Annotated in this window: 50 protein-coding genes (2 of these 50 only partly in view); 18 read left to right on the top strand and 32 right to left on the bottom strand. The window is 61.3% G+C overall.

Annotated elements, in window-relative coordinates; all coding sequences use genetic code 11:
* The 3 genes from AC3WOG_RS25440 to AC3WOG_RS25430 all read right to left on the bottom strand — a co-directional run.
* Positions 1–1,624 carry the 5' portion of a fimbria/pilus outer membrane usher protein gene (locus AC3WOG_RS25440; RefSeq protein WP_492580649.1) on the bottom strand. 1,130 nt of this gene lie to the left of the window's left edge, so only the first 1,624 of its 2,754 coding nucleotides appear in the window; it begins with the start codon at positions 1,622–1,624; the stop codon falls past the left edge of the window.
* 125 nt (positions 1,625–1,749) lie between these two features.
* The gene (locus AC3WOG_RS25435; protein WP_492580648.1) at positions 1,750–2,511 is read right to left on the bottom strand and encodes a fimbrial biogenesis chaperone; all 762 of its coding nucleotides are present in this window, start codon (positions 2,509–2,511) and stop codon (positions 1,750–1,752) included.
* A gap of 99 nt (positions 2,512–2,610) precedes the next feature.
* Positions 2,611–3,156, bottom strand: a complete 546-nt coding sequence (locus tag AC3WOG_RS25430) for a fimbrial protein (RefSeq protein ID WP_492580647.1) — start codon at positions 3,154–3,156, stop codon at positions 2,611–2,613.
* A gap of 407 nt (positions 3,157–3,563) precedes the next feature.
* On the opposite strand from AC3WOG_RS25430, the gene AC3WOG_RS25425 reads away from it, so the two are divergent.
* Positions 3,564–4,409 (top strand): alpha/beta hydrolase, encoded by an 846-nt coding sequence (locus AC3WOG_RS25425; protein WP_492580646.1) that lies wholly within the window; start codon positions 3,564–3,566, stop codon positions 4,407–4,409.
* A gap of 716 nt (positions 4,410–5,125) precedes the next feature.
* Here the strand turns inward: AC3WOG_RS25425 and AC3WOG_RS25420 are convergent.
* Entirely contained in the window at positions 5,126–6,253 is a 1,128-nt protein-coding gene (locus tag AC3WOG_RS25420) for a porin (RefSeq protein WP_492580640.1), read from the bottom strand.
* A gap of 167 nt (positions 6,254–6,420) precedes the next feature.
* Here AC3WOG_RS25420 and AC3WOG_RS25415 point away from each other — a divergent pair, with 167 nt between their 5' ends.
* The 3 genes from AC3WOG_RS25415 (at position 6,421) to AC3WOG_RS25405 (ending at position 9,068) form a co-directional block, all read left to right on the top strand.
* A complete protein-coding gene (locus AC3WOG_RS25415; RefSeq protein ID WP_492580645.1) occupies positions 6,421–6,693 on the top strand; it encodes a hypothetical protein in 273 nt (90 codons plus the stop codon).
* Between the two features lie 332 nt (positions 6,694–7,025).
* Positions 7,026–8,759, top strand: a complete 1,734-nt coding sequence (locus AC3WOG_RS25410) for a methyl-accepting chemotaxis protein (RefSeq protein ID WP_492580644.1) — start codon at positions 7,026–7,028, stop codon at positions 8,757–8,759.
* Positions 8,760–8,771: 12 nt separating this feature from the next.
* Positions 8,772–9,068, top strand: a complete 297-nt coding sequence (locus tag AC3WOG_RS25405) for a hypothetical protein (protein ID WP_492580643.1) — start codon at positions 8,772–8,774, stop codon at positions 9,066–9,068.
* Positions 9,069–9,151: 83 nt separating this feature from the next.
* Here the strand turns inward: AC3WOG_RS25405 and AC3WOG_RS25400 are convergent, their stop codons facing one another.
* Positions 9,152–10,006 (bottom strand): alpha/beta fold hydrolase, encoded by an 855-nt coding sequence (locus AC3WOG_RS25400; protein WP_492580642.1) that lies wholly within the window; start codon positions 10,004–10,006, stop codon positions 9,152–9,154.
* 89 nt (positions 10,007–10,095) lie between these two features.
* On the opposite strand from AC3WOG_RS25400, the gene AC3WOG_RS25395 reads away from it, so the two are divergent.
* Positions 10,096–10,947, top strand: a complete 852-nt coding sequence (locus AC3WOG_RS25395; protein ID WP_341316447.1) for a LysR substrate-binding domain-containing protein — start codon at positions 10,096–10,098, stop codon at positions 10,945–10,947.
* 52 nt (positions 10,948–10,999) lie between these two features.
* Here the strand turns inward: AC3WOG_RS25395 and AC3WOG_RS25390 are convergent, their stop codons facing one another.
* From AC3WOG_RS25390 to AC3WOG_RS25350, 9 genes are all read right to left on the bottom strand, one after another.
* Positions 11,000–12,625, bottom strand: coding sequence for a methyl-accepting chemotaxis protein (locus AC3WOG_RS25390; protein ID WP_492580641.1), 1,626 nt, complete (start codon positions 12,623–12,625; stop codon positions 11,000–11,002).
* A 110-nt stretch (positions 12,626–12,735) separates the two neighbouring features.
* Entirely contained in the window at positions 12,736–13,863 is a 1,128-nt protein-coding gene (locus AC3WOG_RS25385) for a porin (RefSeq protein ID WP_492580640.1), read from the bottom strand.
* 398 nt (positions 13,864–14,261) lie between these two features.
* Positions 14,262–15,275, bottom strand: coding sequence for an ABC transporter substrate-binding protein (locus tag AC3WOG_RS25380; protein WP_492580639.1), 1,014 nt, complete (start codon positions 15,273–15,275; stop codon positions 14,262–14,264).
* Between the two features lie 338 nt (positions 15,276–15,613).
* Positions 15,614–16,774 carry a glycoside hydrolase family 53 protein gene (locus tag AC3WOG_RS25375; RefSeq protein WP_492580638.1) on the bottom strand — a complete coding sequence of 387 codons (1,161 nt, stop codon included), beginning with the start codon at positions 16,772–16,774 and terminating at the stop codon, positions 15,614–15,616.
* 162 nt (positions 16,775–16,936) lie between these two features.
* Positions 16,937–18,913, bottom strand: a complete 1,977-nt coding sequence (locus tag AC3WOG_RS25370; RefSeq protein WP_492580637.1) for a beta-galactosidase — start codon at positions 18,911–18,913, stop codon at positions 16,937–16,939.
* Between the two features lie 53 nt (positions 18,914–18,966).
* Complete coding sequence (locus tag AC3WOG_RS25365) at positions 18,967–19,818, bottom strand: carbohydrate ABC transporter permease (protein ID WP_492580636.1); 852 nt, start codon at positions 19,816–19,818, stop codon at positions 18,967–18,969.
* Between the two features lie 19 nt (positions 19,819–19,837).
* Entirely contained in the window at positions 19,838–20,743 is a 906-nt protein-coding gene (locus AC3WOG_RS25360; protein ID WP_492580635.1) for a carbohydrate ABC transporter permease, read from the bottom strand.
* Between the two features lie 64 nt (positions 20,744–20,807).
* On the bottom strand, positions 20,808–22,061 hold the full coding sequence (locus AC3WOG_RS25355; RefSeq protein WP_492580634.1) for an ABC transporter substrate-binding protein: 1,254 nt from the start codon (positions 22,059–22,061) through the stop codon (positions 20,808–20,810).
* An 85-nt stretch (positions 22,062–22,146) separates the two neighbouring features.
* Complete coding sequence (locus AC3WOG_RS25350) at positions 22,147–23,286, bottom strand: ABC transporter ATP-binding protein (RefSeq protein ID WP_492580633.1); 1,140 nt, start codon at positions 23,284–23,286, stop codon at positions 22,147–22,149.
* A 199-nt stretch (positions 23,287–23,485) separates the two neighbouring features.
* Here AC3WOG_RS25350 and AC3WOG_RS25345 point away from each other — a divergent pair, with 199 nt between their 5' ends.
* The gene (locus tag AC3WOG_RS25345; protein ID WP_341316456.1) at positions 23,486–24,505 is read left to right on the top strand and encodes a LacI family DNA-binding transcriptional regulator; all 1,020 of its coding nucleotides are present in this window, start codon (positions 23,486–23,488) and stop codon (positions 24,503–24,505) included.
* 25 nt (positions 24,506–24,530) lie between these two features.
* Here AC3WOG_RS25345 and AC3WOG_RS25340 read toward each other — a convergent pair whose 3' ends face one another.
* From AC3WOG_RS25340 to AC3WOG_RS25315, 6 genes are all read right to left on the bottom strand, one after another.
* Positions 24,531–25,124 carry a PqiC family protein gene (locus AC3WOG_RS25340; RefSeq protein WP_492580632.1) on the bottom strand — a complete coding sequence of 198 codons (594 nt, stop codon included), beginning with the start codon at positions 25,122–25,124 and terminating at the stop codon, positions 24,531–24,533.
* Positions 25,124–26,665 (bottom strand): PqiB family protein, encoded by a 1,542-nt coding sequence (locus AC3WOG_RS25335; RefSeq protein WP_492582445.1) that lies wholly within the window; start codon positions 26,663–26,665, stop codon positions 25,124–25,126. The genes AC3WOG_RS25340 and AC3WOG_RS25335 overlap by 1 nt, the downstream gene beginning before the upstream one ends.
* A gap of 76 nt (positions 26,666–26,741) precedes the next feature.
* Entirely contained in the window at positions 26,742–28,013 is a 1,272-nt protein-coding gene (locus AC3WOG_RS25330; RefSeq protein WP_492580631.1) for a paraquat-inducible protein A, read from the bottom strand.
* Between the two features lie 196 nt (positions 28,014–28,209).
* Complete coding sequence (locus tag AC3WOG_RS25325; RefSeq protein ID WP_492580630.1) at positions 28,210–28,872, bottom strand: DUF3313 domain-containing protein; 663 nt, start codon at positions 28,870–28,872, stop codon at positions 28,210–28,212.
* A 202-nt stretch (positions 28,873–29,074) separates the two neighbouring features.
* Positions 29,075–29,650 (bottom strand): TetR/AcrR family transcriptional regulator, encoded by a 576-nt coding sequence (locus AC3WOG_RS25320; protein WP_492580629.1) that lies wholly within the window; start codon positions 29,648–29,650, stop codon positions 29,075–29,077.
* 129 nt (positions 29,651–29,779) lie between these two features.
* Positions 29,780–30,502, bottom strand: a complete 723-nt coding sequence (locus AC3WOG_RS25315; protein WP_492580628.1) for a response regulator transcription factor — start codon at positions 30,500–30,502, stop codon at positions 29,780–29,782.
* Between the two features lie 229 nt (positions 30,503–30,731).
* Here AC3WOG_RS25315 and AC3WOG_RS25310 point away from each other — a divergent pair, with 229 nt between their 5' ends.
* Positions 30,732–31,133, top strand: a complete 402-nt coding sequence (locus tag AC3WOG_RS25310) for an OsmC family protein (protein ID WP_492580627.1) — start codon at positions 30,732–30,734, stop codon at positions 31,131–31,133.
* Positions 31,134–31,164: 31 nt separating this feature from the next.
* On the opposite strand, the gene AC3WOG_RS25305 is transcribed toward AC3WOG_RS25310, so the two are convergent.
* Together AC3WOG_RS25305 and AC3WOG_RS25300 are read right to left on the bottom strand one after the other, a co-directional pair.
* Positions 31,165–31,779 carry an HAD family hydrolase gene (locus tag AC3WOG_RS25305; RefSeq protein WP_492580626.1) on the bottom strand — a complete coding sequence of 205 codons (615 nt, stop codon included), beginning with the start codon at positions 31,777–31,779 and terminating at the stop codon, positions 31,165–31,167.
* A gap of 167 nt (positions 31,780–31,946) precedes the next feature.
* Complete coding sequence (locus AC3WOG_RS25300; RefSeq protein WP_341319512.1) at positions 31,947–32,378, bottom strand: Lrp/AsnC family transcriptional regulator; 432 nt, start codon at positions 32,376–32,378, stop codon at positions 31,947–31,949.
* A gap of 193 nt (positions 32,379–32,571) precedes the next feature.
* On the opposite strand from AC3WOG_RS25300, the gene ocd reads away from it, so the two are divergent.
* From ocd to AC3WOG_RS25285, 3 genes are all read left to right on the top strand, one after another.
* Positions 32,572–33,648 carry an ornithine cyclodeaminase gene (ocd, locus tag AC3WOG_RS25295; RefSeq protein WP_492580625.1) on the top strand — a complete coding sequence of 359 codons (1,077 nt, stop codon included), beginning with the start codon at positions 32,572–32,574 and terminating at the stop codon, positions 33,646–33,648.
* A gap of 57 nt (positions 33,649–33,705) precedes the next feature.
* On the top strand, positions 33,706–34,689 hold the full coding sequence (ctlX, locus tag AC3WOG_RS25290; protein WP_492580624.1) for a citrulline utilization hydrolase CtlX: 984 nt from the start codon (positions 33,706–33,708) through the stop codon (positions 34,687–34,689).
* Positions 34,690–34,799: 110 nt separating this feature from the next.
* Positions 34,800–36,479 (top strand): APC family permease, encoded by a 1,680-nt coding sequence (locus tag AC3WOG_RS25285; protein WP_492582444.1) that lies wholly within the window; start codon positions 34,800–34,802, stop codon positions 36,477–36,479.
* Between the two features lie 65 nt (positions 36,480–36,544).
* Here the strand turns inward: AC3WOG_RS25285 and AC3WOG_RS25280 are convergent, their stop codons facing one another.
* From AC3WOG_RS25280 to AC3WOG_RS25270, 3 genes are read right to left on the bottom strand one after another with little or no spacing between them, the layout of a single operon-like run.
* Positions 36,545–37,285, bottom strand: coding sequence for a PAS domain-containing protein (locus AC3WOG_RS25280; protein ID WP_492580623.1), 741 nt, complete (start codon positions 37,283–37,285; stop codon positions 36,545–36,547).
* Positions 37,286–37,300: 15 nt separating this feature from the next.
* A complete protein-coding gene (locus AC3WOG_RS25275) occupies positions 37,301–37,948 on the bottom strand; it encodes a response regulator (protein ID WP_492580622.1) in 648 nt (215 codons plus the stop codon).
* A complete protein-coding gene (locus AC3WOG_RS25270) occupies positions 37,920–39,068 on the bottom strand; it encodes a sensor histidine kinase (protein ID WP_492580621.1) in 1,149 nt (382 codons plus the stop codon). Before AC3WOG_RS25270 ends, AC3WOG_RS25275 begins: the two co-directional genes overlap by 29 nt.
* A gap of 12 nt (positions 39,069–39,080) precedes the next feature.
* Between AC3WOG_RS25270 and AC3WOG_RS25265 the strand changes: the two genes are divergently transcribed.
* The 7 genes from AC3WOG_RS25265 to AC3WOG_RS25235 all read left to right on the top strand — a co-directional run bounded on the left by AC3WOG_RS25265 (position 39,081) and on the right by AC3WOG_RS25235 (position 47,824).
* A complete protein-coding gene (locus AC3WOG_RS25265; protein WP_492580620.1) occupies positions 39,081–39,926 on the top strand; it encodes a dimethylamine monooxygenase subunit DmmA family protein in 846 nt (281 codons plus the stop codon).
* The gene (locus AC3WOG_RS25260; RefSeq protein WP_492580619.1) at positions 39,923–40,858 is read left to right on the top strand and encodes a PDR/VanB family oxidoreductase; all 936 of its coding nucleotides are present in this window, start codon (positions 39,923–39,925) and stop codon (positions 40,856–40,858) included. The genes AC3WOG_RS25265 and AC3WOG_RS25260 overlap by 4 nt, the downstream gene beginning before the upstream one ends.
* 10 nt (positions 40,859–40,868) lie before the next feature.
* Positions 40,869–41,885, top strand: coding sequence for a heme-dependent oxidative N-demethylase family protein (locus AC3WOG_RS25255; protein WP_492580618.1), 1,017 nt, complete (start codon positions 40,869–40,871; stop codon positions 41,883–41,885).
* A gap of 55 nt (positions 41,886–41,940) precedes the next feature.
* The gene (locus tag AC3WOG_RS25250; protein WP_492580617.1) at positions 41,941–43,071 is read left to right on the top strand and encodes an aminomethyl transferase family protein; all 1,131 of its coding nucleotides are present in this window, start codon (positions 41,941–41,943) and stop codon (positions 43,069–43,071) included.
* A 57-nt stretch (positions 43,072–43,128) separates the two neighbouring features.
* Entirely contained in the window at positions 43,129–43,986 is an 858-nt protein-coding gene (gene purU, locus AC3WOG_RS25245) for a formyltetrahydrofolate deformylase (protein ID WP_492580616.1), read from the top strand.
* 105 nt (positions 43,987–44,091) lie between these two features.
* Positions 44,092–45,459 (top strand): trimethylamine monooxygenase, encoded by a 1,368-nt coding sequence (locus AC3WOG_RS25240; RefSeq protein ID WP_492580615.1) that lies wholly within the window; start codon positions 44,092–44,094, stop codon positions 45,457–45,459.
* Between the two features lie 22 nt (positions 45,460–45,481).
* Entirely contained in the window at positions 45,482–47,824 is a 2,343-nt protein-coding gene (locus tag AC3WOG_RS25235) for a trimethylamine N-oxide demethylase (RefSeq protein WP_492580614.1), read from the top strand.
* A 93-nt stretch (positions 47,825–47,917) separates the two neighbouring features.
* Here the strand turns inward: AC3WOG_RS25235 and AC3WOG_RS25230 are convergent, their stop codons facing one another.
* The 6 genes from AC3WOG_RS25230 to glnT form a co-directional block, all read right to left on the bottom strand.
* The gene (locus AC3WOG_RS25230; RefSeq protein WP_492580613.1) at positions 47,918–49,735 is read right to left on the bottom strand and encodes a bifunctional protein-serine/threonine kinase/phosphatase; all 1,818 of its coding nucleotides are present in this window, start codon (positions 49,733–49,735) and stop codon (positions 47,918–47,920) included.
* Positions 49,736–51,172: an APC family permease gene (locus tag AC3WOG_RS25225; RefSeq protein ID WP_492580612.1), complete on the bottom strand. Its 1,437-nt coding sequence runs from the start codon at positions 51,170–51,172 to the stop codon at positions 49,736–49,738. It abuts the gene before it with no gap.
* 80 nt (positions 51,173–51,252) lie between these two features.
* Complete coding sequence (locus AC3WOG_RS25220; protein ID WP_492580611.1) at positions 51,253–52,614, bottom strand: FMN-binding glutamate synthase family protein; 1,362 nt, start codon at positions 52,612–52,614, stop codon at positions 51,253–51,255.
* A 25-nt stretch (positions 52,615–52,639) separates the two neighbouring features.
* The gene (locus AC3WOG_RS25215; RefSeq protein ID WP_492580610.1) at positions 52,640–53,329 is read right to left on the bottom strand and encodes a protein glxC; all 690 of its coding nucleotides are present in this window, start codon (positions 53,327–53,329) and stop codon (positions 52,640–52,642) included.
* Positions 53,317–54,225: a class II glutamine amidotransferase gene (locus tag AC3WOG_RS25210; protein ID WP_492580609.1), complete on the bottom strand. Its 909-nt coding sequence runs from the start codon at positions 54,223–54,225 to the stop codon at positions 53,317–53,319. Before AC3WOG_RS25210 ends, AC3WOG_RS25215 begins: the two co-directional genes overlap by 13 nt.
* Positions 54,226–54,236: 11 nt before the next feature.
* Positions 54,237–55,625 (bottom strand): type III glutamate--ammonia ligase, encoded by a 1,389-nt coding sequence (gene glnT / locus AC3WOG_RS25205; protein WP_492580608.1) that lies wholly within the window; start codon positions 55,623–55,625, stop codon positions 54,237–54,239.
* Positions 55,626–55,849: 224 nt separating this feature from the next.
* On the opposite strand from glnT, the gene AC3WOG_RS25200 reads away from it, so the two are divergent.
* Positions 55,850–56,452: a helix-turn-helix domain-containing protein gene (locus AC3WOG_RS25200; protein WP_492580607.1), complete on the top strand. Its 603-nt coding sequence runs from the start codon at positions 55,850–55,852 to the stop codon at positions 56,450–56,452.
* Positions 56,453–56,806: 354 nt separating this feature from the next.
* Here AC3WOG_RS25200 and AC3WOG_RS25195 read toward each other — a convergent pair whose 3' ends face one another.
* On the bottom strand, positions 56,807–57,671 hold the 3' portion of the coding sequence (locus AC3WOG_RS25195; RefSeq protein WP_492580606.1) for a LysR family transcriptional regulator. Its footprint extends 101 nt past the window's final position; 865 of the gene's 966 nt are visible here — the last part of the coding sequence; the start codon falls outside the window, past its right edge; the stop codon is at positions 56,807–56,809.

Raw genomic sequence — 57,671 nt, 5'->3', positions numbered from 1 at the left:
TGCCCGAGCGATTCCAGTAGTCGAGCGTCGAGCCGACGACATACGCATTGCCCCAGCCATTGCCGAAACTCTGGTTCATCGTCAGTTGAACCTGATTGCGCTGACGGTCGACCGCACTCGGGTCCTGTCCTGTCGCGGCCCGGCTGCGCGCCAGCATCGCGTCGCGCAGCGCCCAGAAGCCGCTCGATGAATAGCGATAAGCCGCTACCGTGAAGTTCGTATTGGTGGTCGGCACCAGCTTGCTGTAGCTGATCCGCACGCTCTGGCCGGTGGTGTTGGTCACGCCGCGAATGTCCGCTCTCGCCTCGGTCACGTCGACCGCGACCGCGCCGAGCGGCGTGTTGACCGCCGCGCCGAGCAGTCCCGCCAGATAGCCTTGTGCCACGATCGTCCCCGCATAGCCGGTGACGACGTTGTTGAAACCATGCTGCACCGTCCCCTGAAGGATGTTGTCGTGCTCGCTGACCTGCGCGTCGCGAAGCTGGCCAGCGGCGACGTTGAAGCGCGTGATCCCCGGACGCAGCAACTGCGCGACCGACGCATACGGCACCGAAAAACTGTGCTGGCTGCCGTCGGCTTCCGTAACCGTAACGAGCAGGTTGCCGCCATAGCCGGTGCCGTACAGGTCGTTGATTTCGAACGCGCCCGGCGCGACGGTCGTCTCGTACAGCTTGTTGCCGTTCTGCGTGACGCTCACGCGGGCATTGGTCATCGCCACACCGCGAATCAGCGGCGCATACCCGCGCAGCGAATCGGGCAGCATGCGATCGTCGCTCGCGAGTTCGACGCCGCGAATGCCGATGCTGTCGAATACGGCGCCGTCGGTGAAGGCGTCGCCGATCGTCAGCTGGCTGCGAATCGACGGCAGATCGTGCTGAAGATAGGTCGCGATGTTCTGATACGTACGCGGTCCGTTCGATTGCCACGTCAGCGCGGAATTCTGCCGGAAGTGCCAGCTGCCGAAATTGACGCCGCTGTTCAGCCCGAGATAGGTCTGCGTATTCGCGGCGCCCGAGCCGCTCACGCGAAACGAATTCAGGTTGTAGCCCAAGGTGGCCGAGCTCACGCCTTCGTCCCAGAACTCCGGGCTCACATAGCCTTGCGGATTGCGCAGCAGCGCCGCCTGCGGAATGCTCAGATCGAGCCGCAGATCGGACATGTCGAAAGAATACGACGCACCGTCGACCAGATCGGCAAGGTTCGCGCACTCACCCGCCTGGGCTTTCGTCAGTTCGCCGCGGCCCTTGCTGGACAGCACAGTGAAGTCGAGACCAAGGCGCTCGATCAGCGCCTTGTCGAAACACGGCGCCGCGCTGTCAGCCCCGTCCCGTGCAACGAAGCGCGCCGCGTTGTGGCCCACCCAGTTGCCGTTCACGTAGAGGTCGACGGTGTACTCGCCTGCTTGCACCGGATTGCCGCGCTCGAAGCGCGATACGTCGACGCTCTGGCCTCTCGGCTTCATCAGGAACTGGTCGTTGAACTGCACGTCCGCAACCATCGTCGAATCGGCGAACGCCAACGTCGGCCCCCAAGCCGCCAGCGCGCCGAGAATCACGGCGTGGCTGCGCCTGAGCGCGAACCTCTTTCCGGCACGCGGCCGCGGACACTGTTCTCGGGTACGCATGGCTAATCGTTGGTCTCGTCGCGCAGACTGGCTGCGTGGTTTTTTGTGTATGGGTTGCGCCTGCGCTTACCGCGCGAAACCCGTATTCGTCATGGTTCGAAGCACGCGGCTCGCGGCCGCGGACGTCATGGCTTCGCTGACGGCTGGTACTTGCCGTTCACCCCTGCGCCGTAGTCGTTGATGAACGTGTAATCGACCTGTGCCGGCGCCATGGTGAGCGGCGCCACGCTGCCGACGTCGAAGTCCGCGCCGGCTCCCGGGTCGACCATGCCGCCCTTGTCGCTGGTCCAGCTTGCGGTGCCCTCACTGGCGACGATCTTGCTGAAGGTCACGTGATAAGGCGTCGGATTGGTCGCCTCCAGCGCGTAGCCCCCGTTGTCCTTGCGCACGAATTTCCAGCTGACCCTGGCAGCCGCTTCGTCCGCACTGCCCGGCAGCCCCGCCGGACGGAAGAACAGCTTGATGCGCGAGCGAAACGCCAGTTGCAGCGAATTGGGATCGTCGGCGATGGTGCTCGCAGCGGCGCGCGGCGGCACTTCAAGCACGTTGAGCCAGAACAACGACTCCTTGTCCTGCGGCAACGGCTCCTGCGTGTAGATCAGGCGCAGGCTCTGGCCTTTCTTCGGATCGAGGCGAAACAGCGGCGGCGACAGCGTGAAGGGAACCTTCGACTCGTCCGGCATGGCGTTGGGATTGCCCGTATCGAGCCAAACCTGAACCAGCGCCGGTGCGTCGCCTTCGTTGCTGAGCTTGACGGTGACTTCGCGCTCTTTCGCCTGATAGATCACGCGCGTCCCGCTGATCACGACGCCTGCCTGAGCGCTGCTCACACACAATGACAACGCGAAAGCTGCCATCGCCGCACACAAATTGTTTCGCACTGTCATTTTGCAATCCTGATTACATGGCGAACTCAGGGTTCGCTCTAATCTTTCGACAGCCCGCGCCTCTGCGGGCGCCGGCTACCGCCCCGTAGCGATTTACGCTTACTGATAGACGATCGAGTACATGACGGTCGTGTTGACGGTACCTGCCGTCGACGCGCCGTTCGTCGCGACGTATTGCGCGAAGTACTTGAGCGTGGCCGCGCCGCTTGCCAGCGCGACGGCCTTCGAGTTTTGCGAAGCTTGTGCCGCGCCCAGCGTGATGACGCTGCTGTCGCCGTTGAGCAGGCCGATTTCGACATTGGTCGCCGTACCCGATGCGTTGAGCAGCTGGCCGGTCGTCGTGTCGACGGTTGCGCCCGGTTCGAAGTACGTCGAGACGTTGCCCGAGTTCGGCGTGCAATTCGACAGCGCGATGTTGAACGGCGTGCGGCCAGCGGTCGTGCCGGCGGTGGCGAGTGCCGAGGTCGATACGGTCGGCAGCGTGACGGTAAAGTTCTTGCCGCCGCCGTTGCCGCTGATCGTGCAAGTCTGGCTGGTGATCTGGCCGGTGAAAGTAATGGTGCCGTCAGCCGCATGTGAAACGGCCGGCACGACGGCTGCAACTGCGACAACCGCGGCGAGAACGCCTGAGCGCGTGAATTTCATTGTCATCCCCATTGATAAGTAAGGCCTGGTATTGAAAAACGTGTGTACGGCGGGTTCAGAAATAGCGTTGCGCTCAAACCGACCGCGCCGGCGGCTATTATCGGGATGGGGCAAAAAGGGGACGGTTAAACAATGTCATGCGGGGATGGGGGAAATTTGAAATAATGTTAAATCATTGATAATAAAGGATAAATATTAATATCAAGGCTAAATTGGATCGTATATAAGGCATCAAAGCCTCTCTGTCGCATCGAAAACCGTTAATGGCGTCGCCCCCAAGCTGACGGGACCGTATGGTTCATTGAAATTTGGTTGTAAGTCGCCGTTGCTAGAGTCTTCGAGGCATTTTCCCGCTGGATGCCGGAGCGTGTATTCCGGACACGCAGAAAGGACAGGAGCGACAACCCATGAATACAGCTCGTGCATTCTGGCTTATTCTGACGCTGCTTTTGACGAACCCTGCCTGGGCGTTTCAGTCCAGGGTTGTCGCCATTCCCAGCGCCGCGATGCATAAATCGTTCGAGGCAACCGTGGTGCTGCCCGACCAATACATCCGCGGCAAAGAAGCCACCCGCTTCCCCGTTGTCTATTTGCTGCACGGCTCCGGCGGTGACTACACCGACTGGACCACGAATTCGCAAATCGCCAGGTTGGCGGACCGCTATCACGTGATCCTCGTGATGCCGGACGGCGGTCACGAGAGCTGGTACATCGACAGCCCGGTCGATCCCCGCAGCCGTTACGAAACGTACGTGGGTGCGGAAGTCGTGGCGTATATCGACTCGCATTTCCGCACGATTGCCGCGAGACAGTCACGCGCGATCACCGGTTTGAGCATGGGTGGCTTTGGCGCCTTGCACATCGCGCTGGACCGGCCGGACGCATTCGGTGCTGCCGGGAGCATCAGCGGCGCGGTCGATCCGCGCGGCTGCGAAGACGAGCCCGGCATCAACGAGGTATTCGGCGACCCCGCTCGACACGCTGCCTTCTGGAACAGCAAGGCGATCGTCGAAAATGCCCGCAGCTTTGAAAATGCCCATATCGCGCTGACTATCGATTGCGGCGTCAACGACTCTTTCGTCACTTCGAATCGCACGCTGCATGAGCGGCTTGTCGAGCTCGGCGTGCCGCACGATTACGCGGAACGTCCTGGTGGACATACCTGGAAGTACTGGGCGAACGCGGTCCAGTATCAGGTTCTCTTCTTCGCGACTTCGTTCAAACGCAACGGCGGGTACGCGCAAAGTGCGTAGACGTGATGGGTTGGTTCGTTGAGTTCGCCGGCATCTTCATGTGAGCAGGCCGGCGCTAGGCGCGCGCCGCAGAGCAACGAGCGCCGTCCGCACCTCGCCCCCTTCGCTCAACCGGCGTGAAGAAACGGAAGCCGACGTATTGGCGACCCAGCGACTCCGTCTGCCTAGCGGCCCCACGTCTGAATATCCGTCGCCGTATACCGCGCCGAACGTGACGTGCGCAGTGGCTGGTTGACGTTCTGCGGCGCTCTCCCGCTCCCGCTACCAAGGCAGAATGCGCCAGGGCTCCTGCAGCTCATTCGGTACGATGCGGAACGTCGTTCGGGAAGGGATAAGGCGCGTGGGGGCCCGGCCATTCCGCTACCGGTGGTCCGCGCAACGCATCGCATCCAGCGAAACCGACCAGAAAGCTCCACGTTAGTAAACCGGCGAAAACGCGCCACATTATCGCTCGAGCGTTCATCGCACACCTCCTGCCGTATGACGCAACGCTATCGCCTGGACCGCCGCTCGCTTCAAGGGAAACTTTCCTGGGCTCACCAGCAATGATCAGACAATTGACACCGGCGCCGGGGCAGCATGAATGCTGGGGCTACGCACCCCGACGCAGAAGACCATGATCCGCCGAAAATGAAAAAGCGGCGAGCGGATAAAATCCGCCGCCGCCATTCTGAGCACCCCGGCCAATGGAGGTGCTACGAGGAGATGCCGCCGGATCAGAAGCGGGTGCGCACGCCCGTGGTCAGCTCGAGCTGGTTGGTGGCGCCGAAGGTGCCCCCAACCGTATAACCGCCATGCAACTTCATGTAGTCGCCGGCGAGATACACTTCGGTGCGCTTGGACAGGTGATAGAAGACCGAACCGTACAGGGTTTCCTTGAAACCGTTGTGCAGGCCCGAGGTCGGATCGAACGCGCCGACGTTCGCATTCGGAATATCGCCGTCGCTGTTGTACGCGGCGTTGTGCACGCGCATCTGCTGATAGCCGAGTTCGTAGTCGAGCGCGCCCTTCGGCGACAGCTTGAACGACACCGTCCAGGCGTTGTCCTGACGCTGGCCGAGCGCGCCCTGATTGCCCAGGTAGCGGAAGTAACCCGCATTGGCGCGCAGAATACCGAACGTATAGTTGCCACCCACCGAGAACGACTGGTTGGTAAAGCCAACGCGGTTCACGTGGCTATAGAAGCCCGACACGTTGAACGGTCCGCCGTTGTAGCCGAGCGCAGCCTGATAGGTCGAGTTGGAGCCGAAGCTCGTCGAGTTGCCGAATGCGTAGCCTGCGCTGGCGAAGATACCGTTGCTGAACAGCTTCTTCCACGCCACGCCATTGCTATAACGCGTACCGGTCGGGCCGGCCGCGTAGAAAATCATCTGCTTGAAGTTGTTCGAATTGGTAAAGCCACCTTCTTCCGTCGACAGTCTGGGGCTGCCATATGCATCACCATAAATGGCTGCCGCGTCGCGGGCGATCGTGTTCTGGAAGCCTGCCGTGATCTTGCCGAACGTGTCGTTCTCGATACCGACCCATGCATCACGGTCGAAAATCTGGCCCGGATCTTCCATCTGGCCGTTGGCGACCACGAATTCACTCTCCAGGCGGAAAATGATCTTCGAACCGCCACCGATATCTTCCGCGCCCTTCAGGCCCCAGCGGCTGCCGCTGAACCACGGTTCGCCGTCGTTGCCCATGCCGATGACGTGATTGCCGTTCGCATCCGCGTGCGTCCGGTAGGTGGGGAAGCTCAGGTCCATCAGGCCGTAAAGCTGGACGCTCGACTGTGCGTGCGCGCCGGTCGCGGCGAATGCGCCTGCCGTGACGGCCATAGCCAGATACTTTTTCTTCAAGATCGTCTCCTCAGATTACTACATTGAAATTTTCGTTTTTGCTGCGCGCTGCGACGGCCAACCGATGAGTGCCATCCTAGTGAGCTCAATCCTTCACGCGCCTTTCCCGTCTCACCTGTACAACTAAGTGAAATTACCGATGTACGGCGTAGCACCGGTGGCGCGTGATGAGGGAGTCCCCGACCGTCATGCTGACATCGCGCATCGCGATCGGTGGCTTGCCGTCCGCCGTGTACATCGGCAGCATCGTGAAGTCTGTCGAGATCGGACCTCGCTTTCGTTCGGCATCGTCAAAGCGACCCTATAGCGCCGGTTCGCACATGGTCGATACGCAGAACGGCATATCAATGCCTGGCTTTTCCCGAGCCGCATGGGCCGACACCGCCGACCGTGACCGTGTCACGCTGAATCGACCTGTGGTTTCCGAGTCGGGATCCTGAACCGGCGGATCTTGTGATAGAGCGTCTTCCGCGGCATGCCTGGTGCCGCATTGGTCGCGCCGACATTGTCGGTATTTCCCTACAACAAAATCAGCCATTCCTGCTTTGAGCGTTTTATTGGAAAAGCGTATATCGACCTGTACCGTTGATGACCTATAGAAAGCTAAATTGTGCTAAGCAAAATCTCAATGGATCTACTTTTTCTATTTTTTACCTGATAACCGGCAATCGCCCCTTCATTTGCAGCAAGTCCTGCCGTATACCCTTGGAGGTGTCGGGGTCTTAGCCCCTTCCCGCACGACCTTGAATACCCAAGCCACGAAGGAAGCAACGTGAACAGTTTTGTACAGACAATTAAATTCAAGATCGTCCTCGCGTTTGGCGTATGCGTGACGCTCATCGCTGTCATCGGACTTTTCACGACTTTAGGACTTTCCAGACTAAACTGGAACATGATCAACGCCTATTCCGGCAATACTGTTCCAATTGCCGATCTAACCGACGTGCGTGCGGCCGAGCTCGATGTACGCCTTATGCTGAGGCGCATTCAGGTATTCAGGGAGCCAACTAAAACGGCAGAATCCGTCTCTGCAATTCAAGCCGATTTTGAACGTCTCAATACGTCGTGGAACCACTATTACCGGAGCGGCATATCCAGCGACAAGGAACGTGAGATCGCAGAGCGGATCAGAAACGCCCTATTCCGGTTCACAGCAATAACGAACGAAGCGATAGCTGCTGCCAGAGCGGGCAATTTCGACGCGACTTCTTCTTCAATCGAAAAGCTTTCTCCGGTATCCAGGTCATTGGATGACGCGGTGAAGCAGGACACCACGCGCAATCTGGCTCAGGCCAAACAGTTTGCCGACGATAGCGAATCGACCTTCAGAACTATTCTCTGGATTGCTATCACGCTTGTCGGCGCCGGCATCGTCATCGCCATTGGTGCGTCCGTCTATCTGCTACGCGCGATCTCGACGCCCCTCAACAAAGCCGTAGACGTTGCAAACCATATCGCGGCTGGAAAACTGGAAAATCAGATCACCGTGGATTCACGAGGTGAGTTCGGCCAGCTTCTCGAAGCATTGAGGAAAATGGATCGGCAACTCAGCGATACGGTGCGCGGGATCAAGGCCACCACTGAATCGGTCTCGGTGGCATCGCGGGAAATCGCTAGCGGCAACACCGATCTGTCGGCGCGGACAGAGGAACAGGCAGCGTCGCTTGAAGAAACCGCGGCAAGCATGACGCAGTTGACGGAAACGGTGAAACAGAACGCCGACAATGCACGTCAGGCGAATGCACTGGCAACGCGTGCCACCGACATCGCCGACGCGGGTAATGAGGCTGTCCAGGACATGGTAGGAACGATTGAAAAGATCAGCAGCAGCTCAACCAGGATTTCGGAAATCACCGGTGTGATCGAAGGCATTGCCTTCCAGACGAATATCCTTGCACTGAATGCCGCCGTTGAAGCGGCCCGTGCTGGCGAACAGGGGCGCGGCTTTGCTGTCGTTGCCAGTGAGGTTCGCAGTCTGGCCCAACGCTCTGCCACCGCCGCGAAAGAGATCAAGGAGCTGATCGGCTCGTCCGTCGCGATGATTCAAGACGGGTCAAAACAGGCGTTCGAAGTTAGCTCGACCGTGGGGCAGGTCAAGCAGGCAATCAAGCAGGTCTCCGATATTGTCGGCGAGATCGCAGCAGCCTCTGAAGAACAGAGCCGTGGCATTGAACAGGTGAACCAGGCCGTCGGTCAAATGGATGAAGTGACGCAACAGAATGCCGCGCTCGTTGAACAGGCTGCGGCAGCCGCACAATCACTCGAAGACCAGGCAACGAGGCTGACGGACGCAGTATCGGTATTCAACCTCGCCGACACGGGGCAATCTACGCCACGAGCGGTTATTCCGCAAAGCAAACCGCGCCCGTCCACCCCGAAGACTCCAACCACCCGTCGTACGGCACCGGCCAAACCGAAAACATCTTCCCAATCACCCAGCGGCGCGACTAGCACCGGCATGACCGTCTCGGCGAATGCGAGTAGCGCCGACTGGGAAACGTTCTGAGGAGCCATGGTTTTGAATAACACCGACGCGCTTCTGCAATCACTGGCTACGCTGGTGATGTCGAACGGCAAGGCCGTTTCCCGTTTCGGCGCACAGGTTGTGGTTATGAAAAATTTCATCGATGCCACGCTCCCACACCTCACAGCCACTCAACGCGCGGAGATCGCCAAGGCATTTCGCCAACGGATTGAAGACACAATGTCGCTCGCGGATGACATACCCCTACCCGCCGAATATCACTCAACGCTGCTGGAACAGACCAATACCCTACTGAACGTGCTGCAGACGACGAACACAACTCGCCAGTAATCACGCGAACGCGTGCCTGCGCCGAAGGCCTGGTCGATGGCGCTGATACCGATGAAGAAGGCAGTCGACCTCGACGATCAACACTACCAGGAACTCACGAAGGCGTGGACAAGCCGGTTGAATACCCCCGGATTCGCGACGTTCATCCCATGCGATGCGCCCGCAATGGTGTGTTTGTCCGCGTAATCGATCCAATCCGCGAGCTTTTCAACGTTGTTGCGAAACATGCGAGGGCTCTTTTCCCCTTCGATCAGCAACGTCCTGCACTTCACGTCACGCGCTGCGTCACGTGAGTACCCTGGTAAAGGATCGCGAAACTGCTTTGGAAGCGTGGCGGCGTTGTCGATCGCCATCGTGCGGAAACTGGGGGGACTTTTGCGCCAGAAGCCGGGCATGCTCACCGAGTCGACGAACAGCTCCAGTCCGGCGTCAATCGCACCGCTTTCAATCAGGTCGGCGACTTTGGTGCGAAGTGCATTGGTCGCAGGTGGCAACGATGCCTCCGACATCCCGTCGATTTGCAACGGGCCACCCGGATCCGCGAGCGTCAGCGTTTTCACCAACCGCGGATACTCGCGCGCCACGTGGAATGCCACGCACCCTCCTCGCGAGTGCCCGACCAGATGCACCGGCGCGAGGTCCATTGCAGCAATGAACTCGGCGAGTTCCGCGACGTGCGTCTCCCAGCCGAATTCTCCTTGAATGCAAGCCTCGGCCGCCGGCCAGTAATGGCTGAGACTGACCGAGATACAGAGGAAATGCTTCGAAAGGAAGGCTGTTTGACTGCTCCAATAGCGGTAATCGCAAAGCGATCCGTGCACGAACAGCAACGGCTCTCCGGAACCGCAGGCCACATAGGGCACGCTGATGCCGGACGGGACAGTCGCAAAGCACAACTCCGGGACTGCAAGTATTGAAGGGTCGGTTCGCGCGTTCATACATGGGCTCCTTTCCCGCACTATGCACGACGCAACCACCTAAGAAAATCGCGTAATATTGATGGTATCTATCGATTTATCTGATACCAATGAAGACCCTTGATCTCGACGTTCTGACGATGATTGTGGCTGTGGCCGACACGGGGAACATTAGTCGCGCGGCGGAAGTCGTCCATCGCTCGCAATCGGCGGTGAGCATGCAGATCAAGACGCTCGAAACCGCGCTCGGCAAGCCGCTTTTCGTGCGCAAGCCGAGAAGCGTTATCCCGACGCAAGACGGCGAGGTCCTGCTGGCGTTCGCGCGACGTATGCTCGCTCTGCGCGAAGAAGCGTGGGCGGCGGTAGTCCGTCCCGACGTGACCGGCCGAGTCGTTATCGGTGTGCCCGACGACTACGCGTCGTCACTGCTGCCGTCGATCCTCAAGAAATTTTCCGGCACCTACCCGAAGGTCGAGATTCAGGTCGTCGGACTGCCGAGCGTCGCGCTCGCGCCCATGGTGAAGGACGGATCGGTCGACCTGGTCTGCGGGACACGCGTAAAAGGTCTCTCGGGCGAGTTCATCCGACTCGAACCGATGGTCTGGGCCGCGGCGCCCAGCGCGCATGACATCTGGCGCGAGAGGCCGCTGCCAATTGCCGTGTTCCTGCCGGGCAGCGTCGCTCGAGAAAACGCGATCCGTAGTCTTGAACGGGCGAAGATCACCTATCGGACCTCTTACGAGAGCCCCAGCCTGCTAGGCCTTCTCAGCATGGTCGAAGCGGGACTCGCGGTGGCGCCGCTCGCGCGATGTGCGGTTCCCCCTCACCTCACCTTGCTCGGCCATGCGCAGGGCTTGCCCGAGATCGCCGCGCTGGAAGTCATACTTGCGCGAAGCGCGAAATCCAAGCGGCCGCCATGCGACTTTCTCGCCGAAAAAATCATGTCGGAACTGCGGCGCTAGTTCAAAGTGCGGCGTGCCGATATCGGATAGTGTTCGCTGTTATCGGCTTTCGTCATGCGTGCACGGTTGATGGCTCGATCGCCATCCAGTTCTGCTGCAAGGGTTTTCCGGCGGACGGTTCGGTTGTTTCACCCAGTCGGAACACCGCCACTGCATCGTCGAGTGCACGCGCCTGTTCTTCGAGCGACGCCGCCGCAGCAGCGGCCTGTTCGACCAGCGCAGCGTTCTGCTGGGTTGCGTTATCCATCTGCGTCACCGCACGATTAAGCTGATCGATGCCGCGTGACTGTTCTTCCGAGGCCACGCTGATTTCGCTGACGATGCCGGTTACGTTGCGTGCCGCCCTGACGATTTCGGCCATTGTCACGCCGGCGCGAGCCGCAAGTTCGCTGCCGTTCTGCACCTTCGCAACCGATTCGCCGATCAGCTCGCGGATCTCTTTCGCCGCCGCTGCCGAACGTTGCGCGAGCGCGCGCACTTCGCCGGCAACGACGGCGAATCCGCGCCCCTCCTCGCCGGCACGCGCAGCTTCGACCGCTGCATTCAGCGCGAGTATGTTGGTCTGGAATGCGATGCCCTCGATCGCGCCAATGATGTCGACGATCCTCTTCGAGCTCGACGACATGTCCGCGATCACGTCGACAACCTGGCCCACCACGTCACCCCCGCGCGCCGCAATCTCCGAGGCGTTTTCCGCGAGCGTGCTGGCCTGCCGCGCATTGTCGGCATTTTGCCGGACCGTCGCAGTCAGCTCTTCCATGCTCGACGCGGTCCCCTCCAGGGTCGCCGCCTGCTGCTCTGTGCGGGTCGACAGGTCGGTATTGCCGCTCGCGATCTCGCGCACCCCGTGCGTGATCGCCGCTGTCCCTTGCCGCACCTGGCTCACGGCAGCCGCCAGACTCGCCTGCATGCGCGCGAGCGCAGCCATCAGTCGGCCCATTTCGTTGGCACGCAGTGCGTGGACCGGACTCGTCAGGTCGCCGGCCGCGATGCGCTCGAAATGATGAATCGCGGAATTGATCGGCCGCACGATCGACGCGGTCAGCACAAAGCGCGCGAACAGGCCAAGCACAACAGCGGCAAAACCGACCGACCCGAACAACCAGACCAGCAGATGGAAATGCCGTTGCGCCGACCCAAAGCGTGCTCTTTGCTGCTCGACCTGGAAATCCTCCAGCGCAAGCGTGGCTTTCCTGTAGTCACTGAACACCGCGTCGGGCGCCTGCCGCTGCGTCGTGCGGAACGACATGAAATCGTTCTGGTCAAGCGCCGCGACTTCGGGGGAAATGACCTGCTTCATCAACTGGCCACGCTTCGCGCGTAGCGCGTCGGTCAGCGCCTTTTCTGCGTCATTCGACGGCGGTTGCGCCATATAGGCAGCCAGCTCGCGCTCGCTGTCAATCAGTTCTGCATGCACGCGCGCGAGCACGGCGTCGGTAGGCTTACCTTGTGCCACGAGCGTTTCGTACGTACCAAGGTCGACCCGCACCTGCAACAGCGCTTCGCTACTGGCGTTGAGATGCCGCAAGGCGGCCGTCTCTTCGCTGTACATCCTGTCAAGCGCCGTATTGGCTGTTTTCAGACCGGCGATCGATGTTGCGATCACGAGCATCAGCGCTGCCGTGTAGCCGGCGATCGTAATCGTTAGAGCGGTCCGGATAGTGGTATTTCTGAACATGGCTGCCTTCCTCGATCCGCTGAACAGAAAAAAGCGGCCGGCGAACAGGTCCGCGGCCGCAAGCAGGAGAACATCGATGAACGGATCCGCTGGGCGGGTCCGGTCCAGGGTTAGAAGCGGGTGCGCACGCCCGTGGTCAGTTCGAGCTGGTTGGTGGCGCCGAAGGTGCCCCCAACCGTATAACCGCCATGCAACTTCATGTAGTCGCCAGCGAGATACACTTCGGTGCGCTTGGACAGGTGATAGAAGACCGAACCGTACAGGGTTTCCTTGAAACCGTTGTGCAGGCCCGAGGTCGGATCGAACGCGCCGACGTTCGCATTCGGAATATCGCCGTCGCTGTTGTACGCGGCGTTGTGCACACGCATCTGCTGATAGCCGAGTTCGTAGTCGAGCGCGCCCTTCGGCGACAGCTTGAACGACACCGTCCAGGCGTTGTCCTGACGCTGGCCGAGCGCGCCCTGATTGCCCAGGTAACGGAAGTAACCCGCATTGGCGCGCAGAATACCGAACGTATAGTTGCCACCCACCGAGAACGACTGGTTGGTAAAGCCAACGCGGTTCACGTGGCTATAGAAGCCCGACACGTTGAACGGTCCGCCGTTGTAGCCGAGCGCAGCCTGATAGGTCGAGTTGGAGCCGAAGCTCGTCGAGTTGCCGAATGCGTAGCCTGCGCTGGCGAAGATACCGTTGCTGAACAGCTTCTTCCACGCCACGCCATTGCTATAACGCGTGCCGGTCGGGCCGGCCGCGTAGAAAATCATCTGCTTGAAGTTGTTCGAATTGGTAAAGCCACCTTCTTCCGTCGACAGTCTGGGGCTGCCATATGCATCACCATAAATGGCTGCCGCGTCGCGGGCGATGGTGTTCTGGAAGCCTGCCGTGATCTTGCCGAACGTGTCGTTCTCGATACCGACCCATGCATCACGGTCGAAAATCTGGCCCGGATCTTCCATCTGGCCGTTGGCGACCACGAATTCACTCTCCAGGCGGAAAATGATCTTCGAACCGCCACCGATATCTTCCGCGCCCTTCAGGCCCCAGCGGCTGCCGCTGAACCACGGTTCGCCGTCGTTGCCCATGCCGATGACGTGATTGCCGTTCGCATCCGCGTGCGTCCGGTAGGTGGGGAAGCTCAGGTCCATCAGGCCGTAAAGCTGGACGCTCGACTGTGCGTGCGCGCCGGTCGCGGCGAACGCGCCTGCCGTGACGGCCATAGCCAGATACTTTTTCTTCAAGATCGTCTCCTCAGATTACTACATTGAAATTTTCGTTTTTGCTGCGCGCTGCGACGGCCAACCGATGAGTGCCATCCTAGTGACCTCAATCCTTCACGCGCCTTTCCCGTCTCACCTGTACAACTAAGTGAAATTACCGATGTACGAAGTAGCACCGGTGGCAGTTATGAGGGAATCCCCGGCCGTCATGCTGAAATCGCGCAACGCGATCGGTGGCTTGCTGTCCTGCGAAATAAAGCGGCGTGAAACCGAGCGGAACTCGATGACCGGGGCGTCTTTGGAAACAACGGGGTTGACCAGACACATCCACGGAAGTTGCCGGTACCGCGAAAGCGGCACCGGCATTACTTCGGAGTCAGGCGGCACGCTGCACACAAAAACGATCGGTAAGCGCCCGCTTATTTCCCACCGACAAACTCGTTGGTGTAGGTTTTCCCCAGCTCGATATGCTTGCCCTTGACCGACGGATTGAACGCCGACAACACCTTGAGCACGGTCGCCGGTCCATCGGCCGGCATCTTGCCGTCCGCCGTGTACATCGGCAGCGATGCCTTCAACGCGCTCACGTAGAGCGGTTTGTCCTTCTGATAGTCGTCGGGCATCTTCGCGGCGATTTCTTCCGCGCTGTGCGTGTGGATGAACTGCATCGTACGAACGAACGCGTGCGCGAGCTTGGCGGCTTCAGCCTTGTGCGAATCGGCCCAGGCGGCCTGCACATAGAGGCTCGACGCCGGGTAGGTGCCGCCCAGCGCCGCCTTGGTGCCCTCGACCGAGCGCATATCGACCAGTACCTTGGCGTCACCGGACTTCTGCAGTGCCGATACGGTGGGCTCGGTCGTCATGCCCGCGTCGATCCGGCCTTGCTTGATTGCCGCGATGAAGCTGGCGTCAGCGCCCACCGGCAGCATCGTGTATTCGGTCGACTGGATGCCGTGCTGGCCCGCGAGGTATTGCGTGAGGAAACTGGTCGACGATCCGAGTCCCGTGACACCGAGTGTCTTGCCCTTGACGTCGGCCATCGATTTGACCGTATCCGCGGCCTTCGTCGAGACCAGCTCCACCTCGCCCGGCACCTGCCCGAACACCACAATCGCCTTGACGTCCTTGCCTTTGGTTTGCAGGTCGATCGTATGGTCGTAGAAGCCGACGACCGCCTGGACAGCACCGGCCAGCAGTTCGTTTTCAGCGTCGACGCCAGCCGGCTGCGACAGCAATTCGACGTCGAGCCCTTCGTCCTTGAAATAGCCGAGCTGTTCAGTCAGGCGCGCTGGCAGGTAAATCAGCTTTGTGATGCCGCCCACCATGATGGTGATCTTGCCGCTGTCAGCCGCCGTCGCCTGTTGCGAGGCAAGGCCGAAAAGCAGGCTGGAAGCGATGGCGATATGGCGCAGCGTGCGAAAGCTCGGGGTCATCGATTGTCTCCGTTATTGTCTGTGGCGGCGGAATGCCGCCTGTCTACATTGACGGAGCGATTCTAGGCGAGCGAATCCTTCTCTCGGCTTTCACGGAGGGCGATGCGTAATACGGGATTTCCATTAGTAGCCGCCTGATTCGAGCTCGGGTCCCGGCTCGTTGCGCGGCCTTTCCGGACGCTCGCCGGCATACGACAAACGTCCGTTACCAGATCGGTCAGAGGCGATGGAGCTTGCGGGGAGCGCCTGGATTCGCAAGCCGGACCCAGGCCTTCACCGCGGGATCAGTCAGAACGCAGGCCGCGGCCCGCGTCGAACAGCAGATGAGTCGCGAGACGCTAGCGCTTGCGAAACGCGTCCAGCGACGACAACGCATTCCCGTGGAAGTCGAACAGTGTGTTGTTGTCCCACTGATCGCCGGCGCCGAGTTTCCATCCGACATTCGGAGTCGGTATCCATTCGGGTTCCCACCAGAACACGCCTTTGCCGTGGCCGCCGGGTATCGCCTGCACGATATCCGTCAGCGCGCCGAGAAACTGCGTCTGGCCGGCCGGCGTCGGAGGAAAGGACACCGAGCCGGTGTTGGTCATCGCATTCGGTTCAGAATCGCCGTCGCTGGTCGTCCACGGATACGCGGTCTCGACGACGATCACGTCCTTGTCATAGCGCGTCGCGAGGTCGTTCGCATTGTTCTGCAGATCGCTGAGCGCCCCCTGCCATTGCGGATAGTAGGACAGGCCGATCACATCGAACGTGACGCCGCGCTGTATCGCGCTATCGAACCACCAGCGGCTCGTCGCATTGTTTCCGCCGCTGTCGAGGTGCAGCATGACCTTGATCCGCTCATCGACCGATTTGACCGCATCGTGTCCCGCCTTCAGCAACTGCGCGAGGTTGTCCCATTGGTCGTACTTGCCGAGCGGCCACAACATACCGCCGGTGATTTCATTGCCGACTTGCACCCACTCCGGATGGACGCCCTCTTTCCTGAGCATCTTGAGGACCCCTGACGTGTAGTCCGACAACAATGCGCAAGTTTGCGCGATATCCTTCCCGGCCCAATCATGCGGCGGAAACTGCTTGCCCGGATCGGCCCACCAGTCGCTGTAGTGGAAATCGATCAGCACGCGCATGCCGAGTGCGGCAGCGCGGCGAGCCAGCACACGAACGTGCTCGGCGTTGTTGTATCCCGCGGCGGGACTCTGATCGGCCGGATAAAAATTCGGATTGCCAGGGTCGTTCCACACCTTGATACGAATCGAGTCGACGCCGTGGCTCTTCAGAATGGCCAGGCAATCGCGCGGCTCGCCGTGCTCGTAAAAGCGCGCGCCGTTCGCCTCCAACTCGAGCAGCGTCGACACGTCCGCACCCTTTGCGAACCGGTTGCCGCGCCCAGACGCATCAAGCTCACCGGCGATGGCCGGCGTGCCGACCGTTGCGCCGAGACTCGTGGCGGCCGCGGTTGACGCCAACCAGGACAGCATTTGCCTTCTGTTCATGTGTCATCCTCCATTTAATAAATGGCGGCTCATCGGGGGCCGCCCGCCCGAAAATTGAAGCGCTTAAATTCGCGCCTCCGACAACCCCTTCTCAAACACGATTTGCACGATTCACACGATTCAACCTGCCGACGGACGGGCGCGAGGACCCGGCCGGCCGGTTCAAGTGCTGGCTTCTACGTCCTCCCACGCGCACACATCACCGGTTTCAAGCTGCGGCTGCCCGAGCACGAAAGTCGCATTGGCCGGCGCCGGCGCCTCGACCCGGGCCGTGCCGAAGTTGAACGCGAAGGTCAGGTTGCCGCGCCGACGGATGCGCAAGCCTTCAGCGAGCGCGTGCACCCGAATGCCGGCGTCCTTCGCGACCTGCTCGAGAACGGCCCGATGCAATGCGTGCGACAACCACCCCGCCACATAGCGGACCCGTCCGTGAGCCAGGACCGCGGGCCATTCGTCGTCGAAATGCGCTTCGACGCGCGTCGCGCCGTTAGCGCGAACGTGCTCACGCCAATGCACGGCAACCCCGTGCGTCCCGCCAATCGAAGTCGTGGGCCTGAGCGTCGGGCGCAGCGATTCGACTTCGAGCACCTGGATCGGCAGCACCCGTTGCAGCGCGCCGGGCGCGAGGCTCGACGGAATGGCAAAGTCCTCCGTCTTCGATCCGCTCCTCGGACCGAACACCCATTGCGCCGAACTCCGCTCGATCTGCCCGACGAGCGCATCGTCGATCACCGCGATGCTCGGCACCACCACGAGCCGGTACTGCGATAGATCGGCTTGACTGGAGACGATGTCGACATCGAGGCCGAGTTCCCGCAGCGCCTCGTAGTAGTCGAATGCGAGCGTCTGATAGTCGAAAGTCTTGCCGTGCCGCTGGATCTCGAACATCCACTGCGTCTCGTAGTCGAACACGACCGCGGTTGCGGCGCGCGCCGGCGCACCGAGCGCTGACAACGCGTTGGACGCGGCAATTTCGCGCGCCGCCTGCCGCACTTCGAGACCGCCTGGCGACAGTTCGTTATTCGGCAGATTGAGTCCCGAGTGCATCTGTTCCTGCGCATACGGGCACTGGCGCCAGCGGAAATACGACACCAGTTCCGCGCCGTGCGCGAACGCCTCGTAGGCCCACAGCCTGACCATGCCCTTCGCCGGCACCGGATTCCACGGCGCCCAGTTCACCGGCCCCGCCTGCTGCTCCATGACCCAGAAGCGCCCGCCGCCGATCGCGCGGTACCGGTCATGATCGAACGCGGAAACGTCCGGATGCGCCGTGCGTGCATAAAGCGCCTTCTGCTCTTCGGGCAACGCAATGGACTCGGTTCGCGCAATCGGATAGCTATCCCACGCGGCCACGTCGATGCCGTTGTCCGCGGCGAAACGATAGTGATCGAAGGTCGTGAAAAAGCCCATGAAGTTGTGCAGCAGATCCGCGTGCGGCGCGAGGCGCCGCAGCACGTCGATCTGCTCGCGATGAAAACTCGCCACCTCGTCGGACATGAAGCGGCGAAAATCGAGCAGATGGATCGGATTGGCGTCGGTGGGCGTCAGGTTCGGCAGGCCGATCGTGTCGAACGATGGATACTCCATGCTCCAGAAAACGTTGCCCCATGCTTCGTTCAAGCCGTGCACGGTTTCGTAGCGGCGTTGCAGCCAGGCCTGAAAACGCCGCAGCGCGGCGGGCGAATAACTCGGCACGGTTTCATGACAACCGAATTCGTTATCGGTTTGCCACGCGACAATCGACGCATGCCTGCCGTAACGTTCGGCCATCGCGGTCACGATCCGCAAACAGGCCTCGCGGTATGTCTCGCTGGAAATGTCATAGTGCCGGCGCGAGCCGAAGTTCCAGCGCGTACCGTCCGCGCGCACCGGCAACACGTCCGGATGCGCGTCGATCAGCCACTTCGGCGGCGCTGCGGTCGGTGTGCCCAGCACGAGCTTCAGTCCCGCGGCCGCGAGTATCTCGACGGCTTCGTCGAGCCACTCCCAGGCGAATTCGCCAGCGCGCGGCTCCATCCGGCTCCACGCGAATTCCGCGATCCGCACATGCGTGATGCCGAGTTCGGCCATACGCTTTGCGTCATCGGCCCACATCGAACGCGGCCATTGTTCCGGGTAATAACAAACACCAAGTTGCATGAGAAAGTCTCGCTGATAGAAGACGAGAAGACGAGAAGACGGCAAGCGGGCGATCAGCCCTTGCTTGCACCGAAAGTAAGGCCGGCAACGAAATGCTTCTGCATTGCGAAGAACATCAGCACGGAGGGCAACGCGGCGAGCACCGAGCCGGCGGCGACCAGATTCCACGCGGTAGTCCATTGCCCCTTGAGCGCGGCGACGCCCACTGTGATCGGCGCGGCCTCGTCGCCCTGGGTGAGGCACAGCGCCCAGAAGTAGTCGTTCCAGACAAACGTGAACACGAGGATGCCGAGCGCGGCGAGCGCGGGCCGGATCAGCGGCAGCACGATGCGCATGTAGATGGTCCATTCGCTCGCGCCTTCCACGCGCGCCGCCTCGATCAGTTCAAACGGCAACTGCTTGATGAAATTGCGCAGAAACAGCGTGCAAAAACCGGTCTGGAACGACACATGGAAAATCACCAGCACCCACACGCTATTGAACAGGCCTACTTTCAGCGCCATGTCGCGTACCGGAATCATCAGGATCTGGATCGGCACGAAGTTGCCGGCGACAAAGGCGAACAACACGGCGGTGTTGCCCGGGAACCGGTAGGTCGCGAGCGCGAAGCCCGCCATGGACGCCAGCACGATCGCGCCGATCACCGACGGCACGGTGATCAGCACACTGTTGGCGAAGTAGTGCAGCATCGGCGTTTGCGTGAGCGCCGTGCCGTAATTTTCGATCAGCGCGAAATGCTTCGGCCAGCCCCAGTAGTCGCCTTGCGACAGTTCGTCCGAAGAACGAATCGACGTGACGAGCACGGCCAGCATCGGCATCAGCCAGATCAGCAGCGCAATGGGTAAGGATGCCTTGTAGAGCGTGCGATTGATCGGCTTCCAGCGGTCGACGGGAAGTGGATACATGAGATGTGCCTCCCAGCAATCAACGTTCTTCGCGCAGCATGCGGCGCAAATGAAACACGATATAGACGAGCATGATGGCGAACAGCACGACAGCGATCGCCGCGGAATAGCCTTCGCGGTAATACTTGATCGCCTGGTCGTACATGTAATAGGCCAGCACGGTGGAGCTATCGAACGGACCGCCGCCGCTCATGACGGCGATCAGGTCGAAGCTGCGCAGCGCGCCGATCACGGTGAGCACGACGGCCATAAAGGTGGCCGGCCGCAGTTGCGGCAGGATCACGTGCCACAGCAGCCGCACGCCCTTCGCGCCCTCCATGCGCGCCGCCTCGACCACCTCCGGATTGATGCCCGTCAGGCCGGTCAGATACAGCACCATGCAGAACGGCGTCTGCGGCCACAGTGCGGCGAAGATGATCCCGAACGTCACGGTGTGCGCATCGCCGAGCACGGGAATGCCGTGCCCGACGATCAGGCGCAGCAGCCCGAAGCCCGGATCGTAAAACCAGCTGAAAACAAGACCGACCACGACGCCCGAGAGCACGAACGGCGCGAAAAACAGCGACTTCACCGCACGCATGCCGCGGATATGCTGGTTCAGATACAACGCGAACAGCAAGCCGAGCGGCGGTGCAAGCAGGAACAACGCAAGCCAGATCAGGTTGTTTTTCAGCGCCGTATAGAACGTGTCGGAGTGAAACAGCTCGATGTAGTTGTCGAGTCCGGCGAAGGTCTTCGGCGTCATTCCGTCCCAGTTATAGAAGCTGAGCGAAATGCTGCTGATGATCGGATAGACCACGCACAGGCAAAACAACGCACAACCCGGCAACAGAAAGAAAAACGCTGCGCAATGCTGGTGACGGCGGGTCGTGGAGACGTGCCGGTGCTGGGCCGCCGGTAGGCGGCCCGCTGCGGGATGAGACATGATTGGCCTCGTCAGGGATCGAAGGCGAGCGTCAGTCGTCGAAACATCGCTGACGCTCACCGGCTTACTTCTTGTAGATACGCTTGCGTGTCGCTTCGAGGCGCACGAGCACCGCATCGATTTGCGATGGATCGCTATAGAACTGTTGCATCGCCTTCATGCCTTCGTCGGCCATTTCCTTCGTCATGTCGCGATCGTAGAACTGCGCGATACCGCCTTTGGTGTTGGCGAGCGTCTGGAATCCGACCTTCGAGATCGCATCTTCAGGTTCGACCGCCTGGCTGTTGGACGGTAACGTGCCCCAGCCCTTCGCGAGATCCGCATTGATTTGCGGCTGCTCCATGAACGCCAGCAGTTTGCGCGCGTCGGCCTTGTTCTTCGCCTTCGCCGGGATCAACAGCACGTTCACCGGGGCGTCCTCGCCCATTGGCACGTTGGCATCGATCACGGGGAATCGGAAGAAGCCGGTCTCGGGTTTGACGGAGGCCGGGATGCTAGCCGAGAAGAACGTGCCCATCAGCATCATCGACGCCTTGCCGTTCACGAGAAACGGTGCGATCGAATCGAGATCGTAGGACAGCGCGTTATCGATGAAATAGTGATCGTCGATCAACGTTTTCCACGCGGTATAGACCTTCTTCACGCGCGCATCGGTGTACGGAATCTCGCCGGCCATCAATTGCTGATGGAACGCGTTGCCGTTGATGCGCAGGTCGAGATAGTCGAACCACGCGGCAAGTGTCCAGCTATCGCGCGCGGCGACGGCGATCGGCGCGACGCCGCTTGCCTTCAGCTTCTTGCAGGCGTCGAGAAATTCTTCCCACGTCTTCGGTTCGCTCCTGATACCGGTCTTGTCGAACAGATCCTTGCGATAGAAGAAGCCGTAAGCGTCGTAGCCGAGCGGCGCCGCGTACTGCTTGCCCTTATAAGTGGACGCGTCCTTGACCGACGCATACTGCTGCGACCAGCCGTTCTTGCTCCAGTCCGACGACAGGTCCTCGAGCAGGCCACGCTGGGCGTAATACGCCATGCGCTCGCCGTCGTGCCACGACACGACATCAGGCGGATCGGTGGCGAGCCAGCCGCCCATCTGCACCTTGTACGCCTCTTCGGTGATGTAGGTCACCTTGAGATCGACATCGGGGTTGGCTTTCCTGAACTTGTCGAACGCGTCCTGCCAGGTCGAGCGCTGATTACCGCGCGCCGATACATTGACCGCAAGCGTTGCGGCGTCGGCCGCGGCGCAAGAGAGCACGCCGGCCAGCAGAGCGACCGCGGCGGATACGTGAGCCAGACGGCGAAGGCGATGAGCAATCATCTTTTGTCTCCTTAACTACCTTGTTAGCTGACAGCACGCTGCTGTCAGACGATGTAACCCGCTCTATGGCGGAGTTCGGCTTTGCTTAGGCCGCGACTCGCTCAGGCTCGAGCGCGCTGCGTCGCAGTGCGATGCCTTCGGCATCGAACAGGTGGCATGCAGCGGCCGGAACGTGAATGCGGATGCGCTCACCGGAACCGATCGGCGAATCACCCGGCGCTTTTGCCACCAGCGTGCCGGCCGCATGATCCGCGTGGATATAGCTGTGTTCGCCGAGCCGTTCCGATAACACCGTGGCGCACTGAATGGACTGCTCATCGCCATGAAGGCGCAGATGTTCCGGACGCACGCCGAGCGAAACCGGCTGACCGGGTTGCAGGCGCCGGCCGTCGACGTGCGCGACCAGTCGTTCGCCGCTTTGCGCGAGCGACACCGTCACGCTGCCCGCGTCGATCGTGTCGACCACGGCGTCGATGAAATTCATCCGCGGCGAACCGATGAAGCCCGCCACAAAGCGCGACTTCGGATGGTGATACAACTCGAGCGGCGCGCCGGTCTGCGCAATGCTGCCGAAACGCTCGGCATCCGCGCCCGCGTGCAGCAGCACGATCCTGTCGGCGAGCGTCATGGCCTCGACCTGATCGTGCGTGACGTACACCACGCTCGCATTCGCAAAGCGCTGGTGCAGCCGGGCGATTTCAACGCGGGTCTGGCCACGTAGCGCCGCGTCGAGATTCGACAACGGCTCATCGAACAGGAACACGCCAGGCTCGCGCACAATCGCCCGGCCGATCGCGACGCGTTGCCGCTGACCGCCGGACAAGGCCTTCGGATGGCGATCGAGAAGCATGTCCAACTGCAGAATGCGCGCGGCTTCGCGCACCTTCCGGTCGATCACGTCCTTAGGTTGCTTCGCGAGCTTCAGACCGAACGCCATGTTCTCGAACACGGTCATGTGCGGGAACAGCGCGTAGCTCTGGAACACCATCGCGACACCCCGCTCGGCGGCGGGCACGTCGTTCACAAGGCGCCCGCCGATGCGCAGTTCGCCTTCGCTCAGATCTTCGAGACCGGCGATCATTCTCAGCAAGGTCGACTTGCCGCAACCGGACGGCCCAAGAAAAACACAGAACTCGTGTTGCGCGATGTCCAGGTTGACACGCCGGATCACCGGCGGATGGTCACCGTACGATTTCTGCACATTCGCGAGATGGATTGTGGCCATGCTGCCTCCGGATTTAAACGCTTAAATTTGTTTCAAAAATAATCGGCAAACCCTTGTGTGACAGGAGTTTAATCGCTTAAATTCGAGGTTCGTGGAAGGCCGCATGATTTTGTCTCCTGTGTGTTTGCATGAAACTTAGCAAACGTCGCGGGACGTTTGCAACATTTGAATCACATTCCCTGAATATGGGATAAAAGAAATGGTCACCTTGTCCGAAGTCGCCAAACGCGCACGGGTTACCGCTGCGACGGTTTCCAACGTGCTGCGCAATCGCGAAAAGGTCCGTCCGGAAACGGCGGAACGTGTACTGAGAGCGATCGCCGATCTCGGCTACCGGCCGAATCTGAACGCGCGTGCGCTGGCGGAGGGTCGCTCGTCGACTTTGGCGTTGATGTTGTCGAACATCTCGAACCCGTTCTATCCCGAGTTCGTGCTGGCGGCCGAGCGCGCGGCGCGCAAGGCGGGCCACTTCCTGATGGTGTGCAATACGGACGACGATGCGGAGATCGGCCGGGCCTACCTGAACCAGATCGCGGGAACGCTTGCCGACGGCGTCCTCGTCATGAACACGGATATCGCGATCAACGAGCTCTGCATTTCGGCGATGCAGAATGCGCCGATCCTGTTGACGATGTGGGAGCACCCCGAGACGCCGCCTGCGCTGCCGTGCATCGCTGTGGACTTCGCGCATGCGGGCGCGCTTGCCGCCACGCATCTGCTTGAATTGGGCCATCGTGACATCGGCATGCTGATCGGCGACGGTTGCGGCGGCTTGCAGGACGCGCGCTCCAACGGCTTTCGCGCGGTGATGCGCGAGGCCGGGATCGAAACCGACGCTGCCGCGGTGCTGCAGATCCGCGACTCGATCGACGCCGGCTACGCAGCCTGCATGCAGCTGATGGCGAACCGGCCGCGGCTCACCGCGATCTTCGCGACCAACGATCTGCTCGCGATCGGCGCGGCCCAGGCCTTGATCACCCTTCGCCGCGCGGTGCCGGATGACGTGTCGGTCATCGGTATCACGGACATTCAACTGGCGCACCAGGTGCACCCAGCGTTGACGACAGTGGCGATCCAGACCGCGGCGCTCGCCGAGCTGTCAGTCGATAGACTCATCCGCCTCATCGAGGCACCTGCACAGCAACCGTCGATGGTGATTGCTCCGCCGCCGGAGCTTGTCGTGCGTGCTTCGACGGGCCCGCGGCGCGCAGGAAATTGAGTCGAGTCCGACAGGGAAGCGCGTTTCACTGTCGCATGGCCGAATGCGCCGCGATGGCGATATCGCTGGCCACGGACGCGAGCGCCCTGCTGTGCGCGTCGACCAGGGCGTCATAGTCTGGCCCGTTCACGACCTCGTGTACAACACTGCGTCCGCTGACCTGCTCCCCCCGTTTCGGCGGACGCACCGACCAGATAACGGCTAGCGTCACCGTACCGCTAGTCGACGAATCGAAGTTCTGGACGTCAACCGATATGCGGTAGGCGTTATCGTCCACACGTTGAGGATAACTGGACACAATCGCTCCCGGTATTAGCTGCGTGAGATCCGCGGCTAATACGCGTGAAACCTGACTCTTTAGCGGATCGGCCCAGCGAGCGAACTCATCAATCGACACGCGGTTCGCGTCCAGCGTGGAGACTATTTGCGGCCGGTCAACCAGTTCGGGAACCGTCACCGGATCGAGCGCGATCGCAACCGCGCTCGCCTTGACGCCCGGCCGCTGCTCGGCCACCTGGACAGGGCTCAACGTGTAGAACTTCGACGCCGGCGACGTTGCGCATCCCGCGAAAAGACCCAGCACAATGATTGCCAAAGGTAACGATAGATATCGGCTCATCACTTGTCCCCGGTTTTGCCACGGATCAGCGCTTCTGGGTGGAGTTGCAGATACTCCGCAAGCGAACGGATCGAGACTGCGGCCCGCGACAACTCGTGCATTGTTTCGGCGGTGCTTTGCTGCAGCGGCGAGTCGCTTTGCAACGAGCGATTCGCTGACGTGAGCGCCTCCCGAGCCTCGGCCAGCGTGGCTTTTGCGTCAGGCGCCAAATCTGTGTTGATCGTGTTCAGCATCGTGTCCGCATCACCGAGCGTTTTGCGCAGATCCTTGCTGATGCCCTCAAACGGAATCGCATTCAGCTTCGCGACGAGACTGGTGATGGAGTCTTGCAAGCCCTGCAGGTTGCCCGGCACCGTTGGCAGCTGCGGTGTCTTCTTACTCCAGTCCACGGTTGCCTTCGGTGCGGCAGGAAAGAAATCGATTGCGATATACAGTTGGCCGGTAAGAAGACTCGCTGTCCTAAGCTGCGCCCGCAGGCCTTTCGAGACCAGGGAGTTTGCAAACTCCTTTCGCTGCGACGCTACGCCCCCATTGGCGCCGCCCCAGTCGTCGCGCGAGATCAGGCGCTCAGGAAAAATGCTCACCTCGACCGGAATGCTAAATTCCTTACTGACCGGATCAAAATGCGCGCGGATCGCCGATACCTCACCGATGACGATCCCTCTGAAGTCGATGGGCGCACCGACGGTCAACCCGCGCACAGACTCGTTAAAGTTCAACACGTATTTGTCGACGATCGTGTCATGCTGCTTCATCGCCTCGGCCCGATCGACAAAAAGTTTGTACTGGTGCTGCGCGTCTGCTTCAACGTTGTTCGTTGTGTCAGGTGGATTCTCGAAAGCAAGGCCGCCAATCAGGATCGATACCAATGATTCGGTGTTCACCTTCACACCGGTCGTATCCAAAGTCACATCAACGCCGCTCGCGTGCCAGAAGCGGGTGTCATTCGTGACGTACTTGTCGTAAGGCGCATTGATAAAGACGTGCATGGTCATTCCCGCGCCGTCAGGGTCAAGTGCATAGGAGACAATCTGACCGACCTGAAGCCGCCGGAAGAAGATTGGCGAACCTATATCGAGTGAGCCAATGTTGCCGCTCTTAAGCACGAACTCTCGCCCGGGCGCGCCTGAGGCGAGGACCGGCGGTGACTCGAGACCGACGAAATCGCGTCGCGCCTTTTGCGACGTACCGATGTCCATGCCGATGTGAGAACCGGATAACAAGGTGCTGATGCCCGATACGGTGCCTCCTGCGATACGCGGCCGAACGACCCAGAAGCGCGTATCGTCGACCAGCATGCTGGAAGCGCTGCGAGACATTTCCGCGCTGGCAAGCACTGTCTTGTGGTCGTCAGAAAGTGCCAGACTTTTGATCACGCCGATGTCGACATTCTTAAACTTGATCTTTGTCTTGCCCGCCTCGATACCCTCACCCGTGGCAAAGCTGATTGTGATGGTCGGGCCTTTTTGCATGATTGACTGCACCGCTAGCCAGCCCGCTATCAAGACGGCAACAAGTGGCACTACCCACACAAGCTGCATGCGCCACTTCGACTGTTCGACAGCAACGGCTGTCGGAAAGCTGGACGCATCCTGGCCATCTTTCTGTACGGACAACTTATTCACGCTCCGGCTCCACTGCGTCCCAAATGAGTCGTGGATCGAATGACAACGCAGCGAACATTGTCAGCACAACTACCGCGCCGAACGCAACCGAACCGGGACCTGCGTCGATCGTGGCAACCGAACCGAATTGCACGAAAGCGACCAGAATGGTAATCACGTAGATATCGAGCATCGACCAGCGGCCGACAAGCTCCACTAACCGATAAATACGCGTTCGTTTGTGTGGGATTAGAGAGGAACGCAGCTGAGTGCTCCACGCGAGATAGGCTAACGACAGGATTTTGAGCATGGGCACCACGACGCTTGCGATGAAAACAATCGCCGCAAGCAACCACGACCCGGAGGTCCAGAGATAGGTAACGCCACTCAGGATCGTGTCGGATTGAGTGTGGAATAAGGTACTTGTGACCATGACCGGCAGGAGAACGGCGGGGATATAAAGGATCATGGCGGCGAACAGGAATGCCCAGGTGCGTGTGAGACTATCGTGCTTGCGCTGATGCAGCACTGCGCCACAACGTGGGCAGATTCCGGCACGGACGTGGGAAAAAAGCGGCTTGGAAAGCAAGCCGCAGTCGTGACAAACGAACAGACCAGCGCGCGCGGCGGTAGCCATCGTGGCACTTGCCTTTACCGCGTGTGACACACCGCCGCCGCTTTGCACTGAATCGATACGCGCCCATATGTCACGCGGATTAAACGTGACGGCCACTGCTGCAAGCAGCACCATCACCACGCCGAAGGCCCAGATCGCGACGCCGGGGACGACTGTTGCGATGTGCTGGAGTTTGACGAGCGCGACCAGCATGCCGAGCATCAGCACTTCGATCATTCCCCATGGCGCAACGTGCCGCAGCACACGCAGAACAATTTCAGGCCTATGGGGAAAACCGCCGGTATGCAACGGCAAGAGTAGATAGATCACAGCCGCTATGTTCAGCGACGGCATCAAAATCGTTGTCACGAAGACAAGGCCCGCGATGGGCCACATACCGTCCGCGTATAGCGACGAAGCCGCCCCGAAAAGCGTGGTTTCGACCCGTACTCCATTGACCCAGAGTCCGAAGATCGGAAAGCAGTTGGCAACCGCAAACAGGATCGCAGCGGCCAATGTGAACGCTAAAGCGCGATCGTGCGTTGTCGGCACGCTTCGGTAGAGCGTTGCGCCGCATCGTTGGCACCTTGCGGTACCGCCCTCGACTAGCGGCGTCTCCCACTGGAGAAAATCGCATTCGTGACACGCAATCAAGCTGGCTTTATTCATCTTCGGCATCCGCTTGGGGGCGCACAATCCAGAAGCGCTCCCCTTCATCCGACCGGTGCGGCTGTGTTCGTGTTAGCGCCACAGACATCGGCTAACTCAACGGGATCGCGCCGCGTCGACAGCCTCCTTCGAAGCGTTGCTGCGCATGCAGGCGACATGAGGTCGACCACCGCGGAGGCGCGTTCCCGTTGACCGGTCATTTAAATTGCGCAACCAGTGCGTCCGCGCCCTTCTCGATCCCGGTCTTCGACGCGCCCAGCGACCCGAAGCTCGCGCCGAGGTTAAACGCGTTCGGGTATTGCTTGGTCACGTAAGCACTGAGCAGGCGGTTGGTTGAAGCGTCGTAGATTTCGACCGCGTAGCTAACAGAACCGCTAAAGGCGCCTTCCTTGCCTCGCGCGGCTTGAACGCCGTTGTAGAGGTTGCCGCCGATATCGAAATGGGTAAAGGTGCTAAGCACCGGCGTATTGGTTTTCGCGCCCGTCAGGATGAGCTTCAGGCGCAGCGTGTTGGGCGCGGCCTCATTCGCCAGTTGGAAACGGGTTTGTAGCTTTTCCGCAAACCTGGTTTGCATATAGCTCGCGAGTGCCGCTTTATCTTCGCCACTCATGTCGCCGAACTGGTTATCGGCGCCTTGATAAACCACCACCGGATCGATAATCAGCTTCGTGTATTTCTGCCACTCTGTCTGAGGCGCAAAGCGATACGGCACGCGGCCAGAATCGTTCTGTGTATTGGGTTTCAAATAGGGTGCCGAAGCAATGCCCGAATACGCGACGGGCTGCACGCTCGAGCAACCTATCAAAGCTGTGCAGAAAGCAGCAATCAACAGATGCTGCGCTTTAACTGACTTGACCATTTAACTCTCCGATTCCGGTTTTGAGCCTGTCGTTTCTGGGGGATCCAGCGCCTGACAGCTTCACGTAAGGCGCTAGGCTAACACTGCAAATTCGAGATGTAAACCGACTAGACGGTTTGTTTCTTGAGTGTAACGGTGAACCGATTGCTATGTCTGTCGCTATGGCGTACGCAACGCTACGCGACGTGCCAGGGGAACGCTGTTATTTCTTGACGCCAGCGCAGGGCGGCCACTGACGTTCGTCAAGCAAACGATCGAACAAATGCGCGCGCTCCTTTTCGGAGAGTGGACAGAGGCCAAGGTGCGCCGTAAATACCAGGCCTCTGGCTGCAGCCCAGCGCAACATCGCCAGCTCCGGGTCGGCAGTCTCGGCCTTGATACGTTTAATTTTCTCTGCAGTCCTCGCGCGAGTGGAGCACAGAAGCGCGGGATCTTCAACGATGGCGGCAAGGATGGCAAAGCTCGCGGAATGAGGATTGTCCGTGGCTTCGCGCATGGTGGCGATCTCTGCTGCCAGATTGGGCTCGGACTTCGTCGTGCCTTCCGCCGCGAGGTAGTCCCGAGCGAAGTTCTCGAAATACTCGATCTCATGCTCGAGCAACGCTTTCAGCACAAGCTCTTTGGTGCGGAACTGGTGCATCAGTCCGCCCTTGCTAATACCGCTTTCGCGTGCGATGGCATCGAACGTGAGCTGCCCCGGGCCATCGCGCGCGATGATGGTGAGGGACGCCTGAATGGCGGCTCTGCGGGAACGTTCCGAGCGCGTGGGGTTATCCATAGTGTCTGTCAAAAGCGGCTGCGCCTTCACGCAGCCAAACAAAACGATGCTAGTGCATCAGTGGCGGTTGCTTTACCTGAGGTCGGAGTGGATCGCATCGTTCATCGACGATAAGAGTGCTTTGTGTTTCTACACTGCATGGAGGCCTCGTTCTTCGAGTCCCGGACGAAACACGTATCCTTTATCGCGCACGGTCTGGATCAAGTCCGGCGCGGCTGTGTCCCGCTCGATCCGCTTGCGCAGACGATGCACCCACACCCCCACTGCAGCCTGGGGGTTGGTAACACCGGGCTGGACACGCTGCGCAATGGTCTCTTTCGAAAACACCCGGCCTGGCGCGGTCGTGAACAGGTTCAGGATCGCATACTCCGTCTGCCGCAGACGGACGGTTTTACCGTGGAATTTGAGCGTGCGCGACGCGTAATCCAGCTCAAATCCATCAAAGATGAACGGTGGCCTGGATATCGGCGCATGCAGAGCAACCTGATCGGCCCGCTCCAGCACGCGACGGATTCTGGCCAGCACCTCACGCGCGTTGAAGGGCTTGGAGATGAAGTCGTCGGCGCCGCATTCGAGTGCGACGATGCGTTCCGTGACATCGTCCTGTTCGCCGAGCATGATGACCGGCAAATCGTCACCGCGGGCTCGCAGTGCCTGCAGCGCCGCGAGGCCGCCGCCAAAACCGGGCCCGCGCGTCATGGCAATCAGCGCCGGCCGCTCCACTTCGACGCGCGCCACCACCTTGTCCGGTTCATACAGGACCGAAACCTCGAAACCGGCCGACTGCAGGCAGGTACGCAACGCGTCGCGACATCCGGCGTCACTATCGACCACCAGAATCAGCTGTTTCATGTATCGCCCCTTTAAGCCCATTCCGGGAAGTCCAGACGTGACAGCCCAAATGATGCGCAAGACTAACACTTCAAATCACGTCTGTAAACCGACTAGGCGGTTTGTTTTTTAGAACTGTTCGGTAGGCGCAATCATGGGCATCGTTTCCACCGGTCACGAACGAAATCGATAGAATCCCCTTACCGCCATCCAGACAGCCACCCTTTCCTGGCGACAAGTGAGGACACTTATGACTCTGGCAATCGCAACCGCCGTATCGGACGCAAACGCACCTGACTATCTCGTCAAACTCGAAGCGGGCACACACAGCCTGGTCGGTGATGAAGGAGAGCGCGAGGGTGGGCAAAATCGCGGCCCGGCGCCTTTCGAGTTCGTGCTCTCGGGTCTCGCCGCATGCACCACGGCAACGCTCAGGATGTACATGCAGAGGAAAGCATGGCCCGGCGGGCGAATCGAAGTCACTACCGAATTACACAGCGACCATAACGGCGGTCAATACATCCGGCGCACCGTATCCGTCGATGGTCCCCTCGACGATACCCAGCGGACCCGCCTCGCCGAAATCTGCGAGAAAACGCCGGTAACACTGTTCATCAAGCGGGGAACACGTATCGACACGACCATGCAGTGATGCGTCGCATCGCGAACGCCAGTGGCACGCGCTACGTCAACTGGCGGCGCTCCAGTTCTTCCGATAACAGGGCGGCGCCAACAAACTTGTATCCGTGCAGACCGGCGGCGATCGCCCCGGCTACGTTGGCGTCCGTGTCGTCGATGAAAAGGGTTTCGGCCGCGCCAACGCCGAGCTGCTCAAGACAGCGAAGATAGGTCTGAGCCGCCGGCTTCGCTGCGCCGAACGAGGCGGATGCATAAACGTGAGGGCCGAAGAGTCGAGCGACCGCGGGATTCAGATAGCCGATATGGTCGGCGACCAGACAGCAGTTGTTCGTCAGCACCGCAATCCGGTGGCGTTCGGCCACTTTTGCGGCGAGCGCGAGTACTTCCGTGTTGGGCGTGATCGACGCGCGGCGGGCCGCCAGCCAGTCGTCGCGGCTGACGCGGCAACCGAGCAGATCGCCCAATGCGCTCAGATACTCGTCGTCGCCGATCTGTCCGGCGTCGGCACGGGCTTCAAGTCCGGATCCCCAGATGGCGTGGCGCACCGTTTCCGGCGCCTGACCCGATACCGCCGACAAGTGAGCGACTCGCTCGGAGCGGTCGTAGTGAGACAGTACGCCCTCCATGTCGAACAGGACTAGCGTGATGGATGCTGTCATGTTGTCGGCCTCGCATCGAAAGCTTCCAGAAGACGAAGGGCTCATCCGGCGATCTTGATCCGGATGGCTCGAAGCGCCTATTGTGCCTCGGAGAGCCGACGATCCGGCAAGTTTGGTGGCTGAATTTCAAGTCGAGGCGAACGTGGCGAACGACCCAGGCTGCCGCCTCACATCTTGTGCGTTGAAAGAAAAATGCTCGTCTCAGTGCTCGCGATTCCGTCGATCAGGCGGATCGCGCCGAGCACGCGATCGAAGTTCTCCAGCGAATCCGCCCGCAGTTCCGCGACGAGATCCCAGCGCCCGTTGGTGCTGTGGAGCGTCGCGACATTGGGATGTCCGCGCAGCACTTTCACCACGTCGGCCGCGCGGTTGCCTTCGACCGCGATCGACATCAGCGCGCGAATCCGGTGCGCCTCCGCCGCCGGCTTCAGGCGGACCGTGTAGCCGACGATCACCCCGCTCTCCTCCAGACGCGTCAGCCGGTTCTGCACCGTTGCCCGCGCGACGCGCAGCTGCTTCGCCAGCGCTACGACCGACATGCGCGCGTTGTCGCGCAACAGCGCGATGAGCTGCCTGTCGATGTCATCGAGATTGATCATTTTTCGTTGCCCGATTTTGTTGCTCGTGAGGTTGCTTACCCGTTAATTGTACAAAACGCCAATTTTCATAAGCATTTTGCCAATCAGGCTGCTAAATCTGCAAGGTTTGCCATCTTTTTGTTGGCTGGGTTCAAGAGAATAATTCCGTCATCGCTCCCGTGCTGGAGCCCACCTCGACAACGGAGGCATGACCATGACCCGCTTTCTCGACGTACCTGCCACTTATCGACTCGTTGCCGATATCGGCGTGCCGCGATTCCTGAGCGAGCTCGCCGACGCCATCCGCGCGGACTATCTTCGATGGAGCGATTTCGATAAGTCCCCGCGCGTCGCCTGTCACTCCCAGGTGGGCGTGATCGAATTGATGCCCATCGCGGACGCGAAACTGTTCGCTTTCAAATACGTGAACGGGCATCCCATCAACGCCGAGCGCGGCATTCACACAGTGATGGCCTTTGGCGCGCTCGCCTCGGTCGATACCGGCTACCCGCTCTTCCTCTCCGAACTCACGCTGACCACCGCCCTGCGCACCGCCGCGACTTCCGCTCTCGCCGCGCGAAACCTTGCGCGCCCCGATTCGCGACGGATGGCCCTGATCGGCAACGGCGCGCAGAGCGAATTTCAGGCGATTGCCTTTCACACGCTCCTTGGCATCGATGAGATTCGCGTGTTCGATATCGATGCGCGCGCAACGGACAAGCTGGTACGCAATCTGGCCGCATGGCCGGCGTTGCGAATCGTCCGCGCAACGTCCACCGCGGACGCGGTGCAAGGCGCCGATATCGTCACGACCGTCACGGCCGACAAAGCCTACGCGACGATCATCACACCCGAGATGATTGAACCCGGCATGCACCTGAACGCCGTCGGCGGCGATTGCCTCGGCAAGACCGAATTGCACGCGGACGTGCTGAACATGAGCCGCGTGATCGTCGAATACGAGCCGCAGACCCGCATCGAGGGCGACATTCAGCAACTGCCCGCCGACTCGCCCGTGACTGAACTGTGGCGCGTGCTGCGCGGCGAGACAGCCGGCCGGGAGAACGCCGATCAGGTCACCGTATTCGATTCCGTGGGTTTTGCGCTCGAAGACTATTCCGCGCTCCGCTATCTTCACGCGCTTTCACAGGAGCACGACGTCGGCATCGAAGTCGCGCTGATTCCGCCGCCGGCCGATCCACGGGACCTGTTCGGCGCACTGGCTGCCGCCGCGCCCGCTTCGGTTGCCGCCACGCCGGCACCGGCCGACGCATTCGCATTCGCCCGCTAAACCCGTCGTACCCCCGCTCATTCCAGCCCGTACTCCCTGCCCTCCATCAGAAATTTCATGAGCCTTCTGTCAATCCAGGCGCCGGCCGCCGTCGTGATGATCCGCCCGCATTGTTTTCATCCGAATCCCGAAACCGCGGCCGACAACGCGTTCCAGCGTTCAGGCGAGGTCCAGAGCCAGACCGAAGCGGCATCGCTCGCAGCGGCGGCACGCGATGAGGTCAGCGCCGCTGTCGATGCACTGGAGGCGGCAGGCGTACGCGTGCACGTATTCGACGACCGAGGCGAGCACCAGACGCCGGATTCGGTCTTTCCGAACAACTGGTTCTCGACGCATCCCGGCGGACACGTCGCGCTCTATCCGATGCATTCGATCAACCGGCGACGCGAGCGCAGGACCGATGTGATCGAGATGCTGAAAGCGACGTACCGCGTACAGGACGTCATCGACTACTCAGGCCTGGAACACGACGACATGTTTCTGGAAGGCACGGGTGCCATGGTGCTGGATCACATTGCCCGAATTGCCTACACCGCGCGCTCACGCCGCGCGGATCCGGTGGCGCTCGAACGGTTCTGCACGCATTTCAATTTCGAACCGATGTGCTTCGATACAGCCGATGCCGCCGGCCGTCCTGTGTATCACACCAACGTGATGATGAGCGTCGCGACCGAGTTTGCGCTGATCGGTCTCGACCTCATCCAGGATGAGCGCCGGCGCGCTCGGGTCAAAGAGCGCCTGCTGGAGAGCGGCCGCGCCGTCATCGCGTTGGACGATTCGCAGATCGGCAATTTTGCGGGCAATGCACTGGAACTGTCGGGAAAGGAGGGTCGTGTTCTTGCGTTGTCCGAGCGGGCGCTTGCGTGCCTGACGGGAGCGCAACGCGCTCTGATCGAACGTTCCGCGCAATTGCTGCCGTTGCGCGTTGCCACGATCGAAAGGGCTGGGGGATCCGTGCGTTGCATGCTCGCGGGAATTCATCTTTCCCGGCGTCAGGAAGGTCGTTGGGATGAAATCCGCCGAACACCGGCGCTACCTTAAGGATCATTTACCCCCCGAGGGAGTACCTCTTCACGCCCCTTGCTCCGTCGATATTGGCCGGTGAATGTCGCCAGAGTGACGACATCTTAGGGGAGACGGACATGAGTTCGGTGAACGATGCAGGTCAGGAGCTTCATCTTGCCGCGCCAGTAGACGCGACAGGACTTCATAGAAAGATCGGCTGGGCAGGCGCATTCTGGGTAGCCAGCGGCGTACCGGCGCTGGTGCTGTTCTCGATCGGTTCGATTGCGGCGACCGTCGGCAAGCCATCGTGGATCATCTGGGCGATCTCGATCTGTTTTGGTTTCATTCAGTCCTTTTCCTACGCCGAAATCGCCGGACTGTTTCCGCATAAATCCGGCGGCGCATCGGTGTATGGCGCGCTCGCCTGGGTGCGCTACAGCAAGCTGCTCGCGCCGCTCTCCGTGTGGTGCAACTGGTTCGCGTGGTCGCCGGTGCTGGCAATCGGCTCGGGCCTGGGCGCAGGCTACGTGCTGAACATGCTGTTCCCGGCGACTGCCGCGATCAACACGTGGCAAATCACGCTGGTCGATCTGGGCTGGCTGTCGACCGGGCTGAGCCTGCGGGTCAATGCCACCTTCGTGATCGGCGCCGCGATTCTGCTGACGACCTTCGCAATCCAGCACCGCGGCATTCTCCAAGCCGCACGGCTCCAGATGATCCTCGCGATCTCCGCGCTGCTCCCGCTCCTGCTGGTCGGCGTCTATCCGCTGCTGACGGGCGATCTGCCGATGCACAACCTGTTCCCGCTCTACCCGCTGGCAAAAGACGCTGGCGGCCGCGTAATAGACGGCACGTGGAATCTGAGCGCCGTCGAACTGATGGCCGGCGGACTCTTTATCGCGGCCTGGTCCACCTACGGATTCGAAACGGCGGTCTGCTATACACGCGAATTCAAGGATCCGCGCCGCGATACCGTCAAGGCGATTGTCTATTCCGGACTCCTGTGCCTCGTGTTCTTCACGCTCGTCCCACTCGCGTTCCAAGGCGCCCTCGGTCTCGGCCAACTCGTCTCGCCCGAGGTCAAGGACGCCGCCGGCAACGTCACGCAACCCGCTGTCTATGACGGCATTCTTTCACCGGGCATCTACAGCGGCATGGGTGTCTCCGAAGCGATGGCGAAAATCGTGCACGCCGGCAGCTGGGGCGAATTCATTCTGAAACCGATGCTGGTGTTCGCGCTCGTGCTCGCCATCATGACGTCGATGGCGGGCTCGTCGCGCACGCTATACCAGGCTTCCGTCGACGGCTGGCTGCCCAAATACCTTTCGCACGTCAACCACAACGGCGCGCCGACCCGCGCCATGTGGACCGACCTCGTATTCAATCTCGTGCTGCTGCTGATGTCCGACTACGTCGTCGTACTCGCGATGTCGAATGTCGGCTACATCATCTTCAACTTCCTGAATCTCAATGCCGCCTGGATTCATCGGCTCGACCGGTCGAGCTGGGAGCGCCCTTTCAAGGCGCCGAAATGGGTGCTCGGCGCCGGCGTCGTGCTGTCGTTCGTCAATCTCGCACTGATGGGACTGGGCGCGGATGTATGGGGCAAAGGCACCCTGATTTCGGGCATCGTCTTCGCGGCGCTGATCGTGCCGGTGTTCATCTGGCGTCACTACGTGACGGACAAAGGCCGTTTCCCGGACGCGATGCTGGACGACATGGACCTGTCGAACTCCAGCAGCGAGCGGCGCGCGGGTTTTCTGCCGTATGCGGCGTTAGCGCTTGGCGTGGTGGTCGTCTTCGTGAGCCATTGGATCACGACCTGATTGCACACGTTTGCTGAAAATCGAACGCCCGTGTTGCGCGAATCTCCGCGCAACACGGGCGAAGTTCATCGCACAGCAAAGATCGCGCCTTCTATACCCAGCACCTCGCTGCTGGCCGAATAAATACCGATGCCGCGCTCCCATACGTTTCTCAGATCGCCATTCGCGCCGCGAATCCGATAACGCAGTTCGAACGGCCTGCGATCCGCCAGCGCCTCCTGCACACCACGCCAGACGTAATCGACGTCGTCCGGCACAATCAACTGGCTGTAGCTATGTTCGTGACTGTCGACAAACCAGGCAGCTGGATAGCCAGTCAACTCTTCGCAGCCGTTGCTGACGAATTCCATTGACCACGATGGATTGTTGCGGCCACGATAGATCAGGCCCGGCACGCCGTTCAGGAGACCCATCGCGCTGCGCAGCCTGGCTTCGATTGATGTCTCCTGACGCTTTTGCGCGGTGGCGTCGAATGCGGAGATAAAGAAGGCGTCTTCGTACCGGCGACATGCCACCTCCAGCCAGCGAAGCTGGCCGTGCGGATGAACGAAGCGGATTCGCTCGCGCACGCAGACTCCGCTTTCGTTGCGCAGCCGCTCCAGCACCGCGCGCCAGATCAGCCGATCTTCCGGATGCACGTGCGCGGCGATTTCGACGCCTACTCCGCTCGCCTCCATCAGTTCGGCCCACGCAGCGTTCGCGTTGCGGATGCAGCCCTCGTTATCCACCTGAAGCAGCGCGACTGGATAGGCATCGAGGCTCATCACGGTTGCGTTCAATTCACTTACAACAACATTGTCTTGCATTCGTTTACGCCTTCATCATTGACGCGCAAGGGCATCGCGGTGAACCCACGCCGCCAGTTCGAGCCGGGAACGCAAATTCAGCTTGCGTAGCAGATTCTTTACATAGACCTTGACCGTGCCGTCGCTTATGCCCAACTGCCGGGCGATCTGCTTGTTGCTCATGCCCTCCGAGATGAGCGCCAGTGTCTGCGCTTCACGCTCGGTCAGTTCGATCTGACGAGTGCCTCTATCGCCTTCGGGAACGTCGTCGTCTTTCGCGAGGAGCGTGACCAGACAATCGTCGAGCACGATCACGCCCTGCACACAGTTGCGTATGTATAAGCGCAGATCCTCGGGCTCGGTTTCCTTCAGCATATAGCCGTCCGCACCCAGGCGAAGCGCGGTCAATAACTCGTTGCGATCGAGCGAGGCGGTCAGCACGACTTTGCGACTCTCGATCTCGAGCTGACCCAGTTCGTCGAGCACATGCAAACCGCCGAGTCCCGGCATGTGAAGATCGATCAGGATCAGGCCAGGCCTTAACTGCTTCGCGAGTGCTATGCCTTGCCGCCCGCTGGAAGCTTCGCCGACCACCTGAAACTCCCCGGTCGAGTTGAAGTACTCGGCGAGGCCACGCCGGAACAGCGGATGGTCGTCAATCAGAAGCAACGTCGTCGGACCCATCAAGGGACTCCCTTCTGGCATCGTCATTCGGGACAAGCAGGCGTACCCGCGTGCCGTTCGGCTGCACATTCTCGATCGCGACTCGCGCGCCTATCGCACGCGCCCGCTCGCGCATGATCTCCAGCCCGTAGTGATTTTCCTCCACCGATGCCGGCCGCAATCCGACCCCATCGTCAGTCACGGTCACACACAAAGCGCCTGCGGGATCGTCTATCACTTCGATCCGGGCATGTCTCGCATGGGCGTGGCGGACCACGTTCGATAACGCTTCGCGCACGATCTGCAACGCGTGCAGCGCGACGTCCGGCGCAAGTTCGATTTCCGGCATGCGGTTATCCAGTTCGAAAACCACATTGCAGCGGCGCGAAAACTCATCGACGGAGTCAGCCAGCGCCTGGCGCCACGAGCGCCCTTCGAGCGTCAGGCGCGCACCGGTGATTAACTGGCGAACGTCGCGCTGCAGCCGCGTCATGGTGGTTCGCAACTCCGCGATCAAGGGCTCCGCGACCTCGGGTCTGCGCGACTGCTGCTGCACCCGGCTGACAAGAAACGACATGAAGCCAAGCTGCTGCGCGACTGAATCGTGAAGCTCGCGAATCAGCACCTGTGCGCCGCCGTCGGCGGTGTTCGCGTCTTCCTGCCGTGCCTCCTGAATCAAGCCGATCGCAGCACCGAGCGCCTGCCCCGCATGGCCGACTTCCGCTGCCAGTGCCGAGCTCGCGGGCGACGCCAGTTCGAGCAGAAGCGCCGCGCCGCCAAACTTCGAGACCAGCCGCGTGCGGCCGCCGCGCGAGCATGCCGAACACAACTGGTTCGACGATCTGGCATGCGACGCCTTCAGCGCGCAGTCGCGATGTTCATCGCATGAGAGGGAACCGCCGGACGCTCCCGTACGCAACATGTCGCCCGCGATCACCAGCGCCGCGTAGCTGCCGGGAATCTCCGCTTCGAGCCAGCCAAGAAAACGCTGCAACGGCTGCGTGGACCTTTGTCCGCCCGCGATGTCGACGAAGACCCGCAATAGCGCATCCCGCAAGCGCAGCGAAAGATCGATGCCATCGACCTCGCCAGCCGCTTGCGAGGATGCGTGACGCCGCATCGGGGTCCGGCTCAACGCCATGCAGGGTATCTCATGAGAAAAGCTTTTTTAGAGGCAAGAACTGTGCCGTTTGCGGCATTACTCCTTTGGACATACCTCGTTGTCAGGATTGAACGGCGTTTCCCTTTAAGAAACTATTTTGCTTGTGGGGAACGCAGCTTTTCGAGTGTTTTATCCGTCAGACCAGCGCTTCGCAACGCACTCGAATGGAGCAGACGCCCCGTTTTAGTTCAGAGGCAAATGCACACGTTTGAAGCGAAACATGATCCACGTGCTTTACCCGCATCGACAAAACCGGCGACTAAAGACATGACATCGACGCACGACAGAACACCAGGCTCTCCTCCGAGCTTGCCGCGATATCAGACGCTTCGGATATGTGCGGATGCACGTCGACACATTGTGGTCGTTCAAGCCGGCGCACTCACGAAAATCACCGCTTTCATCGCGACGCTGCCGGTAGAGCCTGACGTGAGCATACTGCTCATTCAAGGCGACACGTCAGCAACGGCTCGCCGTGCATCGTTCTTCCCGACACACGACACGCTCGAGCGCCATCTTCTCGCGACCCTGGATCGCGCGGCCATCGGCTTGCGGCTCTATGTATGCGGCGACGAAGCGTTTATCTGGCGCATCCGGCGCCTCGCCGGTGAAGCGGGCATGCTGGCGGAAGAAATCAGCGCCGAGCTCGGTGCCGCACCGCGCGCCGTGTATTGCGCGCATTGCAGCGCGTCGCATGTGTACGACGCACTGCCCGAAGTCGAATGCATTGGCTGCGGCATCAACCTCGGCGTGCGCCAGCATTTCTCGCAGCGCGTCGGCGCGTATCTCGGCGTGTGCGCCGATCCGGATCGTCCTTATCTGGAGCACCGCGCATGAACACGATCGAGGTTCGAGTCGAAGCGACGCGGCTGCTGACGCCCATGGTGCGCGAGTTCACGCTGAGCGCCGCGCACGGCCGATTGCCGAAGTTTTCTTCCGGCAGCCATATCCAGGTGCGGTTGCCGCTGGATCAGCGCCCATTGCGCAACGCCTATTCGCTGCTCGGCGATCCGGCGAACGCGTCCAGCTATCGCATCGCCGTGCGCAAGCAGGATGATTCGCGCGGCGGCTCGGTGTTCATGCATGAGCGGGTCCGTGAAGGGTCGGCGTTGAAAATCACGCCGCCGGCCAATCTGTTTGCACTGCATTCCGGCGCGCGCGCTCACATCCTGATTGCGGGCGGCATCGGCATCACGCCGTTTGTCGCGCATGTCGCCGCGCTGGAGCGCGACGCCGCCGATTTCGAATTGCACTACGCCTACCGGCAAGGACTCACCGACGCGTATCGCGCCGAGTTGAGCGAGCGCCTGGGCAGCCGTTTTCATGGTTACGACGGCGAGCGCGCGCGCCTCGATATCGAACGGGTGCTGCGTGGCCGCCCGTTGGGGACGCATGTCTATGTATGCGGTCCGCAAGCGCTTCTGAATGTCGTGCGCGAGACAGCTCGCGCACTCGGCTGGCCTGACGGCCGCGTGCACTGGGAAGCGTTCGCTGCGCCGCAGCCCGGCGCGCCGTTCGTCGTGACACTCATGCGCAGCGGCTCGAGGCTCGACGTGGCTGCAGACCAGAGCCTGCTGGAAGCGCTCGAAGCGAGCGGACTCGAGATTCCGAACCTGTGCCGCGGCGGGGTCTGCGGTCAGTGCGCGACCCGTCACGTTGCCGGTGAAGTCGACCACCGCGATCTGTTCCTGCACGAATCCGAGCGCGCCACGCATTTGATGCCGTGCGTCTCGCGTGCCCACAGCACCTCTCTTTTCCTTGATCTCTGAGGACCGCGCCATGAGCGTCATTCTGAAACCCGCCGAAAGCTACCGTGAGGCGTTTTCGTTTCGCAACAGCGAAGCCGCCATTGCGCGCTTCCCTTTTCCGTTTCCCGAAGACGCCTACATGTATTCAGTGAATATCGAACCGGCCACGCCGCGCGATCCGGGCTCGGTCTTCGAGCACTGGTTCGATATCGACGAGCACTATCGCTCCGAAGTTGCCGAGCGCGCGATCGTGCTGCAAAACGATCCGCGCCGCTGCATGGTGATGCCGCACATGCAGAAAGCGTCGTGGGACGCGCTGGAGATGATCATGGAGCATCTCGCCCAGGATTATCCCGAACTGTTTTCGCTGAAACACACCGGCGATCGGTGGCTATGGCGCAATCGCGCGCTCGGCATCGAGCAGGCGTTCCGTTTCGGCGACGCGCGGACGTTGCCGTGCGAGCCGCTCGAATACGTCATGCGGCAGACGCAAGGCGATATTGCGCTGCTCGATCATCGCGACGGCGACCTCTTCATGGATGCCGGCGTCATCACCGGACCTGCGGACTGGTCGCTCGCATTCGATGCGGGAATGAGTTTCAGGCAATGGCATTCGCCGGTGCCGATGGCGCACGAGATGGGCATCTTCGATCGCGCGCTGAAGTATTTGCTGAACATTCAGGTGGACCGTCCGGTACGGCGTCTGAACTGGACGCTCACGATCAATCCGCGCCTCGACACCGCGCCCGAGACCTACCACCTGTGGGGTGCGGAGCGCGGCCAGGTGACGCCGGAAAACGTCGCGCAATCCGTGCATCTGCGCGTCGAACTGCAATTCATGGCGCGGCTGCCGCAGAGCAACGCGCTGATGTTCAGCATCCGCACCTATCTGGCCAGCATGGCCGAGCTCGTCACCCAGCCCGCGTGGGCGCGCCGTCTTCATCGGGTGCTGCGCAACCTGCCTGAACCGATTGCCGACTACAAGGGCATGACCCGTTACCGGAAGACCCTCGTCGACTGGTTGAGCCAGTTCGACGACGGCATCTGACACGTCACGCAATTCACGCGCACACACAGACACTCTCACCTCTGGAGTAACAGACATGGCTAATTCATGGCGTATTTCCGCGCTTGCCGATCGACATCGCGCATTGGGCTCGAACCTGGAAGACTGGAATGGCATGGGCACCGCATGGACCTATTCCGGCGACCTCGCTGATCAGCACGAGGCGATTCGCACCAGAGCGGGCCTGATGGATGTATCCGGCCTGAAGAAAGTGCACTACGTCGGCCCGCACGCGGAAAGCCTGCTCAACTGGGCGACCACGCGCGATGTCAGCAAGCTCTACCCGGGCAAGTCCGTGTACGCCACCATGCTCAACGAAGACGGCAAGTTTATCGACGACTGCATCGTCTACCGGACCGGGCCGAACGCATTCATGGTCGTGCACGGCTCGGGAACCGGCTATGAACGCCTCGTGCGCTCGGCGCAAGGCCGCCAGGTGGCTGTGCTGTTCGACGACGATCTGCATGATCTGTCTTTGCAGGGTCCCGCCGCCGTGGACTTTCTCGCGGAACACGTGCCGGGCATTCGCGACCTGCCGTATTTCCATCATCTGCAAACGCGGCTCTTCGGCAAGCCGGTGATGATCTCGCGCACCGGCTACACCGGCGAGCGCGGCTACGAAATCTTCTGCAAGGCCGCGGACGCCCCCTTCATCTGGGACACCGTCCTCGATAAGGGCGCGACGTTCGGCATCCTCCCGTGCGCGTTCACCGCGCTCGACTGGCTGCGCGTCGAAAGCTATCTGCTGTTTTTCCCCTACGACAACTCCGAGATGTATCCGTTCGCGAACGAAAAGGCGGGCGACACGCTGTGGGAACTCGGGCTCGATTTCACCGTATCGCCGGGGAAAACCGAGTTCTGCGGCGCGGGCGAACACTTCCGTCTGCAAGGCAAGGAGCGCTTCAAGATCTTCGGCGTACTGGTGGACTCCACCGAAGCGGCCAACGGCGGCGACGCCTTGTGGAACGACGGCAAGCAGGTCGGCGTCGTCACCTGCGGCATGGTCTCGCGGTTGACCGGCCGCTCGATGGCGATCGCTCGCCTCGACGTGGACTACGCACGCGCCGGCGCACCGCTCGAAGTGCGCGGGCGCATCAAGGCCCGCGCAAGCGCCGCCGAGCTGCCGTTCGACGATCCGGAGAAGAAGAAACGCACCGCGATCGGCTAATCCCCGCACAGCCCCCTACGGCTCTTACGTCTCTCACGTAATTTCAGGAGTGTCGCAGTGACCCAGAACTACATACTGACGATCAGTTGCCCGGCCACTTCCGGCATTGTCGCGGTCGTCTCGTCCTACCTCGCGCAATCGGGTTGCTATATCAGCGAGCTGGCGCAATTCGACGACGAATCCAATGGCACGTTCTTCATGCGCGCGGTGTTCCGCTTCAACGAAGCGAAGACCGGCAGCATCGACAAGTTGCGCCAGGATTTCGGCAGCATCGCGAACGACTTCGCGATGCAATGGAAGCTTCACAGCGCCGCGCAGCCGATGAAGGTGCTGCTGATGGTCAGCAAGTTCGATCATTGCCTCGCCGACCTGCTGTACCGGTATCACAAAGGCCAGTTGCACATGCAGATCACCGCCATTGTCTCCAACCATCTGGACCTGCGGCCGATGGCGGAGCGCGAAGGAATCCGTTTCGTCTATCTGCCGGTGACGCCGGAAACCAAGGACCGGCAGGAAGCCGAGTTGCTGAAGATCGTCGCCGAGACGGAGACGGAACTCGTGGTGCTCGCGCGCTACATGCAGATCCTCTCCAACAACCTCTGCAAGCAGCTCGCCGGCCGGGCCATCAACATCCATCATTCGTTTCTGCCCGGCTTCAAAGGCGCGAAGCCGTATCACCAGGCATTCGAACGCGGCGTCAAGCTGATCGGCGCCACCGCGCACTACGTCACGCCGGACCTCGATGAAGGACCGATCATCGAACAGGAAGTGCAGCGTGTCGATCACGTCCTGCAACCCGACGGTCTCGTGGCGATCGGGCGCGATACGGAAACGGTGGCGCTGTCGCGCGCGGTGAAATTCCACACCGAACATCGCGTCTTCCTCAACCGCGACCGCACCGTGATCTTCCGATGAATCAGGCCCATATCGGTGAATCCGCCTTCCTGACTGGCGTACCGGCATCGCTTTCCAGCGGGAAACCCTGTGTTGTCGTACGAGATATCTAGCGAGTGAAAGACCATGAAAAAGCGCGTCGCAATCATAGGTGCAGGCCCTTCCGGGATGGCGCAATTGCGCGCTTTCCAGTCCGCGAGAGAAAAAGGTGCGGAGATTCCCGATATCGTCTGCTTCGAGAAGCAGAAGGACTGGGGCGGCATGTGGAACTACACATGGCGCACCGGCACCGACGAGAATGGCGAGCCGGTGCACGGCAGCATGTATCGCTACCTGTGGTCCAACGGGCCAAAGGAATGTCTGGAGTTCGCGGACTACACGTTCGAGGAGCATTTCGGCAAACCGATCGCCTCGTATCCGCCGCGCGAGGTGCTGTGGGACTATATCCGCGGACGCGTCGAGAAGGCCGGCGTGCGGCCTTATATCCGCTTCAATACGGTTGTCCGTCAGGTGAGCTTCGACGCCGCAACCAAAAAATTCACCGTCACTGCGCAAGACTTTTCCGCCGGCACGACGATGTCGGAAGATTTCGATTACGTCGTCAACGCGTGCGGCCACTTCTCGACACCGAATGCGCCGACCTTCCCCGGCTTCGAGAGTTTTGGCGGCCGCATCCTGCATGCACACGATTTCCGCGACGCGCTGGAGTTCAAGGACAAGGATGTGCTGCTGGTCGGCAGCAGCTATTCGGCGGAAGACATCGGTTCCCAGTGTTACAAGTACGGCGCGAAGAGCATCACGAGTTGCTATCGCACGGCGCCGATGGGTTATCGCTGGCCCGACAACTGGGAAGAGAAACCGTTATTGCAGCGCGTGCGCGGCAATATCGCTTACTTCGCTGACGACACGCACAAGCGCATCGACGCGATCATCCTGTGCACCGGGTATCAGCATCATTTTCCATTCCTGCCCGACGAACTGCGCCTGAAGACCGGCAATCGCCTGTGGCCATTGAACCTCTACCAAGGCATTTTCTGGGAAGACAATCCCGGCCTGATCTACCTCGGCATGCAAGACCTCTGGTATTCGTTCAACATGTTCGACGCTCAAGCCTGGTATGCGCGCGACGTGATCCTCGGACGCATCACGCTGCCGCCGAAAGCGGAAATGACCGCGCACAGTCTCGCATGGCGCGCGAAAGAAGAAAAACTCGTCACCAATCAGGAAATGTTCGAGTTTCAGGGCAGCTATATCCAGGAACTGCTCGATGCAACCGACTACCCGAGTTTCGACATCGAAGGGGTGAACCGCACCTTCCTCGAATGGAAACACGACAAGCATGACGACATCATGGGCTACCGCGACAAATCCTATCGCTCGCTGATGACCGGCACGCAATCCCCGCCTCATCACACGCCGTGGCTGTCGGCACACGATGACTCGATGGACGCGTATCTGGGCGGACCTGTCCCGGCGCTGAAAACCGCCAGCTAACCGGCGCGAGCCAGGGAAGAACATGCTGATACGTCCCCCCGTAAGCTCGCGTCCCGCTGAGCCGGCGCTGTTTGCCCGTGCGGCCGGATGCGAACGATATCGCGTGGCGGGCGGCGGCCTCACGGTCGTCGCGCTCACGCCCGGCGATACCTTGCAGATCGTGGATATCGAAGGCCGGCAGCCCTGCGAACTGATGGCTTTCGACCCACATGGCAAAGCGGCGCTGGCCGCGCTCGAACTACAAGCGTCGGCGGGCGCTTCGTTCATTACGAGTCTGTTGCATAACAGCGAGGCCTCGCATGTGTTGACCGGTCTGCTCAAGCGTGGCGTCAATGCGAGCGCATTGCAGGGCGCGGCGACTATCTGGAACGGCGACACACCGGCCGGCTTTACGCGAAAACTGATTGCCGCCGAGGCGCTGCTCGTCGTCGTCGCCGCGCCGGGTGCCGCAACGGCGATCGATTCGCAGAACCCGCCTACCGGCTTGCGTCTCACGATCGATCGCGCGAATCCCGCGCTGCTCGCCGCGCCGCCGCTTCCCACACCATTGGCCGACACGCTGAACGACTTCACGATCCAGCCCGGTGCCGCCACCGCGTACACGGTGCGCGCCGGAGAATACATTCAGGTACTGGACGTCGCGGGTCGGCAATGTTCGGATTTCGTCGCCTTCGATCTCGCCGCTCTGGACAGAAACAAAGAACTCGACCTCGACCAGACCGTGACGAGAACGCTGAATGGCAATGCGTATCCCGCTCCCGGCCTGTTCTCGAAGTTCTTCAATCGAAACATGCAGCCCATGCTCGAAGTCGTACGCGACACGGTTGGCCGTCACGACTCGTTTGCACTGGCGTGCACGGCGCGCTATTACGAAAGCCAGGGCTACTTCGGCCATGGCAACTGCAGCGACAACATGAGCCGCGCCCTCGCCGCTTTCAACGTGGCGCCGCGCACCGGCTGGCCCGCGATCAATTTCTTCTTCAATACCGGCATCGACGCGCACCAACAGATGACGCTCGATGAACCGTGGTCGCGTCCAGGCGACTACGTGCTGATGCGCGCCCTGACCGATCTCGTCTGCGTGAGTTCGTCCTGCCCCGACGACATCGATCCCGCCAACGGTTGGAATCCGACCGATATCCAGATCCGCGTCTATCCGAACAAGGAACGCTTCTCCATTGCCATGGCTACCCGAACCACGCCCGATGCCGAACCGGTACTGACCCGCGAGTCAGGCTTTCACGCGAAGACCGCGGCGCTCACCCGCCATTTCACCGACTACCGCGGCTGGTGGCTGCCCACGCACTACGAGGGCTTCGGCACCGTCGAAGAATATTTCGGCTGCCGGGAGCGCGTCGCCATGATGGATCTGTCGGCGCTTCGCAAGTTCGAGATCATCGGTCCCGACGCGGAAGCCCTGTTGCAATACTGCCTGACGCGCGACGTCCGGCGCCTCGCGGTCGGCCAGGTCGTGTATTCGGCGATGTGCTATCCGCACGGCGGCATGCTAGACGACGGCACGCTGCTGCGCCTCGGCCCGGACAATTTCCGCTGGATTTGCGGCGAAGACTACGCCGGTGTCTGGCTGCGCGAGCAGGCCGCGGCGCTCGGCATGAAAGTGTGGATCAAATCGGCATCGGATCAGATTCACAATCTGTCGATTCAGGGGCCGCTGAGCCGCGAATTGCTGAAGCAGATGGTGTGGGCGCCGCCCACCCAGCCGGCGCTCGGGAGCCTCGGCTGGTTCCGCTTTCTGGTCGGCAGGCTCGACAATTACGAGGGCTGTCCGATCATGGTCTCGCGCACCGGCTACACCGGTGAACTCGGCTACGAAGTCTGGTGTCATCCGCGGGATGCCGAACGCGTCTGGGACCGCTTGTGGTCCGCGGGGCAACCGCTAGGCATGGTTCCGCTCGGACTGAACGCGCTCGATATGCTGCGGGTTGAAGCCGGCCTGATCTTCGCCGGGTACGAGTTCACCGACGAGACCGATCCGTTCGAAGCAGGCATCGGTTTTTCGGTGCCGCTGAAAACCAAAGCGGACGACTTCATCGGCCGCGACGCGTTGCATGCCCGCAGCGCGCATCCGCGGCACAAGCTGGTCGGACTCGAACTCGCCGGCAACGAACCCGCGCATCATGGAGATTGCGTGCACGACGGGCGCGCGCAGATCGGCGTGGTCACGAGCGGCGTGCGTTCGCCGATCCTCGGCAAGAACATTGCGCTGTGCCGGATCGATATCACCCATGCCGAACCGGGAACGCGCGTGCAGCTCGGCAAGATCGACGGGCATCAGAAACGTATCGACGCTCAGGTCGTGGCGCCGATCTTCTACGATCCGGACAAGAGCCGGGTGCGCGCTTGAACGGCAGCAGCACGGGCCCCGGCGTGGGCAATGGCGCGCGGCTTGCGCCGAGTTGCGCCGAGTGGCGCGGCGAGGCCGCGCCACCAACCCCGCTCAATGCCGCATCAAGGACCACAACAGCAGCGCCAGCAACAGCACCGCGACCACCTGCCAGAACAGCACCGGATCGCTCTCGAGCAAGGGCTTACGCCGAACCGGCGCCATCGCGTCTCGACCGCTCGAAAGACGTTCGAGATCAGCGCAGACTTCGAGCACGTCCTGATACCTGCGCGCCGGATCGGGCTGCAGCGCTTTCTCCAGCACCAGGTCGAGCCATTGCGGCGCGTCGAGCCGGTACTGATAGAGCGGCACGCGGCCATTAAAGCCGTAGGGCAGCTTGCCGCCGCTGAACAACCGGTACAGGGTCACGCCATACGCGAACACCTCGGAGCGCGCATCGCCCTGTGCGCCCTTCATCAACTCAGGCGCCATATAAGCGGGCGAGCCCGGTGCGGCGTCGGGGCCCGGCACCTGCATGCCCGGCATATAAGCGAAACCGAGATCGAGCAGGCGAGTGCCATCGCCCTGCATCACCAGCACGTTCTCGGGTTTGATATCGCGATGGAAGATATTGCGGCGATTCAGCGCGTCGATCGAACGGCCCAGCTGCCGCGCGATCTCGAGCGCACGCGGCAGCGCCATAGGCTGAGGCGCCGCCAGCAGTTTTTCGAGCGTGACGCCTGCGCCGAGCGGCATCACCACATAGAGCCGGGTTTGCCGGTCGGCATCGACCGGCATCGGCGCGAGCACCCCATCGTCGCCGATCTTGCCTGCCAGCCAGCGCTCGCGCACGATCGACTGGCGCACGTTCTCATCCTGCTCGACCCGCGGCTTGGGAAACTTGAGCGCCAGCGGCGTGTTCGGATCGGCCAGATCGTGGCCGGCGAAAATCCGCGAATAAAAGCCATCGCTCAACACGCTCTTGAGCATATATCCATCGACCACATCGCCGGCGTCGGGCACGGCCGGAATCGGCAAGGCGCCGACCACCCGCTCCAGATAACCGACATCGAGCAAAGGCAGGCTGCCCACATCGAGCACCGCGCTCGTCACGTCGTCCTGCGAGCCGCGCGTCACCGCCAGTGCGCCGAGCCGGCGTGCTGTTTCGAGCGCACCGCCGCGCGCCGCCAGCATCGTCTGCAGCTCGCGCATCGGCACGCGGCGATAGAGCCCGTCGGAGCACATCAGCAGGCGGTCGCCCTCACGCAACTCAAGGGTTTCGATGCGAGTCACCAGCGTCGGAAGCATGCCGACCGCATGCGCCACATAAGAACCGAAGGCGACCGGCACCACGTCGTCGTCGCCGAGCTGGGTCAGTTGGCCATCGCGCAACAGATAGAGTCGCACATCGCCGGCCGCCACCAGATACGCGGTAGCGCGGCGCACGATCAGCGCAGCAAAGGACGCCGCCATCTGCTTCAGTGCGGGATCGACGCGGCCGATCTGATGCAGCCAGCCGTGTATTGCTTCGAGCGCACGCGCAGCGGCCACACCGGGCTGCAAGGTGTCGGGGAGCGCGTAATAGGCATCGATAAAGGTCCGCACCGAGAGTTCGGCCGCGACCCGCCCGCCCTTGCTGCCGCTCACGCCATCGGCGAGAGCGATCACGCTGCCACGCGCGGCGCGCGCCGCCAGATCGCCGAGCATCACGCCGACGTAGTCTTCGTTGATGTGATCCTGCCCGCGGACGCGGGCAGGGAAAGAAACACAACCGATCTCGAGAGCGGCGCACTCGCCGCGCTCCGGCCGCAACTGCAGGTCGATTTCCTGGCCGCCCATTCCGCGACGGCTAGCGGGCCTTCCCTCTGGATCGTCTGGCATCCGGCCCGGGTTCGGTGCCGGCAAGCTTTCCGGAGAGAAGGGTTCACTCATTTACTTTTTGCCGTGGGTCATCACGTCGCTTGTTTCCAGATCGTGCTCGATCTTCTCGAGCACCTGCGGCGAGCGCTTCTTGAGCATCATCAACCAGATTGCGCCAACCAGCATATACGCAACGAACAGATAGGGCAGGATGTTATACGGATAATCGGGCACCGGATACACGCTGCCGATCACCGCACCGACCATCGCCAGTGCGCCGAGCACGCCCCACACGACGTTGCTCGTCTTGAGCTCGCCCTGCTTCTTCAGATAAACCGGTGCCGCGATTGCGACCAGGAAATACACGACCAGGAAGCCAAAGGTCGCAAACGTACTGGTATAGCCGAAGGTGTTGAGCGGCCCCGTGCCGAGCATCGCGATACACACCACGAAGGTCACGATGGAGGAAAACGCAACGGCCAGGTACGGTGTCTGGTGCGTGCGGTGCACCATGCCCATCGAGCGGTGCACGAACTGATAGCGGCCCATCGAATACAGCAGGCGGCTGGACGAGTTGATGCACGCAAGCACGCACGAGAACGCGCTGATCGAGGCAATCAGATAAAACACCGGACCGAGCGGCGAGGCGCCGACGCTCGTGAGCAAGGTGCTGAGCACGGCCGAATCGCCGCCGAGCTTGGCTGCGTCGTCGTGGTAGGCGATCGTCATCGAATAGGCCACAAACATGAAGAACAGGCCCGACAGGATCACGCACCAGACCACCGCGCGCGGAATGACGCGCAGCGGGTTCCTGGTTTCCTGGCCGAGCGAGGCCGCGCTCTCGAAACCCACGTACGAGAAGATGCCGAGCACCATGCCCTGTGCCATGCCCTTACCGCTCACGCCCTGCAGCCCCAGCTGCGTGTGGTCGATGATATGGTCCGGATGCAGTGCGAGCACATAGATCAGCACACCGCCCACGATCACCACCGAAGCGGCTTCGATTGCCAGCGACAGGCGCGAGGAGAGCTTCACGTCACGTGCCGAGAAGAACCAGGCCAGGCCGACAAAGATCGTGTAGACCGCCCACGACGGGATATTGATGCCCCAGGCCGAAAAAGCGTTCTGCACGAACACTACGCCTGCGGCGCCAACCCCCATTGCAGTGCCCACGTAAGCCGCGATCAGGCCCCAGCCGGCAATGCCGCCCGCCATCGGCCCTAGCGCGCGCGAGATATAGATAAAGAACGAACCAGCCGATGCGATCCGGCTCGAGAGCGCGATGATGCTCATGCTCACCAGCAGCAGCCCGAGCGTCGAAAGACCATAAATCAACCATGTCCCCGCGCCGGCCAGCGCCGCGATCGCGGTCACGTTGATCGACGGCGTGAAGGTCGGTGAAAGGTTCGCGATGGATTGGCCGATGACCTCGGGAAAACCTAACGTACCGGCACGCAGACCGCCGGATGATGCCGGCGCTGCTTGCGTGGTGCTTTGCGGAGTGCTCATGTGGGGCTCCTGATAGATTGGTGAATCAAGGTTGATTGCACTCAACTTTTCCACAGTCAAAAATCTCGAAACAATTCAATTCATTTGGTCCATCCGGGAATCCACGAGGTACCCGCGAGCGGAATGCGCGCCATTGCCGCGGCCTCGACCGTCAGCGCGACCAAATCCTCCGGTTCGAGGTGATGGACGTTCTGCTTGCCGCACGCTCGTGCGATCGTCGTCAGTTCCATGTTCAGCGTCTTCAGGTAGTTGCGCACGCGGCGTGAACCTTCATCGGGCTGCACACGCTGTTCGAGCACCGCGTCCTGCGTGGTGACGCCGACCGGGCACTTGCCCGTGTGGCAGTGATGGCAGAAACCAGGCGACGTGTTCAGCGCCGTGTAATCCGCCGCCGCCGAATGCAGCGCGCCGTTCTGAAAGTACGTATCGCTGTTGCAGCCGAGCGCCATCAGCATGCCCTGCCCGATCGCCACCGCGTCCGCGCCGAGCGCCAAGGCCTTCGCCACGTCAGCGCCGGTACGGATGCCGCCCGAGACGATCAGTTGCACCTGGCCTTTCATGTTCAGATCTTCGAGCGCGTCCACAGCCTGGCGAACCGCGGCCAGCGTCGGAATACCGACGTTCTCGATGAAGCAGGTCTGCGTCGCCGCCGTGCCGCCCTGCATCCCGTCGATTACGACCACGTCCGCGCCCGCATGCACCGCGAGCTTGACGTCGTTGAACGTGCGGGTTGCGCCGACCTTTACGTAGATCGGTTTTTCCCAGTCGGTGATTTCGCGCAGTTCCTGAATCTTGATCGCCAGATCGTCGGGACCGGTCCAGTCCGGATGACGGCTCGCCGAACGCTGATCGACGCCTGCCGGCAATGTGCGCATCGACGCGACGCGCGGATTGACCTTCTGCCCGAGCAGCATGCCGCCGCCGCCCGGTTTCGCGCCCTGGCCGATCACGATTTCGATCGCGTCGGCGCGGCGGACGTCGTCCGGATTGAAACCGTAGCGCGACGGCAGGCACTGATACACCAGCGTCTTCGACGAGCGGCGTTCTTCCTGCGTCATACCGCCGTCGCCGGTGGTGGTGGAGGTGCCCATCGCGGTCGCGGCCTGGCCGAGCGCTTCCTTCACGTTCGCGGACAGCGCGCCGAAGCTCATGCCTGCAATCGTGATCGGAATGTCGAGCACGACCGGTTTCCTGGCGAAGCGGGTACCGAGCACCGTCTGCGTCGCGCATTTCTCGCGATACCCTTCGAGCGGATAGCGCGACAGCGAGGCGCCGAGAAACAGCAGATCGTCGAAATGCGGCACGCGGCGTTTCGCGCCCAGACCACGAATTTCATAGAGGCCGCGTTGCGCGGCCGAGTGGATATAGTCGATCGTCTTGCGGTCGTAGCCTTGCGACTCTTCCTGCTGCAAACGGGCGAAGTGAACGGGTTTGGCTTCCATGGGGACCTTCTTCGAGAGCGTGTGTTCAATATTCCTGGTTCGCGTCGGCGTTCCAGTGATAGAGCGTGCGAGCGGAGGCGATCCGTTTGAACGACGCCGGGTCGTGGTCCATGCCGGCGGCGGTGAGCAGTCCACGCACCGCGTCGATATCCGCCTGCGTCATCGGTTCGTACTGCGCGTCCGCGCCGAGCGACTTCACTTCGCCGCGCACGTACAGCACCGCTTCGTAAAGCGAGTCGCCGAGCGCGTCGCCCGCATCGCCGCAGATCACCATGCGCCCGGCCTGAGCCATGAACGCAGAAAAGCTGCCGACCGACCCGCCCACCACGATATCGCCGCCCTTCAGCGAAATACCGCAGCGCAGACCCGCATCGCCGTCGATCACCAGCAGGCCGCCATGCGCCGAAGCGCCCGCGCCGTTCGACGCGAAACCCTTCACGTGCACCTTGCCGCTCATCATGTTTTCCGCGACGCCGGTGCCCGCGCTGCCGTCGATCTCGATCGACGCGTGTTTGTTCATGCCGCCCGCGTAATAGCCGGCGTGACCGGCGATCGTCACTTTCACCGGCGCATCCACACCGACGGCGAGGTTATGCGCACCGTTCGGTGCGACCACGGCAACCACCTGCCCTTCCAGTTCGCTGGCCGGTTTGTGCAAAAACTGGTTCAGCTCACGGACCGTCGTGCGCTCCAGATCGAAAGTCAGGCTTTCCATACATACATCTCCTCAGGTGCGGGTTCGAAGACCCTGGCGTTCTTGATATCGGGCAGATGCGCGAGCGAACGGAACTCGGAAGCAATCGCGACGTAGTCGTCGTTTTCCGCGACCACCGCCGGCTTGCACGCGAACGGATCGCGAATCAGCGCGAGTTCGGTCGAGGTGCCCATCAGGAACGTGTAAAAGCCGTCGAGTTCTTCGAAGCCCTTCTGCAATGCGACCGGCAACGTGTCGCCTTCGCGCAGCCGCCATTCGAGAAAGCGGCAGGCGGCTTCGGTGTCGTTGTCGGTATCGAAGTGAATGCCTTGCGGTTCGAGCTTGCGGCGCACGCCATGCGCGTTCGACAGTGAACCGTTGTGGACCAGACAGAAGTCGTCGCCCGCCGTGAACGGATGCGCGCGGTCCGGCGTCACCGCCGATTCCGTCGCCATGCGCGTGTGGCCGACCAGATGCGAACCCTGCAGGTTCGCGAAGTCATAACGCCCGGCGACTTGCGACGGCGAGCCGATATCCTTGTACAGATCGATCGAACGTCCGCTCGAGAGCAGATACAGCTTCGGATAGCGTTCGCGCAGCCACGTCTTCACGCGCTCGACGTTGCCCTGCACCGTCAGCACCGCGTGATTGCCTTTCGAGTCGACGCGCGCGGTGACGTCCATCGCCGCGTTCAGCGCTTCCACCAGCGGCTGCCACGCGAAATCGGCGCCTTCTTCGGTGAAGCCCGCGTAGATGCTCAGCTTGCGCTGGCTCGCATCGACCGGTTTGCCGAACACCGCGAGGCCCGCCGAGTCCGGTCCGCGCTCGGTCATGCCGATCAGCATCGGCACCATCAGTTCGCCGAGCCGCTCGCGCAGTGCCGGCGTCTTCACCAGCAAGCCTACAATTCCGCACATTGTGGTTCTCCTTAGAAAAATTCGAGGTAGGTCTTCAGTTCCCAGTCCGAAACGTGGCGCATGTATTCGAGCCATTCCATCCGTTTGAGCTTGAGGAATTCGTCGGCAACCGGGCCGAGCGCGTCGCAGATCACGCGGTCGCTTTCGAGCGCGTCGAGCGCCTGCTCGAGGTTTTGCGGCAGCACGCCGATGCCATGCTCGGTAAGTTTCGCGGGCGACCACTCGTACAGGTTTTCGTTAGCCGGTTCGCCCGGCGACATGCCGCGATCGATGCCGTCGAGTCCCGCGGCGATCACAGCCGCCGTGGCAAGATACGGATTGCATGCGCCATCCGGCAGGCGCAGCTCGATGCGCTCGCCCGGCATGCGCACCATCGTCGAGCGGTTGTTGTCGCCGTAGCTGATGTAAGCCGGCGCCCACGTCGCGCCCGTCAGCGAGCGGCCGACCACCAGCCGTTTGTACGAGTTCACCGTCGGATTGCACAGTGCGGTCAGCGCCGGCGCGTGTGCGAGCAACCCGGCCGTGAACTGGTAGCCGAGCGACGAGAGCCCCATGCCGAGCTTGTCCGCGGGATCGGCGAACAGGTTGCGCTCGCCGTCGCCGATCGACATATGCATATGCATGCCGTTGCCAGGACGGTTCGCGAACGGCTTCGGCATGAACGAGCAGATCATGCCGAGTTCATTGGCAATCTCGGAGGCCGCCATCTTGAAGAACACGTAGTGATCGCATGAGGTCAGGCAATCGGTGTACGTGTAGTTAATTTCGAACTGCCCATTCGCGTCTTCGTGATCGATCTGATAGACGTCGATACCGACCGCGCGCATCGATTCGGTGAGCTTTTCCAGGAAGACGCGCGTACGCGAGAGTCCCTTGTAGTCGTAGCACGGCTTGGCGAGCGTATCGCTCGGATCGCATGGCTCCAGCGTGCCGGAGGCCGAACGGCGCAGCAGCGAGAATTCCGGCTCCAGACCCGTGAAGAGCGTCCAATTGCGCTCCGTCATCCGGGCGACCTGCTTCTTCAAGGTGACGCGCGAATCGTATTGCCACGCTTCGCCATCGACATGACCGTCGCAGACGATCCGTGCCAGGCCCGGCTGCCACGGCACCGGCGTGAGCGTCGCCAGATCGCCGACGGCCATGTAATCGGGTCCGTTCGGCTCGATGCCGACACCCCAGATCGCAAAGCCCGCGAAACCGGCGCCCGCTTTCAACACGCTCTTCAGATGACTGACCGGCACCGATTTCGCCTTGGCCACACCGTGAATATCGACAAACTGCGCCAGCACGTACTTCACGCCCTGCTGCGTCAGATAAGCTTGCGCCTCTTCCGCCGAGCCGAAGCGGGGCACGCATCCGAGTTCGTTGACCGGCAGCTTGCTCGCATCGTTCAGGTTCATCGCCACTCCTTGCAACTCCATCCTTCGTGGTTTGAAAAAGCCACGCGCAACGCATGTGGCCAGGCTATGCAACACGCTTTTGAACGCCGGTTGCGGCGCACTTCAAGCTTGTCTTCAATCAACCGGGAACTTTATTGGCGAGCAACAAAGATTCTCCGGGAGAAACTCTTCGCGCGCGACCCGGCGCTGCAATCTGCTACGCTTTCCTTTTCCGTGAGGCCTACATGCAAACCGGTGAAGACAATAAAACGCCGCTCGAACGCTACCTCGGCATCGCCATCCGTGAACTACGCCAGCGCCACGGCCTGACGATCGCCCAGGTCTCCGCGCAGGCCGGCATCAGCCGCGGCATGCTCTCGAAGATCGAGAACGCGCAGACCTCCGCGGGCCTCGAGGTGCTCAACCGCATCGCCCAGGCGCTCGGCGTTTCGCTCTCCACGCTGTTCCGCAATTTCGACGTGCCGCAAGGCGGCGCACAGCTCGTCAAAAAAGGCGCCGGCATGGAGGTGGTCCGCAAAGGCACCAAACGCGGTCACACCTATCACCTGCTTGCTTACGACCAGGGTCCGCGCAAGCTCTTCGAACCCTTCCTGATCACGATGGAGGACGAGGCTGAACGCTTTCCTGTGTTCGAGCATCCGGGCACCGAATTCATCCACATGCTCAAAGGCGTGATCGAATACCGCCACGGCCAGCAAACCTACATCCTGCATCCCGGCGACACGCTCACCTTCCAGGGCGAGATACCGCACGGTCCTGAACGTCTGATCAAGACGCCCATTCAATTCCTGTCGATCTTTGTGTATCCGCAGTCGAGTGCTGACTGATCTCTCGCTGCTTCCGGTCACGCCCCCTGGGTAAACTCAATGCAACGTTTGTGCCATGTTTATCTGGGTGAATCAAAAATTCCCGCCAATAAACGCTTTGCGCGCAGCGAGCCCTTGTCGGTATTCAGGCTGAAGGGCTCGCTGGCTTGACTGCGGTGCACATAGTCGTTGTAGCTGGTGCGACTTTGCACAAGAACGAGGTGTGCGGTTAAGCAGCGTCAAAAGCAACGCTTATACAAAGCAGCGTTATAGCGCCTGAACTGCGTGCGGCCATGCCTCGAACATGCGTTGCAAAACCGGTTGCACCTTCACAGCGAGCGCATTAACGGCCACTCGCGGTCCACGTTCCTCGTGTTAGCGCAAGGCGTCGTCCGGCAAATCGGGCAGCGCCCGCGCCAGCGACGGCTGGATCGCGTTATCCAGCACGCCGCGCGTCAGCATGGCGATGTCGCCGGCGAACTGATCCCATTCACCCTGGCGGTGCAACAGAAAGAAATCGCGCCGTCCGAGACGGCTCGGCGGCAACGGCATCACCGCGATATCGTCCAGGTAGTGACGTGCCTGCCACAAACACAAGGGCGTCGAAATCGCGAAACCCACGCGCGCCGCCACCAGACTCAGCAGCGGATCGGTCGCATCGAACTCGTAACGCCGCGGACTGTTGATACCCAGATGCCGCGCGAAACGCTCGATCTGCTGCCCGATCACCGAGCGCGCGGTATAGCGGATCAGCGGCATCTCCAAGGCGAGCGTGCGCCAGTCGATATTGCGGCGCCCGCTCAGATAGCTGCGCGCAACCACTACGACAAACGCCTCGGAAAACAGCGGCACTTCGACGATCCGTGCGTCGTTCAGCGTGGTCTGCGTGCAGATCGCTATATCCAGTTCGCGGTCGTGCAGCTGCTTGCTCAGGCCCGGCGTCAGGCCGGACCACATCGAAATCTGCCGCTCCGAATTCGACACCGCGCGGATCAGCTCTGGGCCGACGGTCGCCGCGAACGAATCGACACAGCCCAGCCGCACCGGCATCTTGCCCGTATGCGACGCATCGCCGATGCGGGCGCCGACCATCTGCGCATGCTCGATCAACGGGCCCGCCAGTTCGAGCAGCGCGCGCCCCGCCACGTTCGGCCGCGGCGGGCGGCTCTCGCGGTCGAACAGCGTCAGGCCCTGGTCGCGCTCCAGCGCGGCGATCGACTGGCTGACCGCGCTCTGGCTC

The organism is Paraburkholderia sp. FW306-02-B (genome assembly GCF_058782725.1).
This window is presented reverse-complemented; position numbering and strand designations above follow the sequence as displayed.

Bases quoted from the DNA above. Each gene is read 5' to 3' on its own strand.
- AC3WOG_RS25435 (WP_492580648.1), bottom strand. From the start codon at position 2,511: ATGACAGTGCGAAACAATTTGTGTGCGGCGATGGCAGCTTTCGCGTTG.
- AC3WOG_RS25430 (WP_492580647.1), bottom strand. From the start codon at position 3,156: ATGAAATTCACGCGCTCAGGCGTTCTCGCCGCGGTTGTCGCAGTTGCA.
- AC3WOG_RS25425 (WP_492580646.1), top strand. From the start codon at position 3,564: ATGAATACAGCTCGTGCATTCTGGCTTATTCTGACGCTGCTTTTGACG.
- AC3WOG_RS25415 (WP_492580645.1), top strand. From the start codon at position 6,421: ATGAGGGAGTCCCCGACCGTCATGCTGACATCGCGCATCGCGATCGGT.
- AC3WOG_RS25400 (WP_492580642.1), bottom strand. From the start codon at position 10,006: ATGAACGCGCGAACCGACCCTTCAATACTTGCAGTCCCGGAGTTGTGC.
- AC3WOG_RS25395 (WP_341316447.1), top strand. From the start codon at position 10,096: ATGAAGACCCTTGATCTCGACGTTCTGACGATGATTGTGGCTGTGGCC.
- AC3WOG_RS25390 (WP_492580641.1), bottom strand. From the start codon at position 12,625: ATGTTCAGAAATACCACTATCCGGACCGCTCTAACGATTACGATCGCC.
- AC3WOG_RS25380 (WP_492580639.1), bottom strand. From the start codon at position 15,275: ATGACCCCGAGCTTTCGCACGCTGCGCCATATCGCCATCGCTTCCAGC.
- AC3WOG_RS25375 (WP_492580638.1), bottom strand. From the start codon at position 16,774: ATGAACAGAAGGCAAATGCTGTCCTGGTTGGCGTCAACCGCGGCCGCC.
- AC3WOG_RS25370 (WP_492580637.1), bottom strand. From the start codon at position 18,913: ATGCAACTTGGTGTTTGTTATTACCCGGAACAATGGCCGCGTTCGATG.
- AC3WOG_RS25365 (WP_492580636.1), bottom strand. From the start codon at position 19,818: ATGTATCCACTTCCCGTCGACCGCTGGAAGCCGATCAATCGCACGCTC.
- AC3WOG_RS25360 (WP_492580635.1), bottom strand. From the start codon at position 20,743: ATGTCTCATCCCGCAGCGGGCCGCCTACCGGCGGCCCAGCACCGGCAC.
- AC3WOG_RS25355 (WP_492580634.1), bottom strand. From the start codon at position 22,061: ATGATTGCTCATCGCCTTCGCCGTCTGGCTCACGTATCCGCCGCGGTC.
- AC3WOG_RS25350 (WP_492580633.1), bottom strand. From the start codon at position 23,286: ATGGCCACAATCCATCTCGCGAATGTGCAGAAATCGTACGGTGACCAT.
- AC3WOG_RS25345 (WP_341316456.1), top strand. From the start codon at position 23,486: ATGGTCACCTTGTCCGAAGTCGCCAAACGCGCACGGGTTACCGCTGCG.
- AC3WOG_RS25340 (WP_492580632.1), bottom strand. From the start codon at position 25,124: ATGAGCCGATATCTATCGTTACCTTTGGCAATCATTGTGCTGGGTCTT.
- AC3WOG_RS25335 (WP_492582445.1), bottom strand. From the start codon at position 26,665: ATGCAGCTTGTGTGGGTAGTGCCACTTGTTGCCGTCTTGATAGCGGGC.
- AC3WOG_RS25330 (WP_492580631.1), bottom strand. From the start codon at position 28,013: ATGAATAAAGCCAGCTTGATTGCGTGTCACGAATGCGATTTTCTCCAG.
- AC3WOG_RS25325 (WP_492580630.1), bottom strand. From the start codon at position 28,872: ATGGTCAAGTCAGTTAAAGCGCAGCATCTGTTGATTGCTGCTTTCTGC.
- AC3WOG_RS25320 (WP_492580629.1), bottom strand. From the start codon at position 29,650: ATGGATAACCCCACGCGCTCGGAACGTTCCCGCAGAGCCGCCATTCAG.
- AC3WOG_RS25315 (WP_492580628.1), bottom strand. From the start codon at position 30,502: ATGAAACAGCTGATTCTGGTGGTCGATAGTGACGCCGGATGTCGCGAC.
- AC3WOG_RS25310 (WP_492580627.1), top strand. From the start codon at position 30,732: ATGACTCTGGCAATCGCAACCGCCGTATCGGACGCAAACGCACCTGAC.
- AC3WOG_RS25305 (WP_492580626.1), bottom strand. From the start codon at position 31,779: ATGACAGCATCCATCACGCTAGTCCTGTTCGACATGGAGGGCGTACTG.
- AC3WOG_RS25300 (WP_341319512.1), bottom strand. From the start codon at position 32,378: ATGATCAATCTCGATGACATCGACAGGCAGCTCATCGCGCTGTTGCGC.
- ocd (WP_492580625.1), top strand. From the start codon at position 32,572: ATGACCCGCTTTCTCGACGTACCTGCCACTTATCGACTCGTTGCCGAT.
- ctlX (WP_492580624.1), top strand. From the start codon at position 33,706: ATGAGCCTTCTGTCAATCCAGGCGCCGGCCGCCGTCGTGATGATCCGC.
- AC3WOG_RS25280 (WP_492580623.1), bottom strand. From the start codon at position 37,285: ATGCAAGACAATGTTGTTGTAAGTGAATTGAACGCAACCGTGATGAGC.
- AC3WOG_RS25275 (WP_492580622.1), bottom strand. From the start codon at position 37,948: ATGGGTCCGACGACGTTGCTTCTGATTGACGACCATCCGCTGTTCCGG.
- AC3WOG_RS25270 (WP_492580621.1), bottom strand. From the start codon at position 39,068: ATGGCGTTGAGCCGGACCCCGATGCGGCGTCACGCATCCTCGCAAGCG.
- AC3WOG_RS25265 (WP_492580620.1), top strand. From the start codon at position 39,081: ATGAGAAAAGCTTTTTTAGAGGCAAGAACTGTGCCGTTTGCGGCATTA.
- AC3WOG_RS25260 (WP_492580619.1), top strand. From the start codon at position 39,923: ATGAACACGATCGAGGTTCGAGTCGAAGCGACGCGGCTGCTGACGCCC.
- AC3WOG_RS25255 (WP_492580618.1), top strand. From the start codon at position 40,869: ATGAGCGTCATTCTGAAACCCGCCGAAAGCTACCGTGAGGCGTTTTCG.
- AC3WOG_RS25250 (WP_492580617.1), top strand. From the start codon at position 41,941: ATGGCTAATTCATGGCGTATTTCCGCGCTTGCCGATCGACATCGCGCA.
- AC3WOG_RS25240 (WP_492580615.1), top strand. From the start codon at position 44,092: ATGAAAAAGCGCGTCGCAATCATAGGTGCAGGCCCTTCCGGGATGGCG.
- AC3WOG_RS25235 (WP_492580614.1), top strand. From the start codon at position 45,482: ATGCTGATACGTCCCCCCGTAAGCTCGCGTCCCGCTGAGCCGGCGCTG.
- AC3WOG_RS25230 (WP_492580613.1), bottom strand. From the start codon at position 49,735: ATGAGTGAACCCTTCTCTCCGGAAAGCTTGCCGGCACCGAACCCGGGC.
- AC3WOG_RS25225 (WP_492580612.1), bottom strand. From the start codon at position 51,172: ATGAGCACTCCGCAAAGCACCACGCAAGCAGCGCCGGCATCATCCGGC.
- AC3WOG_RS25220 (WP_492580611.1), bottom strand. From the start codon at position 52,614: ATGGAAGCCAAACCCGTTCACTTCGCCCGTTTGCAGCAGGAAGAGTCG.
- AC3WOG_RS25215 (WP_492580610.1), bottom strand. From the start codon at position 53,329: ATGGAAAGCCTGACTTTCGATCTGGAGCGCACGACGGTCCGTGAGCTG.
- AC3WOG_RS25210 (WP_492580609.1), bottom strand. From the start codon at position 54,225: ATGTGCGGAATTGTAGGCTTGCTGGTGAAGACGCCGGCACTGCGCGAG.
- glnT (WP_492580608.1), bottom strand. From the start codon at position 55,625: ATGAACCTGAACGATGCGAGCAAGCTGCCGGTCAACGAACTCGGATGC.
- AC3WOG_RS25200 (WP_492580607.1), top strand. From the start codon at position 55,850: ATGCAAACCGGTGAAGACAATAAAACGCCGCTCGAACGCTACCTCGGC.